This is a genomic window from Streptomyces sp. NPDC060028, assembly GCF_042736725.1.
Classification (GTDB): domain Bacteria; phylum Actinomycetota; class Actinomycetes; order Streptomycetales; family Streptomycetaceae; genus Streptomyces.
In genome coordinates, this window is sequence record NZ_JBHWVJ010000050.1 from 1 (window position 1) to 54100 (window position 54100).

47 protein-coding genes and 1 pseudogene are annotated in these 54100 nt (G+C 71.7%); 13 read left to right on the plus strand and 35 right to left on the minus strand.

All coding sequences use genetic code 11. The features are described 5' to 3' along the window. Positions 1-44: 44 nt before the first annotated feature. Genes hisF through hisD form a run of 8 tightly spaced genes read right to left on the minus strand, consistent with a single transcriptional unit; the run spans position 45 to position 5752 of the window. Positions 45-800, minus strand: a complete 756-nt coding sequence (gene hisF, locus ACFWBF_RS23545) for an imidazole glycerol phosphate synthase subunit HisF (protein ID WP_385605230.1) — start codon at positions 798-800, stop codon at positions 45-47. Then, on the minus strand, positions 797-1186 hold the full coding sequence (locus ACFWBF_RS23550) for a RidA family protein (protein WP_385605233.1): 390 nt from the start codon (positions 1184-1186) through the stop codon (positions 797-799). The genes hisF and ACFWBF_RS23550 overlap by 4 nt, the downstream gene beginning before the upstream one ends. Continuing rightward, on the minus strand, positions 1183-1920 hold the full coding sequence (gene priA / locus ACFWBF_RS23555; protein ID WP_385605236.1) for a bifunctional 1-(5-phosphoribosyl)-5-((5-phosphoribosylamino)methylideneamino)imidazole-4-carboxamide isomerase/phosphoribosylanthranilate isomerase PriA: 738 nt from the start codon (positions 1918-1920) through the stop codon (positions 1183-1185). The genes ACFWBF_RS23550 and priA overlap by 4 nt, the downstream gene beginning before the upstream one ends. Continuing rightward, on the minus strand, positions 1920-2570 hold the full coding sequence (gene hisH / locus ACFWBF_RS23560) for an imidazole glycerol phosphate synthase subunit HisH (protein WP_385227344.1): 651 nt from the start codon (positions 2568-2570) through the stop codon (positions 1920-1922). The genes priA and hisH overlap by 1 nt, the downstream gene beginning before the upstream one ends. Next, positions 2567-2734 (minus strand): hypothetical protein, encoded by a 168-nt coding sequence (locus tag ACFWBF_RS23565; protein WP_385605239.1) that lies wholly within the window; start codon positions 2732-2734, stop codon positions 2567-2569. The genes hisH and ACFWBF_RS23565 overlap by 4 nt, the downstream gene beginning before the upstream one ends. A gap of 2 nt (positions 2735-2736) precedes the next feature. After that, positions 2737-3330, minus strand: a complete 594-nt coding sequence (gene hisB / locus ACFWBF_RS23570) for an imidazoleglycerol-phosphate dehydratase HisB (RefSeq protein WP_266577736.1) — start codon at positions 3328-3330, stop codon at positions 2737-2739. Beyond that, on the minus strand, positions 3327-4433 hold the full coding sequence (locus ACFWBF_RS23575; protein ID WP_385605242.1) for a histidinol-phosphate transaminase: 1107 nt from the start codon (positions 4431-4433) through the stop codon (positions 3327-3329). Before ACFWBF_RS23575 ends, hisB begins: the two co-directional genes overlap by 4 nt. Beyond that, a complete protein-coding gene (hisD, locus tag ACFWBF_RS23580) occupies positions 4430-5752 on the minus strand; it encodes a histidinol dehydrogenase (protein WP_385605245.1) in 1323 nt (440 codons plus the stop codon). Before hisD ends, ACFWBF_RS23575 begins: the two co-directional genes overlap by 4 nt. A gap of 151 nt (positions 5753-5903) precedes the next feature. On the opposite strand from hisD, the gene ACFWBF_RS23585 reads away from it, so the two are divergent. From ACFWBF_RS23585 to ybaK, 3 genes are read left to right on the plus strand one after another with little or no spacing between them, the layout of a single operon-like run. Further along, complete coding sequence (locus tag ACFWBF_RS23585; protein ID WP_385605248.1) at positions 5904-7505, plus strand: oxidoreductase; 1602 nt, start codon at positions 5904-5906, stop codon at positions 7503-7505. 46 nt (positions 7506-7551) lie between these two features. After that, entirely contained in the window at positions 7552-8289 is a 738-nt protein-coding gene (locus tag ACFWBF_RS23590) for an LON peptidase substrate-binding domain-containing protein (RefSeq protein WP_385227329.1), read from the plus strand. A 16-nt stretch (positions 8290-8305) separates the two neighbouring features. Then, positions 8306-8803, plus strand: coding sequence for a Cys-tRNA(Pro) deacylase (gene ybaK, locus ACFWBF_RS23595; protein WP_385605251.1), 498 nt, complete (start codon positions 8306-8308; stop codon positions 8801-8803). A gap of 75 nt (positions 8804-8878) precedes the next feature. On the opposite strand, the gene ACFWBF_RS23600 is transcribed toward ybaK, so the two are convergent. Genes ACFWBF_RS23600 through ACFWBF_RS23615 form a run of 4 tightly spaced genes read right to left on the minus strand, consistent with a single transcriptional unit; the run spans position 8879 to position 12724 of the window. Continuing rightward, positions 8879-9520 carry a hypothetical protein gene (locus ACFWBF_RS23600; RefSeq protein WP_385605254.1) on the minus strand — a complete coding sequence of 214 codons (642 nt, stop codon included), beginning with the start codon at positions 9518-9520 and terminating at the stop codon, positions 8879-8881. A 48-nt stretch (positions 9521-9568) separates the two neighbouring features. After that, a complete protein-coding gene (locus tag ACFWBF_RS23605; protein ID WP_385605257.1) occupies positions 9569-10345 on the minus strand; it encodes an ABC transporter permease in 777 nt (258 codons plus the stop codon). Next, on the minus strand, positions 10342-11382 hold the full coding sequence (locus tag ACFWBF_RS23610) for an ABC transporter ATP-binding protein (RefSeq protein WP_385605260.1): 1041 nt from the start codon (positions 11380-11382) through the stop codon (positions 10342-10344). Before ACFWBF_RS23610 ends, ACFWBF_RS23605 begins: the two co-directional genes overlap by 4 nt. 28 nt (positions 11383-11410) lie before the next feature. Beyond that, positions 11411-12724, minus strand: coding sequence for an NYN domain-containing protein (locus tag ACFWBF_RS23615; protein WP_385605262.1), 1314 nt, complete (start codon positions 12722-12724; stop codon positions 11411-11413). A 209-nt stretch (positions 12725-12933) separates the two neighbouring features. Between ACFWBF_RS23615 and ACFWBF_RS23620 the strand changes: the two genes are divergently transcribed. Further along, complete coding sequence (locus tag ACFWBF_RS23620) at positions 12934-13101, plus strand: hypothetical protein (protein WP_385227311.1); 168 nt, start codon at positions 12934-12936, stop codon at positions 13099-13101. A 111-nt stretch (positions 13102-13212) separates the two neighbouring features. Here ACFWBF_RS23620 and dnaE read toward each other — a convergent pair whose 3' ends face one another. Then, positions 13213-16755 carry a DNA polymerase III subunit alpha gene (dnaE, locus tag ACFWBF_RS23625; protein ID WP_385605265.1) on the minus strand — a complete coding sequence of 1181 codons (3543 nt, stop codon included), beginning with the start codon at positions 16753-16755 and terminating at the stop codon, positions 13213-13215. Between the two features lie 158 nt (positions 16756-16913). Between dnaE and ACFWBF_RS23630 the strand changes: the two genes are divergently transcribed. The 5 genes from ACFWBF_RS23630 to ACFWBF_RS23650 all read left to right on the plus strand — a co-directional run bounded on the left by ACFWBF_RS23630 (position 16914) and on the right by ACFWBF_RS23650 (position 22785). Next, positions 16914-18239 (plus strand): DUF2252 domain-containing protein, encoded by a 1326-nt coding sequence (locus ACFWBF_RS23630; protein WP_385605337.1) that lies wholly within the window; start codon positions 16914-16916, stop codon positions 18237-18239. Between the two features lie 60 nt (positions 18240-18299). After that, complete coding sequence (locus tag ACFWBF_RS23635) at positions 18300-18989, plus strand: hypothetical protein (RefSeq protein WP_385605268.1); 690 nt, start codon at positions 18300-18302, stop codon at positions 18987-18989. Between the two features lie 51 nt (positions 18990-19040). Next, on the plus strand, positions 19041-19838 hold the full coding sequence (locus ACFWBF_RS23640; RefSeq protein ID WP_385605271.1) for a DsbA family protein: 798 nt from the start codon (positions 19041-19043) through the stop codon (positions 19836-19838). A gap of 106 nt (positions 19839-19944) precedes the next feature. Next, positions 19945-21603, plus strand: a complete 1659-nt coding sequence (locus ACFWBF_RS23645; protein WP_385605274.1) for an alkaline phosphatase D family protein — start codon at positions 19945-19947, stop codon at positions 21601-21603. 222 nt (positions 21604-21825) lie between these two features. Then, a complete protein-coding gene (locus tag ACFWBF_RS23650) occupies positions 21826-22785 on the plus strand; it encodes a zinc metalloprotease (RefSeq protein ID WP_385605340.1) in 960 nt (319 codons plus the stop codon). An 83-nt stretch (positions 22786-22868) separates the two neighbouring features. On the opposite strand, the gene ACFWBF_RS23655 is transcribed toward ACFWBF_RS23650, so the two are convergent. Beyond that, entirely contained in the window at positions 22869-23447 is a 579-nt protein-coding gene (locus tag ACFWBF_RS23655) for a dienelactone hydrolase family protein (RefSeq protein ID WP_385605276.1), read from the minus strand. Between the two features lie 56 nt (positions 23448-23503). Here ACFWBF_RS23655 and ACFWBF_RS23660 point away from each other — a divergent pair, with 56 nt between their 5' ends. Further along, positions 23504-24556, plus strand: coding sequence for a mechanosensitive ion channel family protein (locus ACFWBF_RS23660; RefSeq protein ID WP_385605279.1), 1053 nt, complete (start codon positions 23504-23506; stop codon positions 24554-24556). Positions 24557-24590: 34 nt separating this feature from the next. Here the strand turns inward: ACFWBF_RS23660 and ACFWBF_RS23665 are convergent, their stop codons facing one another. Together ACFWBF_RS23665 and ACFWBF_RS23670 are read right to left on the minus strand one after the other, a co-directional pair. Then, complete coding sequence (locus tag ACFWBF_RS23665) at positions 24591-25982, minus strand: sensor histidine kinase (protein WP_385605282.1); 1392 nt, start codon at positions 25980-25982, stop codon at positions 24591-24593. Beyond that, positions 25979-26668, minus strand: coding sequence for a response regulator transcription factor (locus ACFWBF_RS23670; RefSeq protein WP_385227470.1), 690 nt, complete (start codon positions 26666-26668; stop codon positions 25979-25981). Before ACFWBF_RS23670 ends, ACFWBF_RS23665 begins: the two co-directional genes overlap by 4 nt. Positions 26669-26750: 82 nt before the next feature. Between ACFWBF_RS23670 and ACFWBF_RS23675 the strand changes: the two genes are divergently transcribed. Then, positions 26751-27935 (plus strand): glycosyltransferase, encoded by a 1185-nt coding sequence (locus ACFWBF_RS23675; RefSeq protein WP_385605285.1) that lies wholly within the window; start codon positions 26751-26753, stop codon positions 27933-27935. Then, positions 27932-28930 (plus strand): SDR family NAD(P)-dependent oxidoreductase, encoded by a 999-nt coding sequence (locus ACFWBF_RS23680; RefSeq protein ID WP_385605288.1) that lies wholly within the window; start codon positions 27932-27934, stop codon positions 28928-28930. The genes ACFWBF_RS23675 and ACFWBF_RS23680 overlap by 4 nt, the downstream gene beginning before the upstream one ends. Positions 28931-28964: 34 nt before the next feature. Here the strand turns inward: ACFWBF_RS23680 and ACFWBF_RS23685 are convergent, their stop codons facing one another. The 5 genes from ACFWBF_RS23685 to ACFWBF_RS23705 all read right to left on the minus strand — a co-directional run bounded on the left by ACFWBF_RS23685 (position 28965) and on the right by ACFWBF_RS23705 (position 33733). Next, positions 28965-30557: a Na+/H+ antiporter gene (locus tag ACFWBF_RS23685; protein WP_385605290.1), complete on the minus strand. Its 1593-nt coding sequence runs from the start codon at positions 30555-30557 to the stop codon at positions 28965-28967. A 228-nt stretch (positions 30558-30785) separates the two neighbouring features. Further along, the gene (locus tag ACFWBF_RS23690) at positions 30786-31208 is read right to left on the minus strand and encodes a GNAT family N-acetyltransferase (RefSeq protein ID WP_385605342.1); all 423 of its coding nucleotides are present in this window, start codon (positions 31206-31208) and stop codon (positions 30786-30788) included. Positions 31209-31249: 41 nt separating this feature from the next. Continuing rightward, positions 31250-32191 (minus strand): RluA family pseudouridine synthase, encoded by a 942-nt coding sequence (locus ACFWBF_RS23695; protein WP_385605293.1) that lies wholly within the window; start codon positions 32189-32191, stop codon positions 31250-31252. A 74-nt stretch (positions 32192-32265) separates the two neighbouring features. Beyond that, positions 32266-32829 (minus strand): signal peptidase II, encoded by a 564-nt coding sequence (gene lspA, locus ACFWBF_RS23700; protein WP_385605296.1) that lies wholly within the window; start codon positions 32827-32829, stop codon positions 32266-32268. Positions 32830-32914: 85 nt separating this feature from the next. After that, entirely contained in the window at positions 32915-33733 is an 819-nt protein-coding gene (locus ACFWBF_RS23705) for a TraR/DksA family transcriptional regulator (protein WP_385605299.1), read from the minus strand. A gap of 563 nt (positions 33734-34296) precedes the next feature. Between ACFWBF_RS23705 and ileS the strand changes: the two genes are divergently transcribed. Beyond that, positions 34297-37455 (plus strand): isoleucine--tRNA ligase, encoded by a 3159-nt coding sequence (gene ileS, locus ACFWBF_RS23710; protein WP_385605302.1) that lies wholly within the window; start codon positions 34297-34299, stop codon positions 37453-37455. A 216-nt stretch (positions 37456-37671) separates the two neighbouring features. On the opposite strand, the gene ACFWBF_RS23715 is transcribed toward ileS, so the two are convergent. From ACFWBF_RS23715 to ACFWBF_RS23780, 14 genes and pseudogenes are all read right to left on the minus strand, one after another. Beyond that, positions 37672-38919, minus strand: coding sequence for a DivIVA domain-containing protein (locus ACFWBF_RS23715; protein WP_385605305.1), 1248 nt, complete (start codon positions 38917-38919; stop codon positions 37672-37674). An 82-nt stretch (positions 38920-39001) separates the two neighbouring features. Beyond that, positions 39002-39298: a YggT family protein gene (locus ACFWBF_RS23720; RefSeq protein WP_385605308.1), complete on the minus strand. Its 297-nt coding sequence runs from the start codon at positions 39296-39298 to the stop codon at positions 39002-39004. A 60-nt stretch (positions 39299-39358) separates the two neighbouring features. After that, positions 39359-39970, minus strand: coding sequence for a cell division protein SepF (locus ACFWBF_RS23725; RefSeq protein WP_385605311.1), 612 nt, complete (start codon positions 39968-39970; stop codon positions 39359-39361). A gap of 151 nt (positions 39971-40121) precedes the next feature. Then, complete coding sequence (locus ACFWBF_RS23730) at positions 40122-40841, minus strand: YggS family pyridoxal phosphate-dependent enzyme (protein WP_385605314.1); 720 nt, start codon at positions 40839-40841, stop codon at positions 40122-40124. Positions 40842-40844: 3 nt separating this feature from the next. Beyond that, a complete protein-coding gene (gene pgeF, locus ACFWBF_RS23735; protein WP_385605316.1) occupies positions 40845-41576 on the minus strand; it encodes a peptidoglycan editing factor PgeF in 732 nt (243 codons plus the stop codon). Then, a complete protein-coding gene (gene ftsZ / locus ACFWBF_RS23740) occupies positions 41573-42769 on the minus strand; it encodes a cell division protein FtsZ (protein ID WP_385605319.1) in 1197 nt (398 codons plus the stop codon). Before ftsZ ends, pgeF begins: the two co-directional genes overlap by 4 nt. Positions 42770-43048: 279 nt before the next feature. Beyond that, on the minus strand, positions 43049-43897 hold the full coding sequence (locus tag ACFWBF_RS23745) for a cell division protein FtsQ/DivIB (RefSeq protein ID WP_385605322.1): 849 nt from the start codon (positions 43895-43897) through the stop codon (positions 43049-43051). Between the two features lie 32 nt (positions 43898-43929). Further along, positions 43930-45024 carry an undecaprenyldiphospho-muramoylpentapeptide beta-N-acetylglucosaminyltransferase gene (murG, locus tag ACFWBF_RS23750; RefSeq protein WP_385222973.1) on the minus strand — a complete coding sequence of 365 codons (1095 nt, stop codon included), beginning with the start codon at positions 45022-45024 and terminating at the stop codon, positions 43930-43932. A 6-nt stretch (positions 45025-45030) separates the two neighbouring features. Then, positions 45031-46401, minus strand: a complete 1371-nt coding sequence (gene ftsW / locus ACFWBF_RS23755; protein ID WP_385605345.1) for a putative lipid II flippase FtsW — start codon at positions 46399-46401, stop codon at positions 45031-45033. A 74-nt stretch (positions 46402-46475) separates the two neighbouring features. Continuing rightward, on the minus strand, positions 46476-47924 hold the full coding sequence (gene murD / locus ACFWBF_RS23760; protein ID WP_385605325.1) for a UDP-N-acetylmuramoyl-L-alanine--D-glutamate ligase: 1449 nt from the start codon (positions 47922-47924) through the stop codon (positions 46476-46478). Continuing rightward, positions 47906-48976, minus strand: a complete 1071-nt coding sequence (gene mraY, locus ACFWBF_RS23765) for a phospho-N-acetylmuramoyl-pentapeptide-transferase (protein WP_385605328.1) — start codon at positions 48974-48976, stop codon at positions 47906-47908. Before mraY ends, murD begins: the two co-directional genes overlap by 19 nt. After that, positions 48973-50397 carry a UDP-N-acetylmuramoyl-tripeptide--D-alanyl-D-alanine ligase gene (gene murF / locus ACFWBF_RS23770; RefSeq protein ID WP_385605331.1) on the minus strand — a complete coding sequence of 475 codons (1425 nt, stop codon included), beginning with the start codon at positions 50395-50397 and terminating at the stop codon, positions 48973-48975. Before murF ends, mraY begins: the two co-directional genes overlap by 4 nt. Continuing rightward, a complete protein-coding gene (locus ACFWBF_RS23775) occupies positions 50394-52094 on the minus strand; it encodes a UDP-N-acetylmuramoyl-L-alanyl-D-glutamate--2,6-diaminopimelate ligase (RefSeq protein ID WP_385605334.1) in 1701 nt (566 codons plus the stop codon). Before ACFWBF_RS23775 ends, murF begins: the two co-directional genes overlap by 4 nt. A 44-nt stretch (positions 52095-52138) precedes the next feature. Continuing rightward, positions 52139-54100, minus strand: a pseudogene (locus tag ACFWBF_RS23780) (peptidoglycan D,D-transpeptidase FtsI family protein); the annotation flags it as partial.

Here is a 54100-nt window from a genome sequence, read left to right on the forward strand (position 1 = left end):
GACCCCGGGCGGAGCCCGGGGTCCGGGGCGGCCTGTCCGGCGGCTCAGCGGACCGGGTGGCCCGCCTCGCGCAGAACGTCCTTGACCTCGGAGATCCGCAGGTCGCCGAAGTGGAACACAGACGCCGCGAGCACCGCGTCGGCGCCCGCCGCGATCGCCGGCGGGAAGTGCGCGAGCTCGCCCGCGCCGCCCGAGGCGATCACCGGGACCGTGACGTGCTTGCGCACCGCCGCGATCATCTCGGTGTCGTACCCGCTCTTGGTGCCGTCCGCGTCCATCGAGTTCAGCAGGATTTCCCCGGCGCCCAGTTCGGCCGCCCGGTGCGCCCATTCGACGGCGTCGATGCCGGTGCCCTGGCGGCCGCCGTGCGTGGTGACCTCGAAGGTGCCGGCGGGGGTGCGGCGGGCGTCCACGGACAGCACCAGCACCTGTCGGCCGAAGCGCTCGGCGATCTCCTGGATCAGCTCGGGACGGGCGATGGCGGCGGTGTTCACGCCGACCTTGTCCGCGCCCGCCCTCAGCAGCTTGTTCACGTCGTCCGCGGTGCGGACCCCGCCGCCGACGGTCAGCGGGATGAAGACCTGCTCGGCGGTGCGGCGCACCACGTCGTAGGTGGTCTCGCGGTTCCCGGAGGACGCGGTGATGTCGAGGAAGGTCAGCTCGTCGGCGCCCTCGGCGTCGTAGAGCTTGGCCATCTCCACCGGGTCGCCCGCGTCGCGCAGGTTCTGGAAGTTGACGCCCTTGACGACCCGGCCGTTGTCCACGTCCAGGCAGGGGATCACCCGTACCGCGAGGGTCATGAGGAAACCTGCTTGTACGCCTCGACCTCGACCTCGACGACCATGCCGGGGTCGACGAACCCGGAGACGATGATCATGGAGGCGGCGGGCCGGATCTCGTCGAAGAGCGTCTTGTGGGCGCGGCCGACCTCGTCCACGTCCCGGGCGTGCGTGAGGTACATCCGGGTGCGGACCACGTGCTCGGGGCCGAGGCCCGCCTGCGCCAGGGCCTTGAAGGCGGCGTCGAAGGCGCCCACGGCCTGGTCGTACGGGCCGTTGGCGTCGGCCGCGGTGCAGCCGGAGACCAGGACGAGGCCGTTCGGGAGCTGGACGGCGCGGGAGTAGCCGATGACGTCCTCGTAGGCGCCGCCGGAGGAGATGCGGCGTACCTCGGGAGTGCTGCTCATGCGGAGACCACCTTCAGGGCTTCTTCCAGGGTGAACGCCTTGGCGTACAGGGCCTTGCCGACGATGGCGCCCTCGACGCCCAGCGGCACCAGCTCGGACAGGGCCCGCAGGTCGTCCAGGGAGGAGACGCCCCCGGAGGCGACGACCGGCCGGTCGGTGGCGGCACAGACGCCCCGCAGCAGCTCCAGGTTGGGGCCGGTCAGCGTGCCGTCCTTGCCGATGTCGGTGACGACGTACCGGGCGCAGCCCTCGGAGTCCAGGCGCGCGAGGGTCTCGTAGAGGTCCCCGCCCTCGCTGGTCCAGCCGCGGCCCTTGAGGGTGGTGCCGCGGACGTCGAGACCGATCGCGATCCTGTCGCCGTGTTCGGCGATGGCCTTGGCGGCCCACTCGGGGGTCTCCAGGGCGGCGGTGCCGAGGTTGACGCGGGTGCAGCCGGTGGCGAGGGCGGCGGCGAGCGAGGCGTCGTCGCGGATGCCGCCGGACAGCTCGACCTTGATGTCCATGGCGCCGGTGATCTCGGCGACGAGCGCGCGGTTGTCCCCGGTGCCGAAGGCGGCGTCCAGGTCGACCAGGTGCAGCCATTCGGCGCCGGCGGCCTGCCAGGCGAGGGCCGCCTCCAGCGGGGAGCCGTAGGAGGTCTCGCTGCCGGAGACACCGTGCACGAGGCGTACGGCCTGGCCGTCGCGGACGTCGACCGCGGGGAGCAGTTCAAGCTTGGCTGTGGGCACAGTCATCACAGGGTCTCGATCCAGTTGGTGAGGAGCTGGGCTCCGGCGTCGCCCGACTTCTCGGGGTGGAACTGGGTGGCCCACAGGGCCCCGTTCTCCACCGCCGCGACGAAGGGTTCGCCGTGGGTGGCCCAGGTGACCTTGGGGGCGCGGATCAGCGGGTTGGTGACTTCCAGGGACCACTGGTGCGCCGCGTAGGAGTGCACGAAGTAGAACCGGGCGTCGGCGTCGAGGCCGGCGAAGGCCTGGCTGTCGGCCGGGGCGTCGACGGTGTTCCAGCCCATGTGGGGGACGACCGGGGCCTTGAGCGGGCCGACCGTGCCGGGCCACTCGTCGAGGCCCTCGGTCTCGACGCCGTGCTCGATGCCGCGTTCGAAGAGGATCTGCATGCCGACGCAGATGCCCATGACCGGGCGGCCGCCGGAGAGCCGACGGCCGATGATCCAGTCGCCGCGGACGGACCGCAGGCCCTGCATGCAGGCGGAGAAGGCGCCGACGCCGGGGACGAGGAGTCCGTCGGCGTCCATGGCCTTGTCGTAGTCGCGGGTGATCTCCACGTCCGCGCCGGCGCGCGCGAGGGCGCGCTCGGCGGAGCGGACGTTGCCGAAGCCGTAGTCGAAGACGACGACCTTCTTGGTGGGGGCGGCAGCGCTCATTCCCAGATTCCTTGGATCCGCAGGACTCCGGCGACGAGACACATCACGGAGGCGATGGCGAGCAGGATGACGACCGACTTGGGCATCTTCTGCTTCTGGAAGGAGTAGACGCCGCCGGCCAGGAAGAGGCCGACGACGATCAGGACGGTGTTGAGGCCGTTCACGGCTAGAGGGCGCCCTTCGTGGAGGGCAGGATGCCGGCCGCGCGCGGGTCGAACTCGGCGGCGTAGCGCAGGGCCCGCGCGAGGGCCTTGAACTGGCACTCGACGATGTGGTGGGCGTTGCGGCCGTACGGGACGTGGATGTGCAGCGCGATCTGGGCCTGCGCGACGAAGGACTCGAAGATGTGCCGGGTCATCGTCGTGTCGTACGAGCCGATCATCGGCGCCATGTTCTCGGGCTCGGTGTGCACGAGGTACGGGCGGCCGGACAGGTCGACGGTCACCTGGGCGAGGGACTCGTCGAGCGGCACGGTGCAGTTGCCGAAGCGGTAGATGCCCACCTTGTCACCGAGGGCCTGCTTGAAGGCGGCGCCGAGCGCGAGCGCGGTGTCCTCGATGGTGTGGTGGCTGTCGATGTGCAGGTCGCCGTCGGTCTTGACCGTGAGGTCGAAGAGGCCGTGGCGGCCGAGCTGGTCGAGCATGTGGTCGTAGAAGCCCACGCCCGTCGAGACGTCGACCTTGCCGGTGCCGTCGAGGTTTATCTCGACGAGGACCGAGGTCTCCTTCGTGGTCCGTTCGACCCGTCCGATGCGGCTCATGCGTGCTGCTCCTTCTTCAGTGCGCGAACCGCTTCCAGGAACGCGTCGTTCTCGGCCGGGGTGCCCGCGGTGACCCGCAGCCGGCCCGGTACGCCGTTGTCCCGGACCAGGACGCCCCGGTCGAGGATCTTCTGCCAGGCGGTGTGGGAGTCCTCGAACGTCCCGAACTGGATGAAGTTCGCGTCGGACTCGGTGACCTCGTAGCCGAGTCCGCGCAGTTCGGCGACCAGGCGGTCCCGCTCGGCCTTGAGCTGCTCGACGTAGCCGAGCAGGGTGTCGGTGTGCTCCAGGGCCGCGAGTGCGGTCGCCTGGGTGACGGCCGACAGGTGGTACGGCAGGCGCACCAGCTGTACGGCGTCCACGACCGCGGGGTGCGCGGCCAGGTAGCCCAGGCGCAGTCCGGCGGCGCCGAAGGCCTTGGACATGGTCCGGGAGATCACCAGGTTCGGCCGGCCCTCGATGAGGGGCAGCAGCGACTCCCGGTGGCTGAACTCCACGTACGCCTCGTCGACGACCACCAGCGAGGGCTTGGCCGCCTGCGCGGCCTCGTAGAGCGCGAGGACGGTCTCGGCCCCGACGGCGGTGCCCGTGGGGTTGTTGGGCGAGGTGATGAAGACGACGTCGGGGGCGTGCTCGGCGATGGCCCGCTCCGCGGCCTCCACGTCGATGGTGAAGTCGTCCCGGCGCGGGCCGGAGATCCAGCCCGTCCCGGTACCGCGGGCGATCAGGGCGTGCATCGAGTACGAGGGCTCGAAGCCGATCGCGGTGCGGCCCGGACCGCCGAAGGTCTGGAGCAGCTGCTGGATGACCTCGTTGGAGCCGTTGGCGGCCCAGACGTTCTCCATGGCGACCGGGTGCTTGCCGGTACGGGTGAGGTAGGCGGCCAGCTCGGTGCGCAGCTCGACCGCGTCCCGGTCGGGGTAGCGGTTGAGGGTGCGGGCGGCGTCGGCGACGCGCTCGGCGATGCGGCGTACGAGCTCCTCGGGCAGCTCGTACGGGTTCTCGTTGGTGTTCAGCTGGACGGGCACGTCGAGCTGGGGGGCGCCGTACGGGGTCTTGCCGCGCAGCTCGTCCCGGATGGGGAGGTCGTCGATGCCGGTCATGACTGTGGAACCTTCCAGCCGAAGCGCGCCTTCAGGGCGGCGCCGTGCGCGGGCAGGTCCTCGGCCTCGGCGAGGGTCACCACGTGGTGGGTGACCTCGGCGAGGGCGTCGCGCGTGTAGTCGACGATGTGGATGCCGCGCAGGAAGGACTGCACGGACAGGCCCGAGGAGTGGCAGGCGCAGCCGCCGGTGGGCAGCACGTGGTTCGACCCGGCGCAGTAGTCGCCGAGCGAGACCGGGGCCCAGGGGCCGACGAAGATCGCGCCGGCGTTGCGCACCCGGGCGGCCCAGGCGGCCGCGTCGGCGGTCTGGACCTCCAGGTGCTCGGCACCGTACGCGTCGACGACCTTGAGGCCGTCCTCCAGGCTGTCGACCAGCACGATCGCGGACTGCCGGCCCGCGAGCGCCGGCTTGATCCGGTCCTCGACGTGCTTGGTGGCCGCGACCTGCGGCCCCAGCTCCTTCTCGACGGCGTCCGCGAGCTCCGCGGAGTCCGTGACGAGGACGGCCGCGGCCAGCGGGTCGTGCTCGGCCTGGCTGATCAGGTCGGCGGCGACGTGCACCGGGTCGGCCGTGGAGTCCGCGAGGACCGCGATCTCGGTCGGTCCGGCCTCGGTGTCGATGCCGATCCTGCCGGTGAAGTAGCGCTTGGCCGCGGCGACCCAGATGTTGCCGGGGCCGGTCACCATGTTGGCGGGCGGGCAGTCCTCGGTGCCGTACGCGAACATCGCGACGGCCTGGGCCCCGCCGACCGCGTACACCTCGTCGACGCCCAGCAGCGCGCACGCGGCGAGGATCGTGGGGTGCGGCAGGCCGCCGAACTCCTTCTGCGGCGGGGACGCGAGCGCGATCGACTCGACGCCCGCCTCCTGGGCCGGTACGACGTTCATGACGACGGAGGACGGGTACACCGAGCGGCCGCCCGGGGCGTACAGCCCCACGCGCTCCACCGGAACCCACTTCTCGGTCACCGTTCCGCCCGGAACCACCTGGGTGGTGTGCTCGGTGCGGCGCTGTTCGCGGTGCACGATCCGGGCGCGTCGGATCGACTCCTCCAGGGCGGCGCGGACGGCCGGGTCCAGCTCGTCGAGGGCGGTCTTGAGCGCCTCGGCCGGCACCCTGACCTGCTCCAGCTCCACCCCGTCGAACTTCCGCGCGTACTCGATCAGCGCCGCCGTGCCACGATGATGGACGTCCTCGCAGATGGGCCGCACCTTCTCCAGGGCGGCTTCCACGTCGAACTCGGCACGGGGCAGCAGATCGCGCAGGGCGCCGCCCTCGGGGAGGGCGTCACCGCGCAGGTCGATACGAGAGATCACCCCCCGATTCTCTCAGACCGCCTCACGCCACCGTTCGCCCGTATCACTGGTTGATACACGCCCCGGATGTCACTGGCGGCCGTTAGCGTTCATGTACACGCAGTCCGCGGGCAGCGGGTGCGAAGGGTTTGACCAGCGGAGGGGGACCGCCATGGCCGAAACGCGCGTGGGCGTGGAGCCGGTCGATCTGACCGGGCCGGAGCTCGGCATGTGGAGCGCGTACCGGACGGGCAGCGTCTGCGATCTCAGCGCCCGGGCCGCCGACCAGGACGATCCCCACAGCGACCGGGTGTGGGGCCCCGAGCGCAGCGTCCGCGCCCAGGTGGTGGCGCTGCTGCTGCTCCACGGCCCGCCGCCGGTCCCGGGCCGGGTCGCGTCGCTGAAGCTGCGCGGCGTACGCATCACCGGGCGGCTCGACCTCTCCGGCGGCACCGTCTCCCCGTACGTCGAGCTCCAGTCCTGCCGCTTCGACAGCGAGATCCAGCTCTCGGAGGCCCGCTTCGGCACGCTGCGGCTGATGAACTGCGCGATACCCCGGCTGGAGGCGGCGCGGCTGCACACCGAGGGCGATTTACACATGCCGCGGTGCCGGGTGGCCCGCGGCATCCGGCTGACCGACGCACAGATCGGCACCGACCTGCTGATCAGCCAGGCCGTGGTGCAGCGCGACAACAAGGGGCGGGCCATCGCCGCCGACGGCATGTCGGTCGCGCAGGACTTCCAGGGCGAGCTGCTGGAGACGTACGGCGAGGTGAGCCTGCGCGGCGCCAAGGTCGGCGTGTCGATGAACCTGCGCGGGGCGCGCCTGCGCAATCCGTACGGGCGCCGCGCGCTGAACGCACCGCAGCTGACGGTCGAGCGGACCCTCTACCTGACCTCGATCGCGCTCGGCTACACCCCGGGCGACTCCGGGTCCTCCACTCCCCCGTACGGGCTGGGCCAGACCCCGACGCGCGGGCAGCGGGCGCAGCGCTTCGAATGCCGGGGCGGGCTGCGCCTCGACGACGGCCGCTTCGGCGACGCGGTCGACTTCTACGGCGCGCGCTTCATCCTGGCCGAGGACCAGGAGGTCTCGCTGCGCCGGATCCAGACCCCGGAGCTGCGGTTCGTGGGCGAGCAGCCAGAGCACGGGCGGGTGGTGGTGTCCGGGGCGAAGGTGGTCAAGCTCGTCGACACCTCCACGAGCTGGCCGGGCCCGGGCCGGGTGTCGATGGAGGGCTTCGCCTACGAGAACCTCGTGCCCCGGGGTCACTTCCCGCTGTCGCGCCGCCTCGCCTGGGTCGAGGCGGCCACCCCCGAGTACTCCCCGGAGCCGTACGAGCGGCTCGCGGCGGTGCTGCGCGCCTCGGGGGAGGACGCGGACGCCCGCGAGGTGCTGCTGGCCAAGCAGCGCAGGCGGCGGGCGACCCTGCCGCCGGCGGTGAAGGCGTGGGGGTACCTCCAGGACTGGACGGTGGTCTACGGCTACCGCCCGGGCCGGGCCGCGCTGTGGATGGCCGTGCTGTGGGCGGCGGGCGCCCTGCTCTTCTCCTGGCACGGGGAGCCGCCGGCGATCAAGGCGGACGAGCACCCGCAGTGGGATCCCGCCCTGTACGCCCTGGACCTGCTGCTGCCGGTCATCGATCTCGGCCAGCAGGACCAGTGGAAGCTGCAGGGCGGCTGGCAGTGGGGAGCCGCCGCCCTCGTCATCCTGGGGTGGATCCTGGCCACGACGGTGGCGGCGGGAGCGTCCCGGCTGCTGCGGCGGGGGTGACGGGCAGGAGAGACGGTGCCGGGCCGGGGCCACTACCCTGTGCGTCGTGACCACCGTTCGCCTGCCCCTCTTCCCGCTGAACTCGGTGCTGTTCCCGGGACTCGTCCTCCCGCTGAACATCTTCGAGGAGCGTTATCGCGCCATGATGCGCGAGCTGCTGAAGACGGGCGAGGACGAGCCGCGCCGTTTCGCGGTCGTCGCCATCCGCGACGGCCGCGAGGTCGCCCCGACCGCCCCGGGCCTGCCGGACCCGACCGCCCTGCCCGAGCGCGGCCCGGCCGCCGGTTTCGGCGCCGACCCGATCCAGGCCTTCCACCGCGTGGGCTGCATCGCGGACGCGGCGACCATCCGGGAGCGGGAGGACGGCAGCTTCGAGGTCCTGGCGACGGGCACGACGCGGGTGCGGCTGCTGTCGGTGGACTCCTCGGGCCCGTACCTGACGGCGGAGCTGGAGGAACTCCCGGAGGACTCCGGCGACGGAGCGGGGGCGCTGGCCGAGGGGGTGCTGCGGGCCTTCCGCAACTACCAGAAGCGGCTGGCCGGAGCCCGCGAACGCTCCCTGACGGGGGCGGAACTGCCCGACGAGCCGTCGGTGGTCTCCTACCTGGTGGCCGCGGCGGCGGTGCTGGACATCCCGGCGAAGCAGCGCCTGCTCCAGGCCCCGGACACCGCGACCCGCCTGGCGGAGGAGCTGGGGCTCCTGCGCACCGAGACGGCGGTGATCCGCCACCTCCCCTCGCTGCCGGCGGTGGACCTGACGCGCAACCCGACGAGCCCGAACTGACGGCGGATCCGAACTGATGGCGAAGAAGAAGCCGGCCGCGCCGGCCGGTACCCCGGCGATCGTGGCCCTCACGGCGGCGGGTGCGCAGTTCTCGGTGCACGCGTACGAGCACGACCCGGCGCATCCCTCGTACGGCGAGGAGGCGGCACAGGCCATGGGCGTCTCCCCGGACCGGGTCTTCAAGACCCTGGTCGCGGAGGTCGACGGGGTCCTCACGGTGGCGGTGGTCCCGGTCTCGGGCTCGCTGGACCTGAAGGCGCTGGCGACGGCGGTGGCCGGCAAGCGGGCGGCGATGGCCGACCCGGCGCTGGCGGAGCGGACGACGGGCTACGTCCGCGGTGGCATCTCCCCGCTGGGGCAGCGCAAGCGGCTGCGCACGGTGGTCGACGCGTCGGCCGCCGCGCACGCCACGATCTGCGTCTCGGCCGGCCGCCGGGGCCTGGAGGTCGAACTCCCCCCGGACACCCTCACGACCCTGACGTCGGCGGTCGTGGCGCCCATCGCCCGGCCGTAGCCTGCGGCGCCACCCGGAACGTACCCGCGGCGCCGCTGCGGGGGCTCCGCCCCAGGGGCGCCGCCCCGCTCAGCGTCAGGCTCGCGGCGGCTCGGGCGCGGTGCCCGCGTCGGGGGTGTGGACGTGCGCGGGCGGGTACGTACCCGGCCAGGCCGGGAGGGCCGGGGCCTCGCGGGGGGACCACAGGGCCGTCAGGGCCAGGTGGACGACCACGGCGGCCATGGGCCAGCCGAGCAGCGCCCCGTGCGCCAACAGCTCCAGCGGAGCGTCGAAGGCGACGCCCTTGCCCGCCGCCTTCGCCGCCGCGACCAGATCGGACGTCGGTCCCAGCCACAGCCCGAGCCGCCACCCGCCCAGCGAGGCGAAGCCCGACCCGATCACCAGGCCGATCACCAGCGGGACGCCCCCGCGCCGGCGCCACAGGAACACGAGCACCGCGCTCAGCGCGCCCAGCCCGACGGACAGCAGCAGGAACGTCCCGTCGGACCCGATCCGGGCCTCGCTCTCGGTGTTCCGCAGGAAGACGGCCTCGCCGTTCGAGACGTACTGCACCCGCGGCGCCAGCCACGCCCACAGCAGCCCGAGCAGCACTCCGGCCACCCCCACCGCCAGGGCGACGGCGGCCCCGTCGCGGATGTCCGCCGGGGTGATGGCCGCGTCGGACTCCGACGGGAGCGGCGACGGCGGCTGGTCATAAGGGGTTACGGCTTCGGTCACCCCCACATCGTGCCAGGTCTGGAACGAGGGGGGCCGTCCGGCACCGCGTCAGCGGACCGCCGCCCGCCGGTACGCCCATGTCGCGACGGCCAGCGAGAGCACCCCGACCGCCCCGCACACGCCGAGGTCCAGGACGACCGCGGCCCAGTCCGGGTGCGGCGCGAAGGTACGCGCGAAGGCCTCGACCCCGTACGTCGACGGCAGCAGGTCCCGCGCCCACACGACCACGTCCGGCATCCGCTCCGGCGGCAGAACGCCCAGCAGCAGCGCCGCCGACATGCCCAGCTGCCCGGCCAGCGTGGCCAGTTCCTGGCGCGGCGCGAGCAGCCCGAGCGCCGCCCCGAGCCCGGCCAGCGCGGCCCCGGCCAGCGGTACCACGGCGACCAGGATCCACAGCCCGCTCATCGGCAGCCCGAACAGCACGCATCCGAAGACGGCCGTCACCAGCGTGCCCGGCAGCGTGAAGGAGGCGTACGCGGCGGCCGCGCCCAGCACCACCGACGCGGGCGGCACGGGCAGGGTGGCGTAGTGGTCGAGCCCCCCACCGGCCCGCAGCTGGCCGAAGTACTGCGCGAGCAGGTTCAGCGCGACGAAGGCCACGACCAGCACCGAGGATCCGGCGACCACCGCTCGCGCCTCGGAGCCGCCGTCGACCACCCCGCGCATCAGGATCATGATCCCGACGGACTGGAAGGTGGCCACGAACAGCAGGGGGATCCGCGACACGCGGGCCCGCGAGAGCTGCGCCCGGTAGACCGCGGCCAGCGCGGGGAAGAACCGTGCCCGCGGCGCGAGCACACCGACAGCGGTTAGGGCGGTCGTCACGCCTTCACCAGTCCCTTCGAGGTACGCCCGCCGAGCGCGAGGTACACGTCCTCCAGGCTCGGCGTCGCCAGCGTGAAGTCGTCGAGGGCGGCGAAGGCCGGCCCCCCGGTGACCGCGGCGACCGCGGCCCGGGCCTCGTCCTGGCTCAGCCGCAGCACCCAGCGCCGTCCGGACTCGGTGGCGGACGCCGCCAGCGCCGCGACCTGCGGCACGTCCAGCGGCGGCGCGGTCCGCCACACCAGTTCCAGTCGGACCTCGTCGGAGACGGCGGCCTTGAGCCCGGCCGGGGTGTCGCAGGCGATGACCCGCCCCTGGTCGATGACGGCGACGCGGTCGAGGACGGTCTCGGCCTCGATGACGTTGTGGGTGACCAGCAGCACGGTGGCCCCGGCCTCGGCGCGCCGCCGGTCCACGGCCGCCCAGACGGCCCGCCGGGCCACCGGGTCCATGCCGGTCGTGGGCTCGTCGAGGACCAGTACCGGCCGCTCGCCGACCAGCGCGGCGGCGACGCACGCGAGGCGACGCTGCCCGCCGGAGAGTTTCTTCAGGGGCCGCCCGGCGATGTCGGTCAGCCCGAGTTCCTCCAGTACGGAGTCCCGCGCGGCCCGCGCCTCCCGTACGCCGAGCCCGCGCAGCCGTCCGGTGGTCTCGGCGGCCAGCGCCACCGTGAGCTCGTCGAGGGCGGTGGACTCCTGTCCCAGGTAGGCGAGCAGCCGGGCCGCGCGCTCGGGGTGGCGCACCAGGTCGTGACCGAGCAGGGTCACGGCGCCGGAGTCGGGCCGCATGAGCCCGGTCAGCTGCCGGACCAGCGTCGACTTGCCGGCGCCGTTGGGGCCGAGCAGGCCGAAGATCTCGCCGCGCCGGACGTCCAGACAGATCCCGTCGGTGGCGCGGGTCTCGGGCAGGGCGGGAGCCCCGCGCCGACCCCGTACCGCGGGATAGGTCTTGACCAGGTCACGCACCGCGCAGACCACGTCGGAGGCCGACCCCCCGGCCGCCGCCACGCCGATTTTCGCCTGTGCTGTGCCCGTGCTCACGAGGGAGCAGCCTACGGGGTTCCCGCCCCTACTCGGCTGTCGGGGCGGCCGGGACGGGGGCTCCGGCGCCCTGGCCGGGTGTCGCGGACAGGTGCTCGGCGGCGGCCCGTACGTCGATCTCGCGCCAGAACCCGGCCCGGATGGCGTAGCGGTCGTGCTCGTCGATCTGGTCGTCCTTGTGGGCCAGGAGGCCGAACCGGGCGGCGTAGCGCAGCAGCTCCCCGTCGATCCGGTGCGGGATCCGCGGGTACATGGTGGCCAGCTTCTGCAGGTGCACGGTCTCGGGCAGCCGCTCCATCCAGCGGCGGGCGAAGACCTGGCCGACCTCGAAGGGGTCGCCGCCGACGGTGGTGATGTCCTCCTCGCGGTCCGCCCAGCGCTGCTCGGCGGAGGTGAGCTGGGCGAGGGTGGGCAGCGAGGCCGTCTCGGCGGGCTCGCCGAGCGGTCCGGCCCGGTCGATCCAGCCCTTGTCGGAGGACCAGCGCAGGGCGCTTCCGGTGGGGTTGGCCTGCGGGCCGTTGTTCTGGCCGCCGACGGTGACCGGGGCGCTCTGGCCGGGGGCGCGCAGCGAGCCCGCGAGGTCCTTGGGCGTGGGGACGGCCTTGCCCGCGCCGCCGGCGGTGGGCGCCGGTACGGGTGCGCCGTGGTCCCGGGGCTCCTCGGGGGCGGCGCTGCCGTTCCCGTTGCGCGCGGCTTCGGCCAGGGCCGCTTCGGGCAGCGGGGCGGAGAGGATGGCGGCGATCTCGGGGCGGGGCGCGGGCGCGGGGGCGCACAGTCCGGTGAGGTCGCGGGCGCGGACGGCCCGGGTGATCCAGGCGCGGTCCAGGACGCGGCGTTCGTCGGCCTCGGCGACGAGGTCCTCGGACTGGTTGTAGTCGCCGTCGGCGGCCTGGACGGCCCAGAGGTGGACGGCGACCCCGTGTTCCTTGGCGGACATCAGGCCGGGCAGCAGGTCCCCGTCGCCGGTGACCAGGACCACGTCGGAGCAGGCGCGGTTGCGGGCCAGCTCGGTGAGCTCGGCGTGCATGGCGGCGTCCACGCCCTTCTGCGCCCAGCGGCCGTCGCTGCGGGTCAGGGCGCCGAGGCGGACGGTGACCCGGGGCATGACGCGCAGCCGGCGGTGCTCGGGCTGCGGCACCCGGTCGGGTGCACCGTCGAACCAGTAGATCCGCAGCAGCGGCTGTTCGGTGTCGGCCTCGGCGCGCTCGCGCAGCCCCTGGATCAGCGCGGCATGGTCGACGGTGATCCGGGAGCGGGAGGGCTCCCCTGCGAGGAGGCTCGCGGCGGCGCCCAGCAGATAGCCGGCGTCCACCAGGACGACGCAGCGGTCCACGCGTACCACCCTCTTCCCTGGGGGTCCTTGGAGTTTCCCCGAGTCTGCCCGACCGCAAGGAGGTTGAAGGCCGGAACTCGATCATCGGCGTGGCGGATCTGGCGCGGGAGGGGGAAGGACAGTCGGCTACGCGCAGTAATGATCCAAAATGCGCCGTTTCTGGCGCTGTGTGAGTGTGAAGGCGGTCCTGGCCCCTAGACCCTCACGGAGGCTCCACCATGGCCAAGAACAAGAACCAGAAGCAGCCGCAGAAGCAGCAGGCCCGCTCGCCGCAGCAGGACCTGTCGAAGGGTTCGACGGAATCCTCGCCCGAGTCGACGTCCCAGTCCCCGAGCCCGATGGACATGGCCCGCAAGGGCAAGTCGAAGCGGTTCGGCCACAACTGACGCGCCTCCGCGAGCGGTACGAGGAGGGCGCGCCCGGATCCCCGGGCGCGCCCTCTTCACGTACGGCGTCTTCGGCGTTTTCACGTACGGCGCGGCATGGCGCCGGCGGTGTTATCCGGCCAGGCAGGACGGCCCGAGCAGCACCTTGAGGTCGCCGAAGAGCGCCGGGTCGGGCTGGACCCGGTGCTTGTCGAGGCGCAGCACGGTGGTGGTGCGCGGCCCCTGGAGCTTGATCCGCACCTCGGTGTTGCCCCTGTGGTGGCGCAGGATCTCCCCCAGACGGGTCACCATCGGCGGGGTGACCTTGACGGTCGGGATGGTGAGGACGACCGGGGCGTTGGTCCCGGCGGAGGTCAGGTCGGGGACCATCATCTCCATGGCGACCAGGCGGGGGACGTCCTCGCGCTTGTCGAGGCGGCCCTTGACGAAGACGACGGTGTCCTCGACCAGCTGGGTGGAGACGAGCTGGTAGGTGGCCGGGAAGAACATGCACTCGATGGAGCCGGCCAGGTCCTCGACGGTGGCGATGGCCCAGGCGTTGCCCTGCTTGGTCATCTTGCGCTGGAGGCCCGAGATGATGCCGCCGATGGTGACCACGGCGCCGTCGGAGTGCTCGCCGCCGGTGAGCTGGGAGATTCCGGCGTCCGTCTTGTCGGAGAGCACGTGCTCCAGACCGAAGAGCGGGTGGTCGGAGACGTAGAGGCCGAGCATCTCGCGCTCCTGGGCGAGGAGGTAGGACTTCTCCCACTCGACGTCCGAGAACTCGACGTCGAGGCCGAAGCCCGGCTCGTCGCTCGCGGTCTCGTCACCCATCCCGCCGAAGAGGTCGAACTGGCCCTCGGCCTCCTTGCGCTTGACGGCGACCACGTTGTCGATCATCGGTTCGTGGTGGGCGACCAGGCCCTTGCGGGTGTGGCCCATCTCGTCGAAGGCGCCGGCCTTGATCAGCGACTCGACGGTCCGCTTGTTGCAGACGACGGCCTCGACCTTGTCCAGGAAGTCGGGGAAGGAGGAGTACTTCCCCTTGGCCTTCCTGGTCTTGATGATCGACTCGACGACGTTCTGGCCGACGTTGCGCACCGCGGTGAGGCCGAAGAGGATCACGTCGTCGCCCTGGGCGGCGAAGTTCGGCTCCGACTCGTTCACGTTCGGCGGGAGCACCTTGATGCCCATGCGCCGGCACTCGTTCAGGTAGATCGCGGACTTGTCCTTGTCGTCCTTGACCGAGGTGAGCAGACCGGCCATGTACTCGGCCGGGAAGTTCGCCTTGAGGTAGGCGGTCCAGTAGGAGACCAGCCCGTACGCGGCCGAGTGGGCCTTGTTGAAGGCGTAACCGGCGAAGGGGACCAGGACGTCCCACAGGGCCTGGATCGCCTTGTCGTTGTAGCCGTTCTTCCGGGCGCCCTCCTGGAAGATGGTGAAGTTCTTCGCCAGCTCCTCGGGCTTCTTCTTGCCCATCACGCGGCGCAGGATGTCGGCCTCGCCGAGCGAGTACCCGGCGATGATCTGGGCGGCCTTCTGCACCTGCTCCTGGTAGACGATCAGGCCGTAGGTGACCGCGAGCACCTCTTCGAGGGGCTTCTCCAGATCCGGGTGGATCGGGGTGATCTCCTGCTGCTTGTTCTTTCGCAGGGCGTAGTTCGTGTGCGAGTTCATGCCCATCGGGCCCGGCCGGTACAGGGCCGAGACGGCGGAGATGTCCTCGAAGTTGTCGGGCTTCATCAGGCGCAGCAGGGAGCGCATGGGCCCGCCGTCGAACTGGAAGACGCCGAGGGTGTCGCCGCGGCCGAGCAGTTCGAAGGTCTTGGGGTCGTCGAGCGGGAGGCCGAGGAGATCGATGTCGATCCCCTTGTTGGCCTTCACCATCTTGACGGCGTCGTCCATGATCGTGAGGTTGCGCAGGCCCAGGAAGTCCATCTTCAGCAGGCCGAGCGACTCGCAGCTCGGGTAGTCCCACTGGGTGATGGTGACGCCGTCGGAGTGCCGCACCCAGACGGGCACGTGGTCGGTGATCGTCTCGCTGGACATGATCACGCCGGCGGCGTGCACGCCCATCTGTCGGACCAGGCCCTCGACACCGCGGGCGGTGTCGATGACCTTCTTCACGTCGGGCTCGTTCTCGTACATCCCGCGGATCTCGCCGGCCTCGCCGTAGCGGGGGTGCGTGGGGTCGAGGATGCCGGAGAGCGGGATGCCCTTGCCGAGGACGTCGGCGGGCATGGCCTTGGTGAGCCGGTCGCCCATGGCGTACGGGTAGCCCAGGACGCGCGCGGAGTCCTTGATCGCGTTCTTGGCCTTGATGGTGCCGTACGTGCCGATCATGGCGACCTTGTCGGCGCCGTACTTCTCGGTCACGTACCGGATCACCTCGACGCGCCGGCGCTCGTCGAAGTCGATGTCGACATCGGGCATGGAGACGCGCTCGGGGTTCAGGAAGCGCTCGAAGATCAGACCGTGGGTGATCGGGTCGAGGTCGGTGATGCCCATGGCGTACGCGACGATCGAGCCGGCGGCGGAGCCTCGGCCGGGGCCCACCGCGATGCCCTGGTTCTTGGCCCACATGATGAAGTCGGCGACCACGAGGAAGTAGCCCGGGAAGCCCATCGAGATGATCGTGTCCATCTCGTACTCGGCCTGCTTCATCCGGTCTTCCGGGATGCCTCCGGGGTAGCGGCGGTTCATGCCGCGCATGGTCTCCTCGCGGAACCAGGTGACCTCGGTGTAGCCGTCCGGGATGTCGAACTTCGGCATCAGGTTCCGGAACTGGAACATGCCCTCGGTGTCGACCTGTTCCGCGACCAGCCGCGTGTTGGCGCAGCCCTCCTGCCAGGCGTCCGAGGAGTCGATGGCGTACATCTCGTCCGTGGACTTCAGGTAGTAGCCGGTGCCGTCGAAGCGGAAGCGGTCCGGGTCCGAGAGGTTCTTGCCGGTCTGGATGCACAGCAGGGCGTCGTGGGCGCCGGCCTCGCTCGCGTAGGTGTAGTGCGAGTCGTTCGTCACCAGGGGCGGGATGCCGAGCTTCTTGCCGATCTCCAGCAGACCGTCGCGCACCCGGCGCTCGATCTCGATGCCGTGGTCCATCAGCTCCAGGAAGTACCGGCCCTTGCCGAAGATGTCCTGGTACTCGGAGGCGGCCTTCAGGGCCTCGTCGAACTGGCCGAGGCGCAGCCTGGTCTGGAGCTCGCCCGACGGGCAGCCGGTGGAGGCGATCAGGCCCTCCGACCACTTGCTGATGGTCTCCTTGTCCATGCGCGGCCACTTGGTGAGCCAGCCCTCGGCGTACGCGTCGGAGGACAGCCGGAAGAGGTTGTTCAGGCCGGTGGCGTTCGCCGCCCAGATCGTCTTGTGGGTGTAGCCACCGGAGCCGGAGACGTCGTCGCGCTTCTGGTGCGGCTGGCCCCACTGGATGCGGCGTTTGTTGCGCCGGGACTCGGGGGCGACGTACGCCTCGATGCCGATGATCGGGGTGACCCCGGCCTTCTTCGCGGTGTGGAAGAAGTCATAGGCGCCGTGCAGGTTGCCGTGGTCGGACATGGCGATGTGCGTCATGCCCATCTCGTTGCACGCGTTGAACATGTCCTTCAGCCGCGCGGCACCGTCCAGCAGCGAGTACTGGGTGTGGACGTGCAGGTGCGTGAACGGCGGCTTGGTCACGGTGGGGGTCCTCCGGAGGGGAGAGAGGGGTGGCAGCTCTGAATCCTACGTCTCCCGGGTGACAGATCACGGGCACCGAGGAGGTACCTTCATCCGTTGCAGACCCAAGGACCCCGTCCGCAATGCGATCCACCCCGCGCCACCAGGAGGCACCCGCCATGGCGGTTCCCGAGACGACGAACGAACAGCGCGCCGAGCAGATCCTCGACGTGTTCGACACCGCTTTCGGTGAGCTGCTGAGCGCCGACCCCGCCGCCTTCCAGGTCAAATTCCGCAAGATGGCGGCCTCCGCCTTCGCCTTCTACCGGGGCACGGCCTGCCTCTTCTACGCGGACCTGGAGCGCGACCGGCACGGCGGCCCGTACCTGGACGAGCGCACCGGCCGGGTGTGGATCCACGGCGATCTGCACGCCGAGAACTTCGGCACGTACATGGACTCCAACGGCCGGCTGATCTTCAACGTCAACGACTTCGACGAGGCCTACGTCGGCCCCTTCACCTGGGACCTGAAGCGGTTCGCCGCCTCCGTCGCCCTGATCGGCTACACCAAGGCGCTCAGCGACGAGCAGATCAGCGAGCTGGTGCGGATCTACGCCGGCGCCTACCGGGAGCGGATCCACCGCCTGGCCACCGGCGCCAAGGTCGAGGAGGTCCCCTCCTTCACCCTGGACACCGCCGAGGGCCCGCTGCTGGCGGCCCTGCGCTCGGCCCGCTCGCGCACCCGTTTCTCCCTGCTGGACTCGATGACGGAGATACGGGACTTCGAGCGCCGTTTCGCGCCCGGCGCGGGCACGATCGAGCTGGACGCGGCCACCCGCTACAAGGTGCTGGCCGCCTTCGACGGGTACCTGGAGACCCTGCCCGACGAGTCGCTGGTGCGGCCGGACTCCTACCGGGTCAAGGACGTCGTGGGCCGGCGCGGGGTCGGGATCGGCTCGGCCGGCCTGCCCTCGTACAACATCCTGCTGGAGGGCCACAGCGACGCCCTGGAGAACGACGTCGTGATCTACCTCAAGCAGGCGCAGACCCCGGCGGTGTCGCGGCACATCACCGACCGCGCGGTGCGGGACTACTTCCAGCACGAGGGGCACCGCACGGTGATCTCCCAGCGGGCGCTCCAGGCCCATGCCGACCCGTGGCTGGGCTGGGCGGAGCTGGACGGGTCCGGGCAGCTGGTGGCGGAGGTCTCGCCGTACGCGGTGGACCTGGACTGGTCGGACCTGGACGACCCGCAGGAGATAGCCGCCGTCGTGGCGGACCTGGGCCGGGCGACGGCGACCATGCACGGGGCCGCCGACGCGGACGAGAGCGGGCAGACCCTGGTCCCCTTCTCCACGGAGCGGGCCATCGACGCGGCCATCGCCGCCGACGAGGAGGGCTTCGCGCAGCTCCTGGTGGACTTCGCCCACGCCTACGGGGCGCGGGCCCGCGCCGACCACCAGATCTTCGTGGACCTCTTCCGCAACGGCCGGATCATGTCCTAGTTCCTTCCGGCCCGGGGCCCAGGCCCCGGATTCACAGGGACGCATGGCAGACTCGCCGCGATGGACATATCAGGGGCGGGACCGAGAGGGCTGCGAGCCGCGCTGTTCAGTGCGCTCGTCGTGCTGCTCTCGGCCGGCTCGCACGTCCTGATGTCCCGGGTGCCGCTGCCTCCCGTGCTGGTGGGCGGCGCCTTCGCCGCCGTGTTCGTGATCGCCTACGCGCTCGCGGGCCGCGAGCGGGGCCTCGGCCCCATCGCCGGCCTGCTCGTGCCGCTGGAGCTGGCCGCCGACACCGTCTTCACCGCCGGCCAGCACATCTGCTACGGCCCGGCGGGCGGTCCCGTCTCGGGTCCGCTGCGCGCCCTGGGCCTGGCCGAGCTGTGCGGCGGTACGCCGGTGGGCGGCCCGCTGGCCGAGGTGACCGGGCCCGCCGCCGATCCGGTGGCGCTGCTGGCCGCGTCCGGGCCGTGGACCCCCTGGCTGCTGCTGGGCGCGCACGTCTCGGTCGGGCTGCTGGCCGCGGTGTGGCTGCGGCACGGGGAGCGCGCGCTGGGGCAGCTGCTGCGCGCGGTGGCCGCCTTCGCGTTCCGTCCGCTGCTGCTGGTCGCGGCCTCGGCCACGGCGGCCTGCGGTCCGGCTCGGCGGGTGGCGCGGCCGGCGCCCCCGGGCGCGGGGGCGCGTACCCGGTTCCCCGCACACTCCGTGGGACGGCGGGGACCTCCCGTACGCGGCGCTCTGGCGAGCGCCTGACGTACGGCAGCAGTCCCCCTTTCACCCGAGTCGCACCCCACGGAGAACACGATGAGCGCACGCAACAGCCAGGCGAACAAGGCGGCGGCCCGCGACCGGCTGCGCGCCGAGCGCGAGCAGCAGGCCAAGAAGGCCCGGGTCCGCCGGCAGATATTCGTGGCCGGCGGCGTCGTCGCGGCCCTCGCACTGGCCGGCGGCGTCGGCTACCTGGTCGTGCAGGCGAACCAGCCCGGCAAGTGGGAGAAGGCCGCGGACGCAGCCCTCGTCCAGCCGAAGAACACCACCGGCGAGAACGGCACGACCGTCGTCCTCGGCAAGGCGGACGCCAAGAAGACCCTGGAGCTGTACGAGGACTCGCGCTGCCCGGTCTGCGCGACCTTCGAGCAGACGATCGGCCCGCAGGTCAAGAAGGACCTCGACGCGGGCAAGTACAAGATCCAGTACATCGGCGCCACCTTCCTCGACAAGGGCTTCGGCGGCTCCGGCTCGAAGAACGCGCTGAGCGCGCTGGGCGCGGCGCTGAACGTCAGCCCGGACGCGTTCCTCGACTACAAGACGGCCCTCTACTCCGCGACGAACCACCCGGAGGAGAAGGACGACAAGTTCGGCAAGGACGACTACCTGCTGAAGATCGCGGACCAGGTGCCGGCGCTCAAGGACAACGCCGAGTTCAAGAAGGCCGTCGAGGACGGCACTTACAACCGCTGGGCGATCGAGATGTCGAAGGTCTTCGACAAGAGCGGCGTCCAGGGCACCCCGTCGCTGAAGATGGACGGCAAGAAGATCGACCCGCTGCCGCAGTCGGTCGAGCAGTTCACGACGGCGATCGACAAGGCCATCGCCGGCTGATCCGCTCCCACGCGCACAACCGGACGGGCGAACTCCCAAAGTTCGCCCGTCCGTTGCCTTCACAGGGCTGTACCCGCGCATATACCGATCAGTAATATGACCGCCCGTGACCAGTCAACTCTCCTCTTCCACCGCCTCGTCGCCGCGCCGCCGCTCGGTCGTCCTGGCCGCGGCGGCCACGGCCGCGCTCGCCCCGATGGCCGCGCTGGGCGCCACCGCCGCCCACGCCGCCGAGAGCGCCCCCGCCTTCCTGCACGGTGTCGCCTCCGGCGACCCGCTGCCCGACGGCATCCTGCTGTGGACCCGCGTCACCCCCGCGGCCGAGGCCGTACCCGGCTCGGGCAAGGGCGCGGCCACCCTGGTGACCTGGGAGATCGCCGAGGACAAGGGCTTCTCCCGGATCGTCGCCACCGGTTCCGTCAGCTCCTCCGCCGCCTCCGACCACACGGTCAAGGCCGACGTGCGCGGGCTGCGGCCGCAGACCTCGTACTGGTACCGCTTCACCGCGGGCACCGCGCTCTCCCCGGTCGGACGCACCCGTACCGCCCCGGCCGCCGAGGCCGCGACCCCCGGGGTGCGCTTCGGCGTGGTCTCCTGCGCCAACTGGGAGTCGGGCTACTTCTCGGCGTACCGCCACCTGGCCGCGCGCGGCGACCTGGACGCGGTCCTGCACCTGGGTGACTACATCTACGAGTACCAGACCGGGGGTTACCCGGAGGACAAGTACGTCGTACGCCGCCACGAGCCGGCTCACGAGATCCTCACCCTGGCCGACTACCGCACCCGGCACGGCAAGTACAAGACGGACGCCGACCTCCAGGCCCTGCACCAGGCGCACCCGATGATCGCCATCTGGGACGACCACGAGATAGCCAACGACACCTGGTCCGGCGGCGCCGAGAACCACACGCCGGGCACCGAGGGCGACTTCGCGGCCCGCGCGGCCGCCGCCCGCCAGGCGTACTTCGAGTGGATGCCGGTCCGCACCTCCACCGAGGGCACCGTCTACCGGCGGCTGCGCTTCGGCACCCTCGCCGACCTGCACCTGCTGGACCTGCGCACCTTCCGCTCCCAGCAGGTCGGGATCGGCAGCGGCAAGGTGGACGACCCGGAGCGCACCATCACCGGGCGGGCCCAGCTGGACTGGCTGAAGGCCGGCCTGGCGGCCTCGCAGGCGACCTGGAAACTGGTCGGCACCTCGGTGATGATCTCGCCGGTGGCCTTCGGCTCGCTCCCGGCTCACCTGCTGGAGCCGCTCGCGGAGCTGCTCGGCCTGCCCAAGGGCGGCATCGCGATCAACGTGGACCAGTGGGACGGGTACACGGACGACCGCAAGGAGCTGCTGGGCCACCTGACGGACCGGGGCATCCGCAACACCGTCTTCCTGACCGGCGACATCCACATGGCGTGGGCGAACGACGTCCCGGTGACGGCGGCCACCTACCCGTGGTCGCGGTCCGCGGGCGTGGAGTTCGTGGTGACTTCGGTGACCTCCGACAACATCGACGAGATGCTGCACGTGCCGGCGGACACGGCCTCGCTGGTGGCCGAAACGGCGATCAAGGCCGCCAACCGGCACGTGAAGTGGCTGGACATGGACGCCCACGGGTACGGCGTCCTGGACGTGACGGCCGAGCGCTCGCAGATGGACTACTACGTCGTGTCCGACAAGCGGCGGCAGGACGCGACGACCCGCTGGGAGCGCTCGTACCGCACGCTGAACGGCTCCCAGAAGGTGGAACGGGCCGACCAGCCGGTTCGCTGACCCACCGTCAAATCTGTTGTCCCATGGGGCGCCTGGTGCAGACCAGGCGCCCCATCTTCAACATCGGCAACAAATCTTTTACTTCCAGACACTTGCGGTTTCAATGACATGGACACGTAAGCTTCGCGCCAGCGTGAGGAAAAACCTCCGCCCCCACCACGCTTCCGAGGAGTCAACGTGCGCGCTGCTGCCCGCATATCCCCCCTGCTCCGTCGCCGCATCATGGGCTCTGCGCTCGTCGCGGGCACCTTGGCGTTCGCGCCGCTGACGGCCCCCACGACCGTCGCCGCCGCCCCCGCCAAGACCCCCGCCGAGGCCTGTGCCGAACAGGCCACCGGTGGCGCCGCCGCCAACGCCCGGGTCGCCCGCCCCAAGGACGCGCACTCCGCCGACCCGAACGAGGTCACCGCCGACCAGGTCAAGGCCATGGACGCCGACCTGGCGAAGAAGATGTCCCAGGCGAAGGCGGGGCACGACCGCCAGCTCGCCGGATCGGGCGTCGCCGCGGCCACCACGACCATCCCCGTGTACGTGCACGTCATCACCTCCGGCACCACCGGAAAGCTGACGGCCGCGCAGATCAACAGCCAGATCTCGGTCCTCAACGCCGCGTACGCCGGCCAGGGCTCCGGCAACGTGGACTCGGGCTTCCAGTTCAGCCTCGCCGGGACCGACTACACGGACAACGCCACCTGGTACAACGTCTCGGACGGCACCACGGCCGAGAAGAACATGAAGAACGCCCTGCGCAAGGGCGGGAAGAACGCGCTGAACCTCTACACCGCCAACCTCGGCGGCGGGCTGCTCGGCTGGGCCACCTTCCCCAGCTCCTACGCCTCCCAGCCCAAGATGGACGGCGTGGTCATCCTCAACTCCTCGATCCCCGGCGGCTCCGCCGCCAACTACAACGAGGGCGACACCGCCACCCACGAGGTCGGCCACTGGCTCGGGCTCTACCACACCTTCCAGGGCGGCTGCTCGGGCAGCGGTGACTCCGTCTCCGACACCCCGGCCGAGAAGAGCGCGGCCTTCGAGTGCCCCACCGGCCGTGACACCTGCACCGCTTCGGGCGTGGACCCGATCCACAACTTCATGGACTACACGTACGACTCCTGCATGTACCAGTTCACCGGGGGCCAGGTGTCCCGCATGAAGAGCATGTGGACGGCGTACCGCGCCTGACGCACGCGAAGGGGCCCGGTCCGGCACTCTCCTGCCGGACCGGGCCCCACCCCGTTGCTCCCGCGCCTAGTGCTGTGACCGCACTAGATGCTGTCGAGGAAGGCCAGTGCGACCGTCCAGGTCTGCTCGGCGGCCTGCGCGTCGTAGTCGTCCAGACCCGGGTCGGTGAACAGGTGCCCGGCACCCGGGTAGCTGTGGACCTCCACATCGGCCCCCGCCCGCTGCATCCGCAGGTACCAGGCGGTCAGCCAGTCGTGCGGCTCGAACGGGTCCGGGTCCGCGATGTGCAGCTGCACCGGAAGGTCGTCCACCGAGGCGCCGTCCTCCAGGTCGGCCGTCCCGTGCAGGAGCAGCAGCCCGCGCGCCTTCTCGTCGGCCAGCGCCAGGTGCTGGGCGACGGAGCCGCCGAAGGAGAAGCCGGCGTAGACCAGGCCCTGGTCGGAGTACGGGGCGGAGGCCAGCACCGCGCGCTTGAGCAGCTCGTCACGGCCGATCTCGTCCTGGTGGGCCATGCCCTCCTCGACGGTCCCGAAGGTGCGTCCCTCGAAGAGGTCCGGTACGTGGACCACGTGACCGGCCGCGCGCAGCCGGCCGGCCGCCTCCTGCACGGCGGGCCGCAGACCGTACGTCGAATGGAAGAGCATGATGTTCATGCCTCCCATCGTGCCAGTTGCCGAATGCCGCAGTACCCGGGCCGCTTCCGGTTACGTTGAAGCCCATGGACACGGACTCCGTACTGCGCCCGATCGCGGTCATCGGCGGCATCCTGGCCGTCACCCTGCTCGCGGGGTGGCTGCTCGACCTGCTGCTGCGCCGCGCCGACGCCCGGCACGGCGAGACGCCCCTGTGGGGTCTGCTGCGGCGCTGCCGCCCGCCCTTCCAGCTGGTCCTCGGCGCCGGCCTGCTCCGGGGCTCCTACCACCAGATGAAGATCCTCCAGGATCACGAGGAGGGAGTGGGCCGGGCACTCAGCCTCGTCCTGATCGCCGGGACCGCGTGGCTGCTGGTCGGCATCGCGACGGCGATCGTCGACTCCACTTACGCGCGCTACGCGGCCGGCGCCCCCGACCACGCCAGGGTCCGCCGGGTCCGCACCCAGGTCACCCTCATCCAGCGGGTCGTCACCACGGTCGTCGTGGTGGTCGCGGTGGCGGCCATGCTGCTCACCTTCCCCGCGATGCGGACGGTCGGCGCCTCGATGCTGGCCTCGGCCGGCGTGCTCGGCATCGTCGCGGGCATCGCCGCCCAGTCCTCCCTGAGCAACCTCTTCGCCGGACTGCAGATCGCCTTCGGCGACACCGTGCGGATCGGCGACACGGTGGTGGTCGACAAGGAGTGGGGCACGGTCGAGGAGATCACCCTGACCTTCCTCACCGTCCGCACCTGGGACGAGCGCCGCATCACGATGCCGGTCTCGTACTTCACGAGCAAGCCGTACGAGAACTGGTCGCGCGGCGGCGTACAGATGACGGGCACCGTCTTCTGGCACCTGGACCACAGCGCGCCGCTGGACCTGATGCGCGAGGAACTCCAGCGGATCCTGATGGAAACCCCGGAGTGGGACGGCCGCACGGGCAGCCTGGCCGTCACCGACACCACCCCGAACACCATCCAGGTCCGGGCGGTGGTGACGGCCAAGGACTCGGACGACGTCTGGAAGGTGCGCTGCGCGGTCCGCGAGCACATGGTCACCTGGCTGGTCACCCACCACCCGTACGCCCTGCCCCGGGTCACCACCTACGACGCCGAGCCCCCGCCGGTTCAAGCCTGAGCCGCGCCGCCCCGCAGCGGCGCCCGGCCACCGCTCAGAACGCCAGCCGGAACACCGCACCCCCGCCCGGCGCCCGCTCCACGGTCAGCTCCGCCGCGTGCGCCCGCGCGATCTGCCGGGCCATCGCCAGCCCCAGCCCCGACCCCGGCAGGGACCTGGCGGCGCCGGCCCGGTAGAAGCGGTCGAAGACGTACGGCAGGTCCTCCTCGGCGACGCCCGGCCCGTGGTCCCGTACGGTCAGCTCGGCCCGGCCGCCCGCGCCCGCGGCCGTCAGCTCCACCTCCACGGCGGCCCCGGCGGGGCTGAACTTCGCCGCGTTGTCGAGCAGGTTGCCCAGCAGCCGGCTCAGCCGCGCCGGCACCCCCGCCACCACCACCGTCTCCGCGCCCGCCACCCGGACGCGGAACGGGACCGCCGGCCAGTGCGCCCGCGCCGCCTGCGCGCAGTGCTCCACCAGCGCGGCCAGCCGCACCTGTTCCACCAGCGCCTGCGGCTCCTCGTCCCGGGCCAGCTCGATCAGGTCGTTGACCAGGCCCGTCACCTCGCGCAGCTGCCGGCCCAGGGCCAGCGAGGCCCGCTGGCGCTGCTCGGGCGTCAGCCGCTCGCCCCGCGCCAGCAGCTCCGCGTTCGTGCGCAGCGCCGTCAGCGGGGTCCGCAGCTCGTGCGAGGCGTCCGCGACGAGCCGCCGCTGGGCCGTGACGGACTGCTCAAGCTCGCCCAGCATGGTGTTGAAGCTTCCGGCCAGTCGCGTGATCTCGTCCTCCCGCCCCGGCGGGGGCAGTACGATCCGGTGCCGCGGATCGCGGGTCGCGGCGATCCGCTCGGCCGTCGCCGCGATCCGGGTGACCGGCGCGAGCCCCCTGCGGGAGACCCAGTACCCGAGCACCGCGGCCAGCAGCACCCCGGCCGCGCCGATCAGCGCGAGCCAGCCCGCGGCCTGCGCGATCCCGTCCTGGACGGTGTCCGCGCGCAGCGCGACCTGGAGCGCCCGCCCCTTGGCGAAGTCGGTGGTCAGCATCCGCATCGGGTGCCCGGCCAGGGTGATGTCGGTGTAGTACGGGGCCCGCTCGCCGGCGGCGACCTCCCGGGCGGCGGGCGCCACCGGCAACTGCCCCGGCGGCCGCGGATCCTTGGCGGGGTCGGCCGGCACCACCTCCGCACAGGCGGGCGCGGCCAGGAACCGGCACTCTCCCGCCAGGGTGCCCGGCGGGGCGCCCTGGTTGCGCCCGGCGGCGAGCCGGGCCGACTGGGTCAGGCTCAGGTCGAGCTGGTCGTACAGGGCGTCGCGTACGACGAAGAAGGCCGCGGTGCACACGCCGACGGCCACCAGCGCCACCGCCGCGGTCGTGGCCAGCGCCAGCCGGGTCCGCAGCGGCCGGCGCCTGCGCCAGGCACCGCCGAGCCTGCGCCGCCCGACCCCGCTCACGCCGCGTCCAGCCGGTATCCGACCCCGTGCACGGTGTGCACCAGCCGGGGCTCGCCGCCCGCCTCCAGTTTGCGGCGCAGGTAACCGACGTACACCGCCAGGGAGTTGGAGTCCGGACCGAAGTCCCGCCCCCACACCAGTTCCAGGATCAGCTCGCGCGGGAGCACCTGCCCGGGGTGGCGCAGGAGCAGTTCCAGCAGCGCGGCCTCGGTCCGGCTGAACTCCAGCGGCCGCTCCCCGCGCCGCCCGGTGCGGGTCTCGGGGTCGAGGACCACGTCGGCGTAGGCCAGGGCGGCCGGCTCCCCCGCCGGGTCGGGTGCGGCCCGCCGCAGCAGCGCCCGGACCCGCGCCACCAGCTCGTCCAGCGCGAACGGCTTGACCAGGTAGTCGTCGGCGCCCGCCTCCAGGCCGTCCACCCGCTCGCTCACCGAGTCCAGCGCGGTCAGGACCAGCACGGGCGTACGGTCGCCGACCGCGCGCAGCTGCCGGCACACCCCGAGCCCGTCCAGCACCGGCATCATCACGTCCAGGACCACCGCGTCCGGCTGCCACCCGGCCACCTCGGCCAGCGCGGCCAGCCCGTCGGCGGCCCCGCGTACCTCGTACCCCTCCACCGCGAGACCGTCCTCGACGGCGGCCCGCACCTCCGGCTCGTCGTCCACCACCAAAATCCGCTGCCTGCTCATGGTGCTCATGACGCAAAGCCTGCCAAAGGGTCCGGACGGTTCCTCTTAGAACGTTCTTAGACCACACCGGGACCGTGTGCCCATGACCACACGAGACACTCCTCTGGCTCCACTCTCCGTCGTGATCGGCGCGGGCGGCACCGGCGGCCACATCTACCCGGGACTCGCTCTCGCCGAGGCGCTGCGCGCGGCCGTCCCGGGGGCCGTGATCTCGTTCATCGGGACCGAGCGGGGCCTGGAGACCGAGCTGATCCCGGCCGCCGGGTACCGGCTGCACACCGTCGACATGATCCCCTTCGATCCCTCGCTGGGCGCGAAGCGCTACCTGCTGCCCGCCGCGCTGCTGCGCTCCGCGGGGCAGGCCCGGTCGGTGATCCGGGCCCAGGGCGCGCACGCCGTCGTCGGCATGGGCGGCTACCCGAGCGCGCCGGCCGTGCTCGGGGCCCGGCTGGCGGGGCTTCCCGCGGTGATCCACGAGTCCAACGCGGTGCCGGGGCGCGCCAACCAGTTCGCCGCCCGGCTCACCCCGCACATGGCGGTCGCCTTCGACCGCAGCCGGGCCCACCTGTCGGGCGGCGACCGGGCGGTGACCACCGGCATGCCGATCTCCGCGGCCCTGTCGGGACTCGCGGAGCTGCCCGCCGCGGACCGGGCGGCGCTGCGCCTCGACGCCCGGCGGGCCCTGGGCGTCCCGGACGGGCGGCGCCTGATCGTCTTCAACGGCGGCAGTCTGGGCGCCGTCCGCCTCACCCGGGCCGCGGCCGGCCTGGCCGCGCTCTGGCAGGGCCGGGACGACGTACAGCTGCTGGTCAAGACGGGTCCGGCGACGCTGCCGGACACCGTCTCGGACCTCGCGGCCTCCGGCGGGCAGCGGATCGCGCGGGCCGTGCCGTACCTGGACCGGATGGACCTGGTGTACGCGGCCGCCGACCTGGTGGTGTGCCGGGCCGGTTCGGCGACGGTGGCGGAGCTCGCCGCGACCGGGGTCCCGTCCGTGCTCGTCCCCTATCCGTACGCCCCCGGCGATCACCAGACCCACAACGCCCGGGTGCTGTCCGACGCCGGCGCCGGGCTGCTGCTGTCCGACTCCGCGACGACCGCCGAGCAGCTCGCGGACCTCATCGGTCCGCTGCTGGCCGACCCGGCCCGGCTGTCGGCGATGGCCGGCGCCGCCGACCCCGGCCCGCACGCGCGGGCCGCCGAACTGCTGGCCGCGGAGGTCCTCCGCGTCTGTGGCCTTACTTCCACCGCTTTGGAGTACGCATGAGCATCGACTGGACCGACCGGACCGTCCTCGTCACCGGGGCCGAGGGCTTCATCGGCTCGACGCTGGTGGACCTGCTGGTGGCGCGGGGTGCGCGGGTGCGCGCCTTCGTCCACTACAAGCCGTACGCCGAGAAGGGCCACCTGGCCCGGTACCTCGCCGATCCGGACGGCCCGGTGGAGATGTGGGCGGGCGACGTCCGCGACGCGGGCCGGGTCAGTGACGCGGTGGCCGGCTGCGACACCGTCTTCCACCTGGCGGCGCTGATCGGGATCCCGTACAGCTACGCCTCGCCGGGCGCGTACGTCCAGACGAACGTGACCGGCACCGAGAACATGGCGGAGGCCTGCCGGCGCCACGGCGTGCGCCGTCTCGTGCACACCTCCACGAGCGAGGTCTACGGCACGGCCCTGACGGCCCCGATCGCGGAGAGCCACCCGCTCCAGCCGCAGTCCCCGTACTCCGCGTCGAAGATCGGCGCGGACATGATGGCGCTCTCCTTCCACCACGCCTTCGAGCTCCCGGTGACGGTGGTGCGGCCGTTCAACACCTACGGGCCGCGGCAGTCGGCGCGCGCCGTGATCCCGACGATCCTGGCGCAGCTCCACTCGGGCTCCCGGGAGATCCGCCTCGGCTCGACGACGCCGACGCGCGACTTCACGTACGTGACGGACACGGCCGCGGGCTTCCTCGCGGTGGCGGAGTGCGACCGGGCGCTGGGTGAGGTGGTCAACCTGGGCAGCGGCGAGGAGATCTCCATCGGCGCCCTCGCCGACGCCCTGATCACCGCCTCGGGCCGGGACGCGGAGATCGTCGTGGACCCGAGCCGCCTGCGGCCGTCCGGCAGCGAGGTCCAGCGGCTCCTGTCGGACAACACGCGGGCCCTGGAGTGGGCCGGCTGGAAGCCCGAGGTGTCCCTGGCGGAGGGCCTGGGCCGCACTTCCGACTGGATCGCGGCGAACCTCCACCTCTTCGCCCCGGACCGCTACCAGGTGTGAGGCGCCGGGCGAGGTGCCCGGCGAGGTTCCCGGTCTACTGGCCCCGCAGGCTGCGTACGTCGAGGTGACGCAGGACCCGGTCGACGATCTCCGGATCGGCGCCGGGTTCGCTGCGTGCGGACAGCACCTCGTGGCGGGCGGCGGACATCATCTCCCGCTGGATCCGCTGGACGTCGCGGATCCGCTCGACCCGCTTCGCGTACGCCTCCCGCCGCTCCTCGTCCACCATGTCGGGGCTGATCCTCGCCCCGACGTCGTACGCCCGGCGGTACAGCACCTCCACCAGGTCCTCGGGGAGGTCCTCCACCTCCTCGATCTCCTTCAGCCGCCGCTTGGCGGCCTTGGCGGCGCGGATCGCCAGCCGGCGCGCGACCTCCCGCTCCGCGTCGGCGTCCGCCTCCACCCCCAGCCTCCGCACCAGCCACGGCAGGGTCAGCCCCTGGACCACCAGGGTCGTCATGATCACGGCGAAGGCGATGAAGACCATCTGGTCCCGCGCGGGGAACGGTTCGCCGCCGTCCGTACGGAACGGGATGGCCAGCGCCAGCGCCACGGAGGCCACCCCCCGCATCCCGGACCACCACATCACGACCGACTCCCGCCAGCTCAGCGGGATCTCCTCGTCGTAGTCCCGGCGCGAGTGCAGCCGCTTGGCCAGCCAGCCCGCCGGCAGCAGCCACACCAGCCGTACGCCGATCACCACCACGACGACGGCCGCCGCCCACCCGGCCATCTCCCACTCGCGGCCGCCCGCCGTGCCGAAGACGTTGTGCAGCTCCAGCCCGATCAGCCCGAACGCCACGCCCGTGACGAGCATGTCGACGACCTCCCAGAACGTGTGCCCGGCGAGCCGCCCCAGCACGTCGTCGGCGTCGTTCGCGTACTCGGCGAGGAACAGCGCCGTGGTCAGCACGGCCAGCACCCCCGACCCGTGGAGCTCCTCCGCCACCACGTACGAGACGAACGGCACCAGCAGCGTGAGGCCGATCTGCAGCGTCGCGTCGTCGAGCCGCCCCATGAGCCGGTTCGCGATCCAGCCGAACGCCAGTCCGACCGCCACGGCGACCACGGCGGAGAGCACGAACTCGCCGAGCGCGTCGGGCCAGGAGAAGGTGCCGCTGACGGCGGCGGCGATGGCCACGTGGTAGAGCACGATGGCGGTGACGTCGTTGAACAGGCCCTCGCCCTCCAGGATCGACACCAGCCGGCGGGGCAGCCCGAGCGAGCCGGCGACCGCGGTGGCGGCGACGGGGTCGGGCGGCGCGACGAGCGCGCCGAGCGCGACGGCCGCGGCGACGGGCAGCCCGGGTACGACGGCGTGCGCGACGGCGGCCACGGCGGCGGTGGTCACGAAGACCAGGGCGACGGCCAGCAGGAGGATGGGCCGCACGTTGGCGGCGAACTGCCGCCAGGAGGTGCGCTGCACGGAGGCGTAGAGCAGCGGGGGCAGCACGAGGGGCAGGATGTACTCGGGCGGGATGTCGACATTCGGCACGGCCGGGACCAGCGCGAGCACCACCCCGCCGATGGTCATCAACACGGGCGCGGGCAGCCGCAGCCGGTCCCCGAGCGGAACGGTGACCACGGCCCCGAGCAACAGCACGAACAGCAGAGCAAGCTGATCCACTCCCCCACCCTGCCAGTCCGCTGCGCTCGGCGTTGCGCGGTGGGGGACGCGCGACCCCGTGTCGGGGCTCCGCCCCGCCCCCCAACGGCGCTCCGCGCCCGCGCCTCAAACGCCGGCGAGGCTGAAATTGCCCTGCGGGCAACCCAGCCCACCAACAGCCGGCATCGGCCAAATCCAGCCCCGCCGGCGTTTGAGGCGCGGGGTCTGGGGCGGAGCCCCAGGGGTGGGCTACGGCAGGGGGCGGCGCATGGCGCGGTGCGGGATGCCCGCGTCCTGGAACTCGGGGCCGTAGGCCACGTACCCCAGCCGCTCGTAGAAGCCGAGCGCATGCGTCTGCGCACCCAGGTCGACGGCGGAAAGCCCCCGCCCCGCGGCCTCCGCCTCGAGCGCCCGGACCAGCGCGACCCCCACACCGAGCCCGCGCGCGGCCTTGCGTACCGCCAGCCGTCCCAGCGAGCCGACGGCCGGGTCACCGGTCTTGCCCAGCGCAGCGGCCCCGTGCAGCAGCCGCCCCGTACCCAGCGCGATCCCGTCCGGCCCCACGGCCAGTACGTGCACCGCGCCCGCGTCGTACGCGTCGTACTCGATCGACGCCGGCACGGACTGCTCGACGACGAACACCTCGGTCCGCACCTCGAAGCAGGCCGCCATGTCGGTCTCGCCGACAGCCACCCGGACCTCGACCGGCGAGGTCACTCGCTCTCCGCCCGGATCACGTCCAGCGCGTGCTGCAGGTCCGCCGGGTACGTGCTCTCGAACTCCACCCACTGACCGTCCGACGGGTGCTCGAAGCCCAGCCGCACGGCGTGCAGCCACTGCCGGGTCAGCCCCAGCCGCTTCGCCACCGTCGGGTCGGCCCCGTACGTCAGGTCACCGACGCAGGGGTGCCGGTGCGCGGCCATGTGCACGCGGATCTGGTGCGTACGCCCGGTCTCCAGCTTGATGTCCAGCAGCGAGGCGGCCCGGAACGCCTCGATCAGGTCGTAGTGGGTGACGGAGGGCTTGCCCTCCTGGGTCACGGCCCACTTGTAGTCGGCGGTGGGGTGCCGCCCGATCGGCGCGTCGATCGTGCCGCTCATCGGGTCCGGGTGCCCCTGCACCAGCGCGTGGTAGCGCTTGTCCACGATCCGCTCGCGGAACTGGTTCTTCAGCGAGGTGTAGGCGCGCTCCGACTTCGCGACCGCCATCAGACCGGAGGTCCCGACGTCGAGGCGGTGCACGATGCCCTGGCGTTCGGCCGCGCCGGAGGTGGAGATCCGGTAGCCGGCGGCGGCGAGGCCGCCGATCACGGTGGTGCCGGTCCAGCCGGGGCTCGGGTGGGCGGCGACGCCCACCGGCTTCATGATGACGACGATGTCGTCGTCGTCATGGACGATCTCCATGCCGGGCACGGGCTCGGCCACGACCTCGACGGGCCGCGGCGGCGCGGGCATCTCGACTTCGAGCCAGGCGCCACCGTGCACACGCTCGGACTTCCCGACGACGCTGCCGTCGACCGCCACCTTCCCCGCGGCCGCGAGTTCGGCCGCCTTCGTCCGGGAGAAACCGAACATACGGGCGATGGCGGCGTCGACGCGCTCGCCCTCGAGGCCATCGGGAACGGGCAGGGTGCGGATCTCGGGAATCGTACTCACCTGTCGAGTATGCAGGACTCGGCAGACGGGCATTCCCGCAAGCGCCCCGCGGGCGCCCGGCGGCCGCCCCGCGATCAGTCCTTGTGGACCGTGCCGTCCGGGTCCAGACCCTTGAACGACAGCAGGACGATCAGGATCCCGCCGCACACGATCGCCGAGTCCGCGAGGTTGAAGACCGCGAAGTGGGCGGGCGCGATGAAGTCGACCACCGCCCCGCGGAACACGCCCGGCGAGCGGAAGATCCGGTCGGTCAGATTGCCCAGCGCACCGCCCAGCAGCAGGCCCAGCGCGATGGCCCACGGCAGGCTGTACAGCTTGCGGGCCAGCCGGACGATCACCACGATCACGGTGGCCGCGATGCAGGTGAAGATGATCGTGAAGGCCTCGCCGAAGCCGAAGGCGGCGCCCGGGTTGCGGACGAACTCGAACTTCAGGAGCGTCCCGGCGATCTCGATCGGCTGTTCGTGCTCCAGCTTCGCGACGACCAGCATCTTGCTACCGAGGTCGAGCAGGTACGCGAGCACCGCCACGACGAGCAGGGCCACGATCCGCCGCCGCCCCTTGGGCTCGGCGGACTCGCGCTGGGCGTCGTCGTCCCCGACCTCCGGCGTACCGATGATGCGCTCCGCCTCTGTCACGTGAGTCCCTCGAACTAGCTCGAACCAGGCTGACGAGAGGAGAGTACGTCAGGGCGCGCGCCGCCCGCCCGCCTGGCCGCCCGCCTCAGTGCCGCCGCTCTTGCTTCTGCTTGCAGTCCACGCACAGCGTGGCCCGCGGGAAGGCCTGCATCCTGGCCTTGCCGATGGGCTTGCCGCAGTTCTCGCAGATCCCGTACGTGCCCGCCTCCAGCCGTTCCAGGGCCCGCTCGGTCTGCTCCAGCATCGAGGTGGCGTTCGCCGCGAGCGCCAGTTCGGACTCCCGGGTGATGTTCTTGGTGCCCGTGTCGGCCTGGTCGTCACCCGCGCCGTCGCCCGAGTCCCGCATCAGGCCGGAGATGGCCACCTCGGAGGCGTCGAGCTCGGCGCGCAGGCGCAGCACCTCGCTCATCAGCTCGCTGCGGGCCTCGTCGACCTCTCCTTGCGTCCACGGGTCCTCCCCGGGCCGTACGGCGAGCTCGCCCGGCGTGCGAGCCGCGATGCCGCGCGCCTTGGGCAGCCCACTGGTGGCGACCGCGGCGGTTTTCCTGGCCGTGCCGGTGCTCTTCTTGGCGACCACTGTGCGGGCTCCCGTCTCTAGCGCGGCGTGCGCCGCCCCCTCGGCCCCGGCCGGCTTGGCCGTGGCCTTCTTCGCGGCCGTCTTCTTGACGGCGGTCGCCTTCTTGGCGGGCGCCTTCTTCGCGACGGCCTTCTTGGCAGGCGCCTTCTTCGCGGCCGCCTTCTTCGCAGGCGCCTTTGCGGGCGCCTTCACAGCAGCCTTCTTCGCGGGCGCCGTCCCGGCGGGAGCGGCGGCCTTCCCGGTCCGAGCCCTGTCCTCGGCCTCCGTCACCTTCCCGGCGGCCTTCTTGGCAGTACTAGTACTCCCGGCGGTCTTCTTCGCCACCATGGCCGCGGCCCCTTCACATACTGTGATCTTTGCTCGCGAATCGTGCCGGAACGATAAATCGGCTCCGGCCCCACGGCAACGGGGCACGCGTCCATCGAGGTCAACCTGCATCCGTTGTGCCCATCCGGAGCCCCGGTAATCCGCCCCTCGCGCCCCACAAGGCTCCGGACCGGCGCATCGGCCCATTCGGGTCACGCCGACGCCCTTCTCCGCCCCCGGCGCCACGCCCCGTAAACCGGTCTGCCGAGCACGCCCTGGGCCCGTACACTTGGGCCCAGCGAAAGGCATGGACGGGGACGAGTAGCGTCGGACGCAGCCAGGAGCGACCCGGGGACGGTGAGAGCCCGGGGGCGAGCGCGATGTCGAAGGATCACCCCTGAGCCGCCGGAAGAAAGCCGTACGATCCCGCCCGGATCCCCGTACGGCGAGTAGAACCGGCTTCGCACCCCAATGAGGGGGCCACCGGATCCGTCCGGAGGCCAAGGAGGGTGGTACCGCGGGAGCAGCCAGCTCTCGTCCCTCCGGACGGAAGTCACATCCCGCCGGAGGAAGAGTTCAGCCTCATGACCACACCGCCGCAGTACCGCCCGGTACCCGCCCAGGTCGACCTGCCTGCCCTCGAGCACGCCGTCCTCGACTTCTGGCGCGAGAGCAAGACCTTCGCCAAGACCCTGGAGCAGTCCGAGGGCCGCCCCGAGTGGGTCTTCTACGAGGGCCCGCCCACCGCGAACGGCATGCCCGGCGCGCACCACATCGAGGCCCGCGTCTTCAAGGACGTCTTCCCCCGCTTCCGCACCATGCGCGGCTACCACGTGGCCCGCAAGGCCGGCTGGGACTGCCACGGCCTGCCCGTCGAGCTCGCCGTCGAGAAGGAGCTCGGCTTCAACGGCAAGCAGGACATCGAGGCGTACGGCATCGCCGAGTTCAACGCCAAGTGCCGCGAGTCCGTGACCCGCCACACCGACGCGTTCACCGAGCTCACGACCCGGATGGGCTACTGGGTCGACCTGGACGACGCGTACCGCACGATGGACCCCGACTACGTCGAGTCCGTGTGGTGGTCGCTCAAGGAGATCTTCAACAAGGGCCTGCTCACCCAGGACCACCGCGTCGCCCCCTGGTGCCCCCGCTGCGGCACCGGCCTCTCGGACCACGAGCTGGCCCAGGGCTACGAGACGGTCGTGGACCCCTCCGTCTTCGTCCGCTTCCCGCTGACCTCCGGCCCGCTCGCGGGCGAGGCGGCGCTCCTGGTCTGGACGACGACCCCGTGGACCCTGGTGTCCAACACCGCCGTCGCCGCGCACCCGGACGTCACCTACGTCGTCGCGCGCCGTACCGGCGACGAGGACTCCGAGAAGCTGATCGTCGCCCAGCCACTGCTGGAGAAGGCCCTCGGCGAGGGCTGGGAGGCCACCGGCGAGTCCTTCACGGGCAAGGAGATGGAGCGCTGGACGTACGAGCGCCCCTTCGACCTGGTCGAATTCCCGGCCCCCGCCCACTACGTCGTGAACGCCGAGTACGTCACGACCGAGGACGGCACCGGTCTGGTCCACCAGTCCCCCGCCTTCGGCGCCGACGACCTCGCGGTCTGCCGCGCGTACGGCCTGCCGGTCGTGAACCCGGTCCGCCCGGACGGCACCTTCGAGGAGGAGGTCCCGCTGGTCGGCGGCGTCTTCTTCAAGAAGGCCGACGAGAAGCTGACCGCCGACCTCGACGCGCGCGGCCTGCTCTTCAAGCACATCGCCTACGAGCACAGCTACCCGCACTGCTGGCGCTGCCACACGGCGCTGCTGTATTACGCGCAGCCGTCCTGGTACATCCGCACCACCGCCGTCAAGGACGCGATGCTGCGGGAGAACGAGAAGACGAACTGGTTCCCGGACTCGGTCAAGCAGGGCCGCTTCGGCGACTGGCTGAACAACAACATCGACTGGGCGCTGTCCCGCAACCGCTACTGGGGCACCCCGCTGCCGATCTGGCGCTGCGAGGAGAACCACCTCACCTGCGTCGGCTCCCGCGCCGAGCTGACCGAGCTGTCGGGCACCGACCAGTCGAACCTGGACCCGCACCGCCCGTACATCGACGACGTCACCTTCCCCTGCACGGCGCAGGGCTGCTCCCTGACCGCCGTCCGCGTGCCGGAGGTCATCGACGCCTGGTACGACTCGGGGTCGATGCCGTTCGCGCAGTGGGGCTACCCGTACAAGAACAAGGAGATCTTCGAGAAGCGCTACCCGGCGCAGTTCATCTCGGAGGCCATCGACCAGACGCGCGGGTGGTTCTACACCCTGATGGCGGTCGGCACCCTCGTCTTCGACAAGTCCTCCTACGAGAACGTGGTCTGCCTCGGCCACATCCTCGCCGAGGACGGCCGCAAGATGTCCAAGCACCTGGGCAACATCCTCCAGCCGATCCCGCTCATGGACCAGCACGGCGCGGACGCGGTGCGGTGGTTCATGGCGGCCGGCGGCTCCCCGTGGGCGGCTCGGCGCGTGGGCCACGGCACGATCCAGGAGGTGGTCCGCAAGACCCTCCTGACCTACTGGAACACGGTCGCCTTCCAGGCCCTGTACGCCCGTACGTCGAACTGGGCGCCGTCCGCCTCGGACCCGGCCCCGGCCGACCGCACGGTCCTGGACCGCTGGCTGCTCTCGGAACTCCACACCCTGACGACCGAGGTCACGGAGGCGATGGAGGCGTACGACACCCAGCGCGCCGGCAAGCTGCTCTCCGCGTTCGTCGACGACCTCTCCAACTGGTACGTCCGCCGCTCCCGCCGCCGCTTCTGGCAGGGCGACGCCGCCGCGCTGCGCACCCTGCACGACGTGGTCGAGACGGTCACCCGGCTGATGGCCCCGCTGACCCCCTTCATCACGGAGCGGGTCTGGCAGGACATGATCGTCCCGGTCACCCCGGACGCGCCGGAGTCGGTGCACCTGTCGACGTGGCCGGTGGCGGACGCGGCGCTGGTGGATCCGGTCCTCTCGCAGCAGATGCTGCTGGTACGCCGCCTCGTGGAGCTGGGCCGGGCGACGCGTGCGGAGTCGGGCGTCAAGACCCGCCAGCCGCTGTCGCGGGCGCTGGTGGCGGTCTCGGGCTTCGAGACCCTCTCCCCGGAGCTGCACTCCCAGATCACGGAGGAGCTGAACGTCTCCTCCCTGGCCTCCCTGTCGGAGGTCGGCGGCTCGCTGGTGGACACGACGGCCAAGGCGAACTTCCGTGCGCTGGGCAAGCGCTTCGGCAAGGGCGTGCAGGACGTCGCGAAGGCGGTGGCCGCGGCCGACGCGGCGGCCCTGTCGCTGGCCCTGCGGTCCGGCTCCGCCGAGGTCGAGGTGAACGGCTCGCCGGTCGCCCTGACCCCGGAGGAGGTCATCATCACGGAGACCCCGCGCGAGGGGTGGTCGGTGGCGTCCGACTCCGGCGCGACGGTCGCCCTGGACCTGGAGATCACCCCGGAGCTGCGGCTGGCGGGCCTGGCCCGTGACGCGATCCGCCTGATCCAGGAGGCCCGCAAGAACTCCGGCCTCGACGTGGCGGACCGTATCGCCCTGCGCTGGTCCTCGTCGGACCCGGAGGTCGTGACGGCCCTGACGGACCACGCGGCGCTCATCGCGGACGAGGTCCTGTCCACGGACTACGCCTCGGGCGAGGGGGACGCCGCCTTCGGCGCCCCCTTCACGGACGAGTCCCTGTCCCTGACCTTCCGCCTCCGCAAGGCCTAGTCCGACCGCAGCGGCCCGTATCCCCACCCGGGGGTACGGGCCGCTTCGCGTGTCCGGGGCGCCGCCCCGATCTTCAGCCCCGCCGGCGGCGGAGGCGCGGGGTCCGGGGCGGAGCCCCGGCAGCGGTGCCGGGCGCGCAAACGGGCCGGGCCCGGTTGCCCCCTGAGGGGAACCGGGCCCGGCCCGTGCGACTGCCGACAGACGCGGCGGCGGCGCTTAGTTGTCGTCCTCGTCGATCAGGAAGCCCCGCATGGGAGACGGCGCCTGCTGCATCGGCTGCGGAGCAGCCGGCCGCACCGGAGCCATCGGCTGCGTCATCGCCGGGGACATCTGCTGCTGACCGCCGTAGGACGGGGCCATCGGGGAGGGACCGCCCATGGGGGACGGGCCGCCCATCGACGGGCCACCCATGGAGTGCCCCATCGCACCGGCCGGAGCCATCGACGGCGACGGCGCCGGCGGCAGCGCGGGACCGGCGGGGTTGCGCGGCGGGGCCAGGGAGTCGTCGGCCTGGGTCTCGAGCTGGCGCAGCTGCGACTCCAGGTAGGACTTCAGGCGCGTACGGTACTCACGCTCGAAGCCTCGCAGGTCCTCGACCTTGCGCTCCAGCGTGGCGCGGGCGGACTCCAGCGAGCCCATCGCGACGCGGTGCTTCTCCTGCGCGTCCCGCTCCAGCGCGTCGGCCTTGGCACGGGCGTCCCGCTCCAGGCCCTCGGCGCGCGAACGGGCCTCGCCGACGATCTTGTTGGCCTCGGAGCGGGCCTCCGCGATCGCCTGGTCGGCGGTCTGCTGCGCCAGCGACAGGACGCGGGCGGCGCTGTCGCCACCGGGGCCCTGCTGCGGGAGCTGCTGCTGCTGGGGCTGGTGCATCTGCTGGCCCATGGGCTGCATCTGCTGCCCCATCTGCTGCATCTGCTGACCCATGGGCTGCATCTGCTGGCCGAGCGGGTTCTGTCCGCCCATGGACTGCTGCTGCATGGGCTGGCCCATGCCCTGCTGGCCCATGCCCTGCTGGCCCATGCCCTGCTGGCCCATGCCCTGCTGGCCCATGCCCTGCTGGCCGCCCATGGTGTGCTGCATGGGGCCGCCCATCGGGCCCGGACCCTGCGGTCCGTGTCCACCGGGTCCGGCCGGGAGCTGCGGCTGGCCGCCGGGCAGCTGGGGCGGGCCCATCTGCGGCTGCTGCTGCTGCGGCGGGCCGGATATGGCCGCGGGCACGGGGGCGCCGGGGCCACGCTGGTCCTGGGGTTCCGGCTTGCGCATGCCCTGCTGCTGCTGGTTCTGCGCGGCGGCGCGCGTGGCGGCAGCCAGCTTGGCGCGCAGGTCCTCGTTCTCGCGCAGCAGGCGCGTCAGTTCGGACTCGACCTCGTCGAGGAAGGCATCGACCTCGTCCTCGTCATAGCCTTCTCGGAGGCGGACGGTCGTGAACTGCTTGTTCCGCACGTCCTCGGGAGTCAGCGGCATGTCTTCTTCACCTCTACGTAGTCGTCGGCAGTCGGCAAGACCGTATCGGGACTGTCCCCGCGCCTGCGGAGAAGTTCATCGTTCACACGCTTCTCGCAGCGGTGCTCACGAAGCTGATGAGGATGTAAACGATGAGCATCAGAACGAAGAAGGACAGGTCGAGTGCCACGCCCCCGAGACGCAACGGCGGAATGAACCGCCGAAGAAGCTTGAGCGGTGGATCGGTCACAGTGTAGGTGGCCTCCAGAACGACCACCATCGCCTTGCCCGGTGTCCATGAACGTGCGAACTGGAACACGTAGTCCATGACCAGTCGGAAGATCAGCACGATGAGGAAGCACATCAGCACGATGTAGACAACCTGCAGTGCGACGCCCATCCCGTGCTTCCCTCTCCCCTGCTCCCGCTCTGTTCCCGGTCCCGTATCTGACGGATCGGTCTAGCTTTGGTTGAAGAACCCGCCCTCCGCGATGCGGGCCTTGTCCTCCGCCGTGACATCGACGTTAGCAGGCGACAGCAGGAACACCTTCTGTGTCACGCGTTCAATGCTGCCGTGCAAGCCGAACACGAGGCCGGCGGCGAAGTCCACGAGACGCTTCGCGTCCGTGTCGTCCATCTCGGTGAGATTCATGATCACCGGAGTGCCCTCACGGAAGTGTTCCCCGATGGTACGGGCCTCGTTGTAGGTCCGCGGGTGCAGCGTCGTGATGCGGTACGGCTCCCGCTCGGAGACGACCTTGGGCATGATCACGGGGGCGTTCTTCTCCAGGTTCGAGCGTTCGGGTGTGATGGATGCCACGGGGGCAATTCGCGCAGGACGTCCGTTTTCTACCGGGATTGGGATGGGCTCCCGCTGCGCCGGGGGCTGTGCAACTCGTACCGGTTCGTCCGTTACGGGCGTTTGGTGCGGGGCAGGTTGCTGTCGCCGGCGCTCCCGCTCCGGTTCCGGCTCGGGCTCGAACTCGTCGTCGGGGTCGTACCCCGGGCTGTCGTACCGGTCGTCCTCCACGAGGCCGAGGTAGACCGCCATCTTGCGCATCGCGCCGGCCATTCTCTGAGTCCTCCGCTCTGTGGTGGATCGCCCTGTCGCAGGTGTGCCGCCGTGTCACGAATGTCACCAACTGCCCGCGATCCACGTGGTCTGCCCGCTCATCAGCGGTAATGACCATATTTTCTGCTGTGGTCCGACTTTCTTCGCGACGTTACCCGAGCCGGGGTCTCGCGCCGAGTACCGCAGTGCCGACGCGTACATGTGTCGCACCGGCCGCAACGGCCTGTTCCAGGTCCGCGCTCATCCCGGCCGACACCATCGTGGCAGCCGGATGGTCCGCGCGCAGGCGGGATGACAATTCCACGAGCCGCTCGAAGGCGGCCTGTTCGCGTCCCGCGTACGGCCCGGCCAGCGGGGCCACGGTCATCAGACCGTCGATCCGCAGTCCGGGTGCGGCGGCCACGAGGTCCGCCAACTCGCCGAGCTGTTCGGGTGCCGCGCCGCCCCGGGCGGCGCGCTCCCCCGACTCGGCGTCGAGCGCGATCTGCACGAGGCAGCCGAGCTCGCGCCCGGCGCTCCCGGCGGCCGCCGAGAGTGCGGTCACCAGCTTGGGCCGGTCGACCGACTGCACCACATGCGCGTATTCCGCCACGGAACGGACTTTGTTCGTCTGCAACTGGCCGACGAAGTGCCAGCTGAGCGGCAGATCCGCGCAGGCCGCGGCCTTGGGGGCGGCGTCCTGGTCGCGATTTTCCGCAACATGACGGACCCCCAGGTCCGCCAGCAGTCGTACGTCGCTCGCCGGGTAGGTCTTGGTGACCACGATGAGGGTCACCTCTTCCCGTCCCCGCCCCGCGGCCGCGCACGCGGACGAGATACGTTCCTCCACCCGCGCGAGGTTCTCGGCCAGCTCGGCCTTACGGTCCGTCATCAATCAGTCCAACCAGACATATCCGGCGAGCCGCCCGGTCACCCGGTCGCGGCGGTACGAGAAGTGGTCCCGCGACTCCAGTGTGCAGACCGGGGACCGGTGGGTGTTCACCACCCCCGCCTCGGCCAGCTGCGCGTGCACCCCCGCGACCACGTCCACGGCCGGAGTCCCCCAGCTGGTCTCGGCATAAGCGGACGGCACCGCCCCGGCGACCTCGTCCCGCATCGCGGCGGGCACCTCGTAACAGTGGCCGCAGACGGCGGGTCCGGTACGGGCGATCATGCGCGCGGGTTCGGCTCCGAGCGAGACCATCGCCTCGACGGCGGCGGTCACGACCCCCGCGACCAGCCCGGGCCGCCCGGCGTGGACGGCTCCCGCGACACCGGCGACGGGGTCGGCCAGCAGGACCGGGGTGCAGTCGGCGGTGAGGACGGCGAGGGCGAGCCCCCGCCGGGTGGTCACCACCGCGTCCACACCGGGCAGGTCCGAAGCGGAATCCCACGGGGCGTCCACGACGGCCACGTCCCGGCCGTGCACCTGGTTCATCCAGACCACCCGGTCCGGGCCGATGCCCAGGGACTTCGCCGCGGCGGCCCGGTTCGCACGAACGGCGGCCGGGTCGTCTCCGACCGCGCCGCCGAGATTGAGCTCCTCGTACGGAACGGCGCTCACTCCACCCCACCGGTCGGTGAAGGCGAAGTGGGCGCCGCTCTCGCTGTGCTGCTCCAGCGTCACTTCAAGAAGTCCGGGACATCCAGCTCTTCGGCCGGGCTGTCCTGGTACGGCCGGGCCGTCGGGACCTGCGGCGCGGGGGACTCGACCGGGGCCGCCTCGACGGGGGCCGGGGGCTCCTCGCGCGGGGTGACCGAGCCGAGTCCGCCGAACGCCGGGCGGACCGGGTCGGCGGCGCGGACCGGCGCGGGGGCCGGCTCCTCGCGCTTGGACGCGGCGCCGATGACGTTGTCCCGGCGGGCCGGGGGCTGTCCGCCGTCGAAGCCGGCCGCGATGACGGTGACCCGTACCTCGTCGCCCAGCGCGTCGTCGATGACGGCGCCGAAGATGATGTTCGCCTCGGGGTGCGCGGCCTCGCTCACCAGCTGCGCGGCCTCGTTGATCTCGAAGAGACCGAGGTCCGAGCCGCCGGAGATGGAGAGCAGCACACCGCGGGCGCCGTCGATGGACGCCTCCAGCAGCGGCGAGGAGATCGCCATCTCGGCGGCGGCCACCGCGCGGTCGTCGCCGCGGGCCGAGCCGATGCCCATCAGGGCCGAGCCCGCCTCGGACATCACGGACTTGACGTCCGCGAAGTCGAGGTTGATCAGACCAGGGGTGGTGATCAGGTCGGTGATGCCCTGGACGCCCGAGAGCAGGACCTGGTCGGCCGACTTGAAGGCGTCGAGGACGCTGACCTGGCGGTCCGAGATGGACAGCAGCCGGTCGTTGGGGATGACGATGAGGGTGTCGACCTGCTCGCGGAGCTGGGCAATGCCGTCCTCGGCCTGGTTCGCGCGGCGCCGGCCCTCGAAGGTGAACGGCCTGGTGACCACACCGATCGTCAGGGCGCCCAGCGAGCGCGCGATGTTGGCGACGACGGGTGCGCCGCCGGTTCCGGTGCCGCCGCCCTCACCGGCGGTGACGAAGACCATGTCGGCCCCCTTGAGGACCTCCTCGATCTCCTCGCGGTGGTCCTCTGCCGCCTTGCGGCCGACGTCCGGGTTGGCGCCGGCGCCGAGACCCCGGGTGAGTTCCCGGCCGACGTCGAGCTTGACGTCGGCGTCGCTCATCAACAGCGCCTGGGCGTCCGTGTTGATGGCGATGAACTCGACGCCCTTGAGACCGACCTCGATCATTCGGTTGATGGCATTGACACCACCGCCGCCGACACCGATGACCTTGATGACTGCGAGGTAGTTCTGCGGTGCTGCCACGTCGAAGGCCTCTCGCCTCGAGTTACGTGTCGCCGCCTCGCGGACCTGCGTTGCGACGACTGATGCCGAAAGTGGGACGGTCCGTACGCGCCGACCCGAACCCTCACCCTGAAGTTTAGGGTGAGGAGTGTGTCTGTTCCTTGGACTCTTCCGAACAGGACACTAAGTCGACAAGTAGCGCGTGTTCAACGAACACGCCGAACCTCCCGTTTTTCTTTTCACCCTATGTGATCACCCGTATCGCTGGCCAACCAGGGTGCGTCGCTGCTCGGTCCGACGTCAACTCCCGGACACCGAGGGGGCGGTGGGGACGCTCACGTCAAAGTGGCTCGCCTTCGGCGAGGCCTTCAGGAGTGCGGTCAGCGCTCGGCCTTTCGCCTCACCCAGTTCGCCGCTCCCCCAGACCACGGTCCGGCCGCCGGTCAGCTCCAGCACGACCGAATCGTACGACCCGACCTTGACCTGCACGGTCTCCTTGGCGACGGCCTGCGGGAGGCCGCCGGCGACGCCGACGGCCTCGTGCAGCAGCCGCTCCTCGTCGAAGCGGCGGCCGCTCGGCGACTGCGCGGCGTTCAATTCGAGGACCGCGACGCCCGCGGGTGCTTTCGCGACAGTGTCGAATCGCACACCCGAAGCGTCCACTTCCACGAAGTTGGCGTCCTTTCTGATGAGCAGGACGGGTTTGCGTTCCGTCACTTTCAGACCGATTCCGTGCGGCCAGGCCCGCACCACATCGACCGAATCGATGCGGGGCAGGCGGCCGCGGAGCCGGCTCGCGATCTCGTCGGTGTCCACGGACACCAAGGGCGCGCCGACGGGCACGGCGGCGGCCGCCAGCACCTGTTGCGAGGTGAGGACCCCGGTGCCGCTCGTGGTCACCTTCTCGATCCGCAGCCAGGAGGAGCCGTAGAGCACCCAGGTGCAGCCGGCGGCCAGCAGCAGCGCGGCGGCGAGAGCGACCACCAGGACGGGGCCCCGGCGCAGGCCCTTCAGGGAAGGGCCCTGCCCGCCGGGGCCTCGCGGGCCGGATCTCCTGGACGGCTTCGGGGGCTTGGGCGGCCGGGCGGAGCCGGGTCCCTTGCGGGCAGCCCCCGAGTTGCCGCGTTCCTCGGTCGTCGCTCCGGCCACTCCTGTGCCTCCTGCGTCCGTGCCTTCCCGCCTCAGCGGTTCCTTTGGGCGGCAATCGCCTCGTACACCATCGCGACCAGCAGCTCGTCGGCGTCCCGGCGCCCGAACTCACCGGCGGCGCGGGACATCTCGTACAGGCGGTGCGGGTCGGCGAGCACCGGGAGGACCTGGCTGAGCACCCACTGGGGCGTCAGTTCCGCGTCGTCCACGAGCAGGCCACCGCCGGCCTTGACCACCGGCTGGGCGTTGAGCCGCTGTTCGCCGTTGCCGATCGGCAGCGGGACGTAGGCGGCGGGGAGCCCGACGGCGGAGAGTTCGGCGACGGTCATCGCACCCGCGCGGCACAGCATCATGTCGGCGGCGGCGTACGCGAGATCCATCCGGTCCACGTACGGTACCGGCACATACGGCGGCATCCCGGGCATGTTGTCGACACGCGGCAGTTCGTTCTTCGGCCCGACCGCGTGCAGGATCTGGATCCCGGAGCGCTGGAGCGTCGGCGCGACCTGCTGGATCACCTCGTTGAGGCGGCGGGCGCCCTGCGAGCCGCCGGAGACCAGCAGGGTCGGCAGGTTGGGGTCCAGGCCGAAGGCGGCACGCGCCTCCGGGCGGACCGCGGCCCGGTCGAGGGTGGAGATGGAGCGCCGCAGCGGGATGCCCACGTAGCGGGCGCCGCGCAGCTTGCTGTCGGGCGTGGAGACCGCGACGGCGTGCGCGTACCGGGAGCCGATCTTGTTGGCCAGTCCGGGCCGGGCGTTGGCCTCGTGGACGATGATCGGCACCCCGAGCCGCTTGGCGGCGAGGTAGCCGGGCAGGGCCACGTAGCCGCCGAAGCCCACGACGCAGTCGGCCTTGGTGCGCAGGAGGATCTCCTCCGCGGCCTTGATCGTGCCGCGCAGCCGTCCGGGGACGGTGATCAGCTCTGGGGTTGGCTTGCGGGGCAGCGGTACGGCGGGGATCAGTCCCAGCTCGTAGCCGCGCTCCGGCACCAGGCGGGTTTCGAGTCCGCGTTCCGTGCCGAGGGCGGTGATGCCCACGGAAGGGTCCTGCCTGCGCAGGGCGTCCGCGAGGGCGAGCGCCGGCTCGATGTGGCCGGCGGTCCCCCCACCGGCTAGTACGACATGCACCGAAATTCACCGCTCTCCGGACGGACGCTTCTTGACGCGCCGTCTCATCGACTTCCATCTCTGCCCGGCCCGCAGCCGCCCGTTCTTCGGCCGCCGCATCGCGAGCGCCGCGCGCGCGGCGGGCTCCTCCCGCGCGAAGGCGATGAGCAGTCCGACCGCGAACATGGTCGGCAGCAGGGCTGACCCTCCGTAGGAGAACAGCGGGAGCGGGACCCCGGCGATCGGCAGCAGACCGAGCACCGCACCGATGTTGATCACGGCTTGCGCCGTGATCCAGGTGGTCACGCCTCCCGCGGCATACCGTACGAAGGGGTCCTCCGTGCGTCCGGCCACGCGGATACCCGCATAGCCTAGGGCCGCGAACAGGGCGAGCACCGACAGCGTCCCCGCCAGACCCAGTTCCTCGCCGGTGATGGCGAAGATGAAGTCGGTGTGGGCCTCTGGCAGTTGCCCCCATTTTTCCACACTGGCACCCAACCCGGAACCGAACCATCCGCCGGAAGCCAGCGCATAGATTCCGTGCACGGCCTGCCAGCACAGATCGTTCCTGCCCGGTTCCGTCGCACCGATGCACGCGAGCCGGTCCATACGGTGCGGGCTGGTCTTGATGAGCAGCGCGACGATCGCACCCGCGAAGGCCAGCACCCCCACGAACATCCGCGTGGGCGCCCCGGCCAGCCACAACAGGCCGAACAGGATGGCTCCGAGGATCATCGCGGTGCCCATGTCCCCGCCGAGCATGATGAGCCCGAGCAGTGCGAAGGCGACCGGGACCAGCGGTACCAGCAGGTGCTTCCACTGGCTCAGCAGCCCCTTGTCGCCCTTGCGTGCCAGCAGGTCGGCGCCCCACAGGATCAGGGCCAGTTTGCCGAATTCACTGGGCTGGAGCATGAACGGACCGCCAAGGGAGATCCAATTCTGGTTGCCGTTGATCGCCACCCCTATCCCGGGGACCTGGACCAGGACCATCAGGAAGACCGTGCCGGCGAGCACGGGATAGGACAGGGCCCGGTGGAGTTTGACGGGCATCCGGGAGGCGCCCAGCAGCAGTCCGGTGCCGATCAGGGCGGCGAGGAACTGCTTCTTGAAGAAGTACGCGTCTCCCAGGCCGAGCTGGAGCGCCTTGATCATGGAGGCGGAGTAGACCATCACCAGGCCGAGCACGGTGATGAGCAGCGAACTGCCGAAAATCAGGTAATACGCAGTGAGCGGCCGGTCCCAGGCCCGGCGCAACTGCTGTTGCGTACGCCGCAGCCCGTCCAGGGGGCCCCGCCCGGCGGGCCGCTTCCCGCCGCCCGCGAGGCGTTTGCGGCCCTGCGGTCTGACGGTCTTCACGGCGGACGGCCGCCGTCCCGGCAGCACTTGCTTGGCCGGCATCTCTGTCATCCCCTCCACTCGTACGCGGCGAGCAGCCGGCCGGCCGGAGGGAACCCGCCCTGGATCGACCGGACCTAGGCGCTCTCGGCAGCCAGTTCGCGCACCGCGTCGGCGAACGCGTCCCCACGCTTGTTGTAGTTCGCGAACATGTCCATCGAGGCACAGGCAGGTGCCAGCAGAACCGTGTCGCCGGGCTCGGCGAGCCGGGCCGCTTCCCGGACCGCTGCGAGCATCGCCCCAGTGTCGGTCCGCTCGAGGTCCACGACCGGGACCTGCGGGGCGTGTCGCGCCAGCGCCTCGGCGATCAGCGCCCGGTCGGCGCCGATCAGCACCACGCCGCGCATCCGCTTCGCGGACTTGCGGACGAGTTCGTCGAAGGTCGCGCCCTTGGCGAGGCCGCCGGCGATCCAGACGACCGGCTCGAAGGCCGCGAGGGAGGCCTCGGCCGCGTGGGTGTTGGTGGCCTTGGAGTCGTCGATGTACGTGACCCCGGCCACCTCGTCCACGTGCGCGACCCGGTGCGCGTCGGGGCGGAAGTCGCGCAGCCCGTCACGGACCGCGCGCGGCTCCACGCCGAAGGCGCGGGCGAGCGCCGCGGCGGCGAGCGCGTTGGCGATGTTGTGCGGGGCGGGCGGGTTGACGTCCTCGACGTGCGCGAGCTCCTGGGCGTTCTTCTGCCGGTTCTCCACGAAGGCCCGGTCGACGAGGATGCCGTCGACCACGCCGAGCATGGAGGGGCCGGGGGCGCCGAGGGTGAAGCCGATGGCCCGGCAGCCCTCTTCGACGTCGGCCCGCACGACCAGGTCCTCGGTGGCCCGGTCGGCCACGTTGTAGACGCAGGCGACCTGGTTGCCCTCGTAGATCCGGCCCTTGTCGGCGGCGTACGCCTCCATGGAGCCGTGCCAGTCGAGGTGGTCCGGGGCGAGGTTCAGGACGGCCGCGGAGTGGGCCCGTACCGAGGGCGCCCAGTGCAGTTGGTAGCTGGAGAGCTCGACGGCGAGGACGTCGTAGGTCTCCTCGCCGGTCACCACGTCGATGATCGGCGTGCCGATGTTCCCGACGGCCGCGGTCCGCAGGCCGGCGGCCTTGAGGATCGAGGCGAGCATCTGGGTGGTGGTGGTCTTGCCGTTGGTCCCGGTGATGGCGAGCCAGGGGGCCGCGTCGGGGCCCCGCAGCAGCCAGGCGATCTCGACGTCGCCCACGACGTCCACACCCGCCGCGGCGGCGGCTTCGAACAGCGGGCTGTCGGGCTTCCAGCCCGGCGAGGTGACCACCAGGTCCGTGCCCTCGGGGAGCAGCTCGCCCGCCGGGGCGCCGTCGTCCGGGCGGCCGAGGCGGACCTCGATGCCCTGCCCCGCGAGCTCGGCGGCCCGCGCGCGGTGCGCGTCGCCGTCCCCGCTGTCGACGACGGTCACCCTGGCGCCGAGGCCGGCCAGGGCGCGGGCGGCACTGATGCCGCTCACGCCGAGGCCGGCGACGGTGATGTTCTTGCCGTGCCAGGAGGTCACTTGTCGGCTGCCCATCCCGCGTAGAAGAGACCGAGACCCACGATCACGCACATGCCCTGGATGATCCAGAAGCGGACCACGACAAGGACCTCGGACCACCCCTTGAGTTCGAAGTGGTGCTGGAGCGGAGCCATCCGGAAAACGCGCTTCCCGGTCAGCTTGAAGGAGCCGACCTGGATGACCACCGACATCGTGATGAGGACGAACAGGCCGCCGAGGAGCGCCATCAGGAACTCCGTGCGGGAGCAGATCGCGAGGCCGGCGAGCGCGCCGCCGAGGGCCAGCGAACCGGTGTCACCCATGAAGATCTTGGCGGGCGAGGTGTTCCACCACAGGAAGCCGAAGCAGGCGCCCATCAGGGCGGAGGCGACGACCGCGAGGTCCAGCGGATCGCGCACCTCGAAACAGGCGGCCGGGTTGGTCAGGGTCTGCGCGTTGACGCAGGACTCCTGGTACTGCCAGACGCCGATGAAGGTGTAGGCGCCGAAGACCATCACGGCGGCGCCGGTGGCCAGGCCGTCCAGACCGTCGGTCAGGTTCACGCCGTTGGACATGGCCAGGATCATGAACAGCGCCCAGACCACGAACAGCACCGGGCCGATCTGCCAGCCGAAGTCCGTGACGAACGACAGCTTGGTGGAGGCCGGGGTCAGCCCGCGCGCGTCCGAGAACTGGAGCGCGAGCACCGCGAAGGCGATGCCGACGATCAGCTGGCCGGCCATCTTCGCCTTGGCCCGCAGACCGAGCGAGCGCTGCTTGACGATCTTGATGTAGTCGTCGAGGAACCCGACCAGGCCCATGCCCGCCATCAGGAACAGGACGAGCAGACCCGAGAACGTCGGCTCACTGGAGGTGATGACCTTAGTCAGGACGTACGCGACGAGCGTCGCCAGGATGAAGGAGATGCCGCCCATGGTGGGCGTGCCCTTCTTCCCGGCGTGGCCGCGGGGGCCGTCGTCGCGGATGAACTGGCCGTAGCCCTTGCGGGCCAGACCCTTGATCAGCAGCGGGGTGCCGATGAGCGTGAGGAAGAGTCCGATGACTCCCGCGAACAGAATCTGCCTCATCGGCCGGCGACCTCGCCCTCGCGCTCCAGCAACGCCAGCGCGACCCGCTCCAGGCCGATCGACCTGGAAGCCTTCACCAGCACGACGTCACCCGGGCGCAGTTCACTGCGCAACAGGTCGACCGCCGCCTGCGCGTCGGACACGAGCACCGACTCCTCACCCCACGAACCCTCGTTATATGCGCCCAGTTGCAGCCAGGACGCTTCCCTGCCCCCGACTGCGACGAGCTTGCTCACGTTGAGCCGGACGGCAAGCCGTCCCACCGCGTCGTGCTCGGCCAACGATGCGTCACCGAGCTCGGCCATCGGGCCGAGCACCGCCCACGTACGTCCCCCCTTCGCCCTGGCGGAGCCGCCCATCGCGGCAAGTGCGCGCAGAGCGGCCCGCATGGACTCGGGATTCGCGTTGTAGGCGTCGTTGACGATCGTCACGCCGTCCGCCCGCTCGGTGACCTCCATCCGCCACCGGGACAAGGTGCCCGCCCCGGAGAGCGCGGTGGCGATCTCGTCGACGGACATGCCCAACACGTGGGCGACGGCGGCCGCGGCGAGCGCGTTCGACACGTGGTGCTCACCGTACAGGCGCAAGGTCACATCACTGCACCCGGTCGGTGTGTGGAGTGTGAAGGAGGGCTGCCCCCCGGGTGTCATCCGCACCTCGGTGGCCCGCACTTCGGCGTCCTCGGCCTCCCCGAAGAGGACCGTACGGGCCTTCGTGCGGGCGGTCATCGCGCGCACCAGGGGGTCGTCGGCGTTCAGTACGGCGATTCCGCCGTCCGCCTCGGCCGGCAGGGCCTCCACCAGCTCCCCCTTGGCCTGCGCGATCTGCTCGCGGCCGCCGAACTCGCCGATGTGGGCGGTCCCGACGTTCAGGACGAGGCCGATCCGCGGCGGGGTCAGGCCGGTGAGGTAGTCGATGTGGCCGATCCCGCGGGCGCCCATCTCCAGCACCAGGTGCCGGGTCCGCTCGGTGGCGCGCAGGGCGGTGAGCGGCAGGCCGATCTCGTTGTTGAGGGAGCCGGGCGTCCACACGGTGGGCGCGTGGGCCTGGAGCACCTGGGCGATGAGGTCCTTGGTGGAGGTCTTCCCGGCGGAGCCGGTCAGGGCCACCACGTCGGTGCCCAGCCGCTCGACGACGGCCCGGGCGAGGGCGCCGAGGGCCTTCTCCACGTCGGGGACGACGATGGCGGGCACGCCGACGGGCCGGGTCGCGAGTACCGCCGCGGCTCCGGCGCCGACCGCGCGCTCGGCATAGTCGTGGCCGTCGACGTGTTCACCCGCGAACGCGGCGAACAGACTGCCGGACTCCACCTGGCGGGAGTCGATGACGACGGGCCCGGTGATGCGGACGGACGGATCCGGTATGTCGTGGGGCCGCCCGCCGGTGATGTCGGCGATCTCGGCGAGGGAAAGGGCGATCACTGGTTCACCTCGGCCTGTCGGTGGCTGTGCTGCGCCGTCTCGATCGCGGCGCGCAGTACGGCGCGGTCGTCGAAGGGACGTACGACGCCCGCGGTGTCCTGGCCCTGCTCGTGGCCCTTGCCCGCCACCAGCACGGTGTCGCCGGGCTCGGCGCGCGCGACGGCGGCGGCGATGGCCGCGGCCCGGTCGGCGTCGACGAGGACGGTGCCCCGCTCGGCGGGCGGCACGGACACGGCGCCTTCGAACATCGAGGCGAGGATCGCGAGGGGGTCCTCGGAGCGCGGGTTGTCGGAGGTCAGGACGGCCGTGTCGGCGAACCGGGCGGCCGCCGCACCCATCGGGGCGCGCTTGGTGGTGTCGCGGTCGCCGCCGCAGCCGAGCACGACGTGCAGCTTTCCGGTGGTGACCTCGCGCAGTGCGCGGAGCACCGATTCCACGGCGTCCGTCTTGTGCGCGTAGTCGACGACCGCCAGGTACGGCTGGCCCGCGTCCACCCGCTCCAGGCGGCCCGGGACCCCGGGGACCGCGGCGACGCCGTCGGCGGCGGTCTGCGGGTCGAGGCCGGCGGCGGCGAGGGTGACGATCGCGGCGACGGTGTTGGCGATGTTGAACGGGCCGGGCAGCGGGGCGGTGGCCCGTACGCGCTGTCCGTCCGGCCCGACCAGGGTCAGGGTGGAGTCCATGTGTCCGCAGACCACGTCCTCGGCCCGCCAGTCGGCGGCCGGGTCGCCGGTGGCGGAGAAGGTGACCATCGGGATCGCCGACTCCTTGGCGAGGCGGCGGCCGTACTCGTCGTCGACGTTGACCACGCCGAGGCGGGCGCGGCGCTCGGTGAAGAGCTGCGCCTTGGCCTGGAAGTAGTCCTCCATGTCGGAGTGGAACTCCATGTGTTCCGGGCTCAGGTTGTTGAAGACGGCGACGTCGAAGACGCAGCCGTCGACCCGGCCGAGCACCAGCGCGTGGCTGGAGACCTCCATGGCGACGGCCTCGACCCCGCGTTCGCGCATGACGGCGAAGAGGGCCTGGAGGTCGGTGGCCTCGGGGGTGGTGCGCTCGGACTTGATGCGCTCGTCCGCGATGCGCATCTCGACGGTGCCGATGAGTCCGGTCTTGCGTCCGGCTCCGCGCAGTCCGCCTTCGACGAGGTAGGCGGTGGTGGTCTTGCCGGAGGTGCCGGTGATGCCGATCCGCAGGAGGCCCTCACCCGGCCGGCCGTAGATCGTGGCGGCCAGTTCGCCCATCCGGCCGCGCGGGTCGGTGACCGCGAGGACCGGCAGTCCGGTCGCGGCGGCGCGTTCGGCGCCCGCCGGATCGGTCAGCACGGCCGCGGCGCCGAGGGCGGCCGCCTGGGTGGCGAAGTCCGCGCCGTGCAACCGGGCACCGGGCAGGGCCGCGTACAGGTCACCGGGGCGCACGGCACGGGAGTCGTGCGTGATGCCGGTGATCTGCGGCTGTGGTGCGCCCGGGGCTCCGATGTCCAGCAGGGTGGCCAGCTCGCCCAGTGGGATCGGGCGGACGGACGCGGGCCTGGGCGCTCCCGGCGGCGCTGCCGGGGCGTCATTCTGGGCGGTTCTGGGCTGATCAGCGTGGGGCACGGCGGTGAGCGTACCGGGCTCGGCGGGGCGGTCGCGAAGTGAGGGCCCCGCCGCGGAGCCGGGGGCCGGGCGGTTCCCGGGTTTCGGGGTGATCGTTGTCACTGATGGTGCCTCACGCTTTTCTGGCGGCCGGCCGGGCGGGACGGTCACCGGCCGGGCTGCGGGTTGGGCTGCGCATTGGGCTGGGTACCGGCCTGCGGCCCCGGTTCGTAGGTGACCGGGAGTCCGGCGGGGGCGGTGCCGGTGGGGGCGACCTGAAGGGTCTTGAGGGCGAACTCCATGACCTTCTTGTAGATGGGCCCGCAGATCTGGCCGCCGAAGTAGCTGCCCTTCGTCGGGTTCTGGATGGCGCAGTAGACGGTGATGCGGGGGTTGTCGGCGGGTGCGAAGCCGGCGAAGGAGGCGGTGTAGCCCTTGTAGCGGCCGGTGGCCGGGTCCACCCGGTTGGAAGTGCCGGTCTTGCCGCCGACCCGGTAGCCGGGGATGCGGGCCTTGGTGCCGGTGCCGTCCTGGTCGTCGACCACCGATTCGAGCATGTGCGCGAGGGATGTGGCGGTCTCCGGGCTGATCACGGGGGTCCGCGCGGGAGCGGGGGCGGCGGTGAAGCGGCCGTCGGGGCCCTTGGTGCCACGGACCAGCGTCGGCTCGATCCGGACCCCGCCGTTGGCGATGGTCGAGTACACGGAGGCCGCCTGCATGGCGTTGAGGGACAGGCCCTGGCCGAAGGGGATCGTGAACTGCTGGGAGGTGGACCAGGCCTCGGGCTTGGCGAGGATGCCCCGGGACTCGCCGGGGTAGTCCAGGCCGGTGGGCCGGCCGATGCCGAACTTGGTCAGGTAGGAGTACAGGACCTTGTTGGCCTCGGACTGGGTGGCACCGAGCTGGCCGGTGGCCAGGATGGTGCCGATGTTGGAGGACTTGGCGAGGACCCCGTTGAGGGTCAGGTACCAGGTCGGGTGGTCGATGTCGTCCTTGAAGAGGCGGTCGCCGCGGTGCAGCCGGTTGGGGACCTCGACGTGGGTCTCGGGGGTGGCCTTCTTCTCCTCCAGTACGGCGGCCATCGACATCACCTTGGCGGTGGAGCCGGGCTCGTACACGTCTTGGAGCGCCGCGTTGCCCATGGCGGCGGAGCTGGCCTTGGTCAGGTCGTTGGGGTCGAAGCCGGGGGCGTTGGCCATGGCGAGGACCTCGCCGGTGCGGGTGTCCTGGACGACGACGTAGCCGCGGTCGGCCTCCGACTTGGCGACCTGCTCGGTGATGGCGCTCTGCGCGGCCCACTGGATGTCGCGGTCGATGGTCAGCTCGATGTCGTCGCCGGGTACGGCGGGCTTCTCGCTGGAGCCCGCGGTGGGCACTCGGCGGCCGCCGGACTGGGCGTAGGTGAGCTCGCCGTCCTTGCCGGACAGCTTCTTGTCGAGGGAGGACTCCAGGCCGCCGCCGCCCTTGCCCTCGGCATTGACGTAGCCCAGTATCCCGGCGGCGAGGTCCCCGCCCGGGTACACGCGCTTGCTGCTGTCCTCCTTGAACACGCCGGCGAGGACGTTGGCGCCGGGGCCGTTGTTCCTGCGGTCGGCGGCGGCCTTGTCGGCGAAGACCCGCTGGAGGTCCTTGATCTGGTTCCAGACCTGCGGGGTCTGGCGGCGGGCCAGGATGACGTAGCGGGTGTTCTTGGTCCTGAGGCGCTCGGTGAGCTCCCTGGCGTCCTTGCCGAGGATCGGGGCGAGGAGGGCCGCGGCCTGTTCGGGGGCGTCGGGGGCCTTGCTGTCCTGCGGCGTGAACATCTTGGGGTCGGCCGTGATGTCGTACGCGTCCACGCTGGTGGCCAGGGCCACGCCCTTGCGGTCGGTGATCTCCCCGCGCTCCGCGGCCAGGGTGTAGCTGGCGAAACGGTTCTCGGAGGCCTTGGCGGAGTAGGCGGAGGCGTCGACGGCCTGGACCTGCAGGAGCCGTACGACGAAGGCGAGCATGACCAGCGTCAGCCCGACGCTGACCAGGCGCAGCCGGGGCTTGGGCTTGCCGAGGCCGGCGCAGCGCTCGTGCAGGATCTCCAGGAGCCGGCGGCGGCCGAGGGCGGCGAAGCCGTGGCCGCCGGAGGTGTGGGTCCGGCC

Excerpts from the sequence above, each read along its gene's own strand:
- hisF (WP_385605230.1), bottom strand. The coding sequence starts at position 800 with ATGACCCTCGCGGTACGGGTGATCCCCTGCCTGGACGTGGACAACGGC.
- ACFWBF_RS23550 (WP_385605233.1), bottom strand. The coding sequence starts at position 1,186 with ATGAGCAGCACTCCCGAGGTACGCCGCATCTCCTCCGGCGGCGCCTAC.
- priA (WP_385605236.1), bottom strand. The coding sequence starts at position 1,920 with ATGACTGTGCCCACAGCCAAGCTTGAACTGCTCCCCGCGGTCGACGTC.
- hisH (WP_385227344.1), bottom strand. The coding sequence starts at position 2,570 with ATGAGCGCTGCCGCCCCCACCAAGAAGGTCGTCGTCTTCGACTACGGC.
- hisB (WP_266577736.1), bottom strand. The coding sequence starts at position 3,330 with ATGAGCCGCATCGGACGGGTCGAACGGACCACGAAGGAGACCTCGGTC.
- ACFWBF_RS23575 (WP_385605242.1), bottom strand. The coding sequence starts at position 4,433 with ATGACCGGCATCGACGACCTCCCCATCCGGGACGAGCTGCGCGGCAAG.
- ACFWBF_RS23585 (WP_385605248.1), top strand. The coding sequence starts at position 5,904 with ATGGCCGAAACGCGCGTGGGCGTGGAGCCGGTCGATCTGACCGGGCCG.
- ybaK (WP_385605251.1), top strand. The coding sequence starts at position 8,306 with ATGGCGAAGAAGAAGCCGGCCGCGCCGGCCGGTACCCCGGCGATCGTG.
- ACFWBF_RS23620 (WP_385227311.1), top strand. The coding sequence starts at position 12,934 with ATGGCCAAGAACAAGAACCAGAAGCAGCCGCAGAAGCAGCAGGCCCGC.
- ACFWBF_RS23630 (WP_385605337.1), top strand. The coding sequence starts at position 16,914 with ATGGCGGTTCCCGAGACGACGAACGAACAGCGCGCCGAGCAGATCCTC.
- ACFWBF_RS23635 (WP_385605268.1), top strand. The coding sequence starts at position 18,300 with ATGGACATATCAGGGGCGGGACCGAGAGGGCTGCGAGCCGCGCTGTTC.
- ACFWBF_RS23640 (WP_385605271.1), top strand. The coding sequence starts at position 19,041 with ATGAGCGCACGCAACAGCCAGGCGAACAAGGCGGCGGCCCGCGACCGG.
- ACFWBF_RS23650 (WP_385605340.1), top strand. The coding sequence starts at position 21,826 with ATGGGCTCTGCGCTCGTCGCGGGCACCTTGGCGTTCGCGCCGCTGACG.
- ACFWBF_RS23655 (WP_385605276.1), bottom strand. The coding sequence starts at position 23,447 with ATGGGAGGCATGAACATCATGCTCTTCCATTCGACGTACGGTCTGCGG.
- ACFWBF_RS23660 (WP_385605279.1), top strand. The coding sequence starts at position 23,504 with ATGGACACGGACTCCGTACTGCGCCCGATCGCGGTCATCGGCGGCATC.
- ACFWBF_RS23670 (WP_385227470.1), bottom strand. The coding sequence starts at position 26,668 with ATGAGCAGGCAGCGGATTTTGGTGGTGGACGACGAGCCGGAGGTGCGG.
- ACFWBF_RS23675 (WP_385605285.1), top strand. The coding sequence starts at position 26,751 with ATGACCACACGAGACACTCCTCTGGCTCCACTCTCCGTCGTGATCGGC.
- ACFWBF_RS23680 (WP_385605288.1), top strand. The coding sequence starts at position 27,932 with ATGAGCATCGACTGGACCGACCGGACCGTCCTCGTCACCGGGGCCGAG.
- ACFWBF_RS23690 (WP_385605342.1), bottom strand. The coding sequence starts at position 31,208 with ATGGCGGCCTGCTTCGAGGTGCGGACCGAGGTGTTCGTCGTCGAGCAG.
- ACFWBF_RS23705 (WP_385605299.1), bottom strand. The coding sequence starts at position 33,733 with ATGGTGGCGAAGAAGACCGCCGGGAGTACTAGTACTGCCAAGAAGGCC.
- ileS (WP_385605302.1), top strand. The coding sequence starts at position 34,297 with ATGACCACACCGCCGCAGTACCGCCCGGTACCCGCCCAGGTCGACCTG.
- ACFWBF_RS23715 (WP_385605305.1), bottom strand. The coding sequence starts at position 38,919 with ATGCCGCTGACTCCCGAGGACGTGCGGAACAAGCAGTTCACGACCGTC.
- ACFWBF_RS23720 (WP_385605308.1), bottom strand. The coding sequence starts at position 39,298 with ATGGGCGTCGCACTGCAGGTTGTCTACATCGTGCTGATGTGCTTCCTC.
- ACFWBF_RS23725 (WP_385605311.1), bottom strand. The coding sequence starts at position 39,970 with ATGGCCGGCGCGATGCGCAAGATGGCGGTCTACCTCGGCCTCGTGGAG.
- ACFWBF_RS23730 (WP_385605314.1), bottom strand. The coding sequence starts at position 40,841 with ATGACGGACCGTAAGGCCGAGCTGGCCGAGAACCTCGCGCGGGTGGAG.
- ftsW (WP_385605345.1), bottom strand. The coding sequence starts at position 46,401 with ATGCCGGCCAAGCAAGTGCTGCCGGGACGGCGGCCGTCCGCCGTGAAG.
- murD (WP_385605325.1), bottom strand. The coding sequence starts at position 47,924 with ATGGGCAGCCGACAAGTGACCTCCTGGCACGGCAAGAACATCACCGTC.
- mraY (WP_385605328.1), bottom strand. The coding sequence starts at position 48,976 with ATGAGGCAGATTCTGTTCGCGGGAGTCATCGGACTCTTCCTCACGCTC.